49 protein-coding genes, 1 tRNA gene, 2 rRNA genes and 1 pseudogene (1 of these 53 running past the window's edge) are annotated in these 57671 nt (G+C 43.7%); 29 read left to right on the top strand and 24 right to left on the bottom strand.

What is annotated here, in order from left to right:
• From L3V33_RS00265 to xsc, 7 genes are all read right to left on the bottom strand, one after another.
• On the bottom strand, positions 1 to 1098 hold the 5' portion of the coding sequence (locus L3V33_RS00265) for a TRAP transporter large permease (RefSeq protein WP_004731904.1). It extends 243 nt beyond the left edge of the window; 1098 of the gene's 1341 nt are visible here — the first part of the coding sequence; the start codon lies at positions 1096 to 1098; its stop codon lies beyond the left edge, outside the window.
• A gap of 21 nt (positions 1099 to 1119) precedes the next feature.
• The gene (locus L3V33_RS00260; protein WP_004731905.1) at positions 1120 to 1662 is read right to left on the bottom strand and encodes a TRAP transporter small permease; all 543 of its coding nucleotides are present in this window, start codon (positions 1660 to 1662) and stop codon (positions 1120 to 1122) included.
• Between the two features lie 164 nt (positions 1663 to 1826).
• Complete coding sequence (locus L3V33_RS00255; protein ID WP_065681635.1) at positions 1827 to 2828, bottom strand: TRAP transporter substrate-binding protein; 1002 nt, start codon at positions 2826 to 2828, stop codon at positions 1827 to 1829.
• A gap of 117 nt (positions 2829 to 2945) precedes the next feature.
• Positions 2946 to 4412 (bottom strand): FAD-binding oxidoreductase, encoded by a 1467-nt coding sequence (locus tag L3V33_RS00250; protein WP_237288688.1) that lies wholly within the window; start codon positions 4410 to 4412, stop codon positions 2946 to 2948.
• Between the two features lie 48 nt (positions 4413 to 4460).
• The gene (locus L3V33_RS00245; protein ID WP_102313822.1) at positions 4461 to 4898 is read right to left on the bottom strand and encodes a nuclear transport factor 2 family protein; all 438 of its coding nucleotides are present in this window, start codon (positions 4896 to 4898) and stop codon (positions 4461 to 4463) included.
• A 264-nt stretch (positions 4899 to 5162) separates the two neighbouring features.
• Positions 5163 to 5978: an FRG domain-containing protein gene (locus L3V33_RS00240; protein ID WP_237288687.1), complete on the bottom strand. Its 816-nt coding sequence runs from the start codon at positions 5976 to 5978 to the stop codon at positions 5163 to 5165.
• Positions 5979 to 6407: 429 nt separating this feature from the next.
• The gene (xsc, locus tag L3V33_RS00235; RefSeq protein WP_004731917.1) at positions 6408 to 8219 is read right to left on the bottom strand and encodes a sulfoacetaldehyde acetyltransferase; all 1812 of its coding nucleotides are present in this window, start codon (positions 8217 to 8219) and stop codon (positions 6408 to 6410) included.
• Positions 8220 to 8481: 262 nt separating this feature from the next.
• Here xsc and L3V33_RS00230 point away from each other — a divergent pair, with 262 nt between their 5' ends.
• Together L3V33_RS00230 and L3V33_RS00225 are read left to right on the top strand one after the other, a co-directional pair.
• A complete protein-coding gene (locus L3V33_RS00230; RefSeq protein WP_237288686.1) occupies positions 8482 to 9465 on the top strand; it encodes an AAA family ATPase in 984 nt (327 codons plus the stop codon).
• Positions 9466 to 9468: 3 nt separating this feature from the next.
• Positions 9469 to 11187 carry a cobalamin biosynthesis protein CobT gene (locus L3V33_RS00225; protein WP_237288685.1) on the top strand — a complete coding sequence of 573 codons (1719 nt, stop codon included), beginning with the start codon at positions 9469 to 9471 and terminating at the stop codon, positions 11185 to 11187.
• Positions 11188 to 11287: 100 nt separating this feature from the next.
• On the opposite strand, the gene L3V33_RS00220 is transcribed toward L3V33_RS00225, so the two are convergent.
• Positions 11288 to 12055, bottom strand: coding sequence for a TSUP family transporter (locus tag L3V33_RS00220; protein ID WP_237288684.1), 768 nt, complete (start codon positions 12053 to 12055; stop codon positions 11288 to 11290).
• Between the two features lie 73 nt (positions 12056 to 12128).
• Complete coding sequence (gene pta / locus L3V33_RS00215; RefSeq protein WP_237288683.1) at positions 12129 to 13214, bottom strand: phosphate acetyltransferase; 1086 nt, start codon at positions 13212 to 13214, stop codon at positions 12129 to 12131.
• Between the two features lie 154 nt (positions 13215 to 13368).
• Between pta and L3V33_RS00210 the strand changes: the two genes are divergently transcribed.
• Entirely contained in the window at positions 13369 to 14157 is a 789-nt protein-coding gene (locus tag L3V33_RS00210) for an IclR family transcriptional regulator (RefSeq protein WP_135383648.1), read from the top strand.
• 180 nt (positions 14158 to 14337) lie between these two features.
• Positions 14338 to 15765, top strand: coding sequence for an NAD-dependent succinate-semialdehyde dehydrogenase (locus L3V33_RS00205; RefSeq protein ID WP_237288682.1), 1428 nt, complete (start codon positions 14338 to 14340; stop codon positions 15763 to 15765).
• Positions 15766 to 15922: 157 nt separating this feature from the next.
• On the opposite strand, the gene L3V33_RS00200 is transcribed toward L3V33_RS00205, so the two are convergent.
• The 3 genes from L3V33_RS00200 to L3V33_RS00190 all read right to left on the bottom strand — a co-directional run bounded on the left by L3V33_RS00200 (position 15923) and on the right by L3V33_RS00190 (position 17726).
• The gene (locus tag L3V33_RS00200; protein ID WP_237288681.1) at positions 15923 to 16687 is read right to left on the bottom strand and encodes a hydratase; all 765 of its coding nucleotides are present in this window, start codon (positions 16685 to 16687) and stop codon (positions 15923 to 15925) included.
• A 207-nt stretch (positions 16688 to 16894) separates the two neighbouring features.
• Entirely contained in the window at positions 16895 to 17200 is a 306-nt protein-coding gene (locus L3V33_RS00195; protein WP_237288680.1) for a DUF3861 domain-containing protein, read from the bottom strand.
• A gap of 34 nt (positions 17201 to 17234) precedes the next feature.
• Complete coding sequence (locus tag L3V33_RS00190; protein ID WP_237288679.1) at positions 17235 to 17726, bottom strand: DUF2798 domain-containing protein; 492 nt, start codon at positions 17724 to 17726, stop codon at positions 17235 to 17237.
• 98 nt (positions 17727 to 17824) lie between these two features.
• Between L3V33_RS00190 and L3V33_RS00185 the strand changes: the two genes are divergently transcribed.
• Entirely contained in the window at positions 17825 to 18250 is a 426-nt protein-coding gene (locus L3V33_RS00185; protein WP_016769096.1) for a MarR family transcriptional regulator, read from the top strand.
• 196 nt (positions 18251 to 18446) lie between these two features.
• Here the strand turns inward: L3V33_RS00185 and L3V33_RS00180 are convergent, their stop codons facing one another.
• Positions 18447 to 19508, bottom strand: coding sequence for an MBL fold metallo-hydrolase (locus L3V33_RS00180; RefSeq protein ID WP_237288678.1), 1062 nt, complete (start codon positions 19506 to 19508; stop codon positions 18447 to 18449).
• Between the two features lie 165 nt (positions 19509 to 19673).
• Positions 19674 to 21458: an SgrR family transcriptional regulator gene (locus L3V33_RS00175; protein ID WP_135458351.1), complete on the bottom strand. Its 1785-nt coding sequence runs from the start codon at positions 21456 to 21458 to the stop codon at positions 19674 to 19676.
• A gap of 602 nt (positions 21459 to 22060) precedes the next feature.
• Here L3V33_RS00175 and rimK point away from each other — a divergent pair.
• On the top strand, positions 22061 to 22966 hold the full coding sequence (gene rimK / locus L3V33_RS00170; protein WP_017076564.1) for a 30S ribosomal protein S6--L-glutamate ligase: 906 nt from the start codon (positions 22061 to 22063) through the stop codon (positions 22964 to 22966).
• Between the two features lie 32 nt (positions 22967 to 22998).
• Entirely contained in the window at positions 22999 to 23427 is a 429-nt protein-coding gene (locus L3V33_RS00165) for a RimK/LysX family protein (RefSeq protein ID WP_017076563.1), read from the top strand.
• A gap of 70 nt (positions 23428 to 23497) precedes the next feature.
• Here the strand turns inward: L3V33_RS00165 and L3V33_RS00160 are convergent, their stop codons facing one another.
• The gene (locus tag L3V33_RS00160) at positions 23498 to 24286 is read right to left on the bottom strand and encodes an MBL fold metallo-hydrolase (RefSeq protein ID WP_237288677.1); all 789 of its coding nucleotides are present in this window, start codon (positions 24284 to 24286) and stop codon (positions 23498 to 23500) included.
• A 387-nt stretch (positions 24287 to 24673) separates the two neighbouring features.
• Here L3V33_RS00160 and L3V33_RS00155 point away from each other — a divergent pair, with 387 nt between their 5' ends.
• The 7 genes from L3V33_RS00155 (at position 24674) to L3V33_RS00125 (ending at position 31823) form a co-directional block, all read left to right on the top strand.
• Positions 24674 to 25276: a 2OG-Fe(II) oxygenase gene (locus tag L3V33_RS00155; RefSeq protein WP_017076560.1), complete on the top strand. Its 603-nt coding sequence runs from the start codon at positions 24674 to 24676 to the stop codon at positions 25274 to 25276.
• A 287-nt stretch (positions 25277 to 25563) separates the two neighbouring features.
• The gene (locus L3V33_RS00150) at positions 25564 to 26856 is read left to right on the top strand and encodes an extracellular solute-binding protein (RefSeq protein WP_237288676.1); all 1293 of its coding nucleotides are present in this window, start codon (positions 25564 to 25566) and stop codon (positions 26854 to 26856) included.
• A 242-nt stretch (positions 26857 to 27098) separates the two neighbouring features.
• A complete protein-coding gene (locus L3V33_RS00145; RefSeq protein ID WP_114635615.1) occupies positions 27099 to 27980 on the top strand; it encodes an ABC transporter permease subunit in 882 nt (293 codons plus the stop codon).
• A 38-nt stretch (positions 27981 to 28018) separates the two neighbouring features.
• Positions 28019 to 28861, top strand: coding sequence for a sn-glycerol-3-phosphate ABC transporter permease UgpE (ugpE, locus tag L3V33_RS00140; RefSeq protein WP_012601047.1), 843 nt, complete (start codon positions 28019 to 28021; stop codon positions 28859 to 28861).
• Positions 28851 to 30149, top strand: coding sequence for a sn-glycerol-3-phosphate import ATP-binding protein UgpC (locus tag L3V33_RS00135; RefSeq protein WP_237288675.1), 1299 nt, complete (start codon positions 28851 to 28853; stop codon positions 30147 to 30149). Before ugpE ends, L3V33_RS00135 begins: the two co-directional genes overlap by 11 nt.
• Positions 30150 to 30205: 56 nt before the next feature.
• Positions 30206 to 30925, top strand: coding sequence for a glycerophosphodiester phosphodiesterase family protein (locus L3V33_RS00130; protein ID WP_237288674.1), 720 nt, complete (start codon positions 30206 to 30208; stop codon positions 30923 to 30925).
• 160 nt (positions 30926 to 31085) lie between these two features.
• Entirely contained in the window at positions 31086 to 31823 is a 738-nt protein-coding gene (locus tag L3V33_RS00125; RefSeq protein WP_237288673.1) for a sulfite exporter TauE/SafE family protein, read from the top strand.
• A gap of 79 nt (positions 31824 to 31902) precedes the next feature.
• Here the strand turns inward: L3V33_RS00125 and L3V33_RS00120 are convergent, their stop codons facing one another.
• Together L3V33_RS00120 and L3V33_RS00115 are read right to left on the bottom strand one after the other, a co-directional pair.
• Entirely contained in the window at positions 31903 to 32682 is a 780-nt protein-coding gene (locus L3V33_RS00120; RefSeq protein ID WP_146456528.1) for a L,D-transpeptidase family protein, read from the bottom strand.
• 2 nt (positions 32683 to 32684) lie between these two features.
• The gene (locus L3V33_RS00115; RefSeq protein WP_237288672.1) at positions 32685 to 33167 is read right to left on the bottom strand and encodes a GNAT family N-acetyltransferase; all 483 of its coding nucleotides are present in this window, start codon (positions 33165 to 33167) and stop codon (positions 32685 to 32687) included.
• Positions 33168 to 33376: 209 nt separating this feature from the next.
• Between L3V33_RS00115 and L3V33_RS00110 the strand changes: the two genes are divergently transcribed.
• The 3 genes from L3V33_RS00110 (at position 33377) to grxB (ending at position 35646) form a co-directional block, all read left to right on the top strand.
• Entirely contained in the window at positions 33377 to 34357 is a 981-nt protein-coding gene (locus L3V33_RS00110; protein ID WP_065205804.1) for a Gfo/Idh/MocA family oxidoreductase, read from the top strand.
• 164 nt (positions 34358 to 34521) lie between these two features.
• Positions 34522 to 34680, top strand: a complete 159-nt coding sequence (locus L3V33_RS00105) for a hypothetical protein (RefSeq protein WP_004733064.1) — start codon at positions 34522 to 34524, stop codon at positions 34678 to 34680.
• A gap of 333 nt (positions 34681 to 35013) precedes the next feature.
• Positions 35014 to 35646 (top strand): glutaredoxin 2, encoded by a 633-nt coding sequence (grxB, locus tag L3V33_RS00100; protein ID WP_237288671.1) that lies wholly within the window; start codon positions 35014 to 35016, stop codon positions 35644 to 35646.
• 150 nt (positions 35647 to 35796) lie between these two features.
• Here grxB and L3V33_RS00095 read toward each other — a convergent pair whose 3' ends face one another.
• On the bottom strand, positions 35797 to 36630 hold the full coding sequence (locus L3V33_RS00095) for a pyruvate, water dikinase regulatory protein (RefSeq protein WP_017069200.1): 834 nt from the start codon (positions 36628 to 36630) through the stop codon (positions 35797 to 35799).
• A gap of 178 nt (positions 36631 to 36808) precedes the next feature.
• Here L3V33_RS00095 and ppsA point away from each other — a divergent pair, with 178 nt between their 5' ends.
• Positions 36809 to 39181 (top strand): phosphoenolpyruvate synthase, encoded by a 2373-nt coding sequence (gene ppsA, locus L3V33_RS00090; protein WP_017086817.1) that lies wholly within the window; start codon positions 36809 to 36811, stop codon positions 39179 to 39181.
• An 83-nt stretch (positions 39182 to 39264) separates the two neighbouring features.
• Here the strand turns inward: ppsA and L3V33_RS00085 are convergent, their stop codons facing one another.
• Both L3V33_RS00085 and L3V33_RS00080 read right to left on the bottom strand, forming a co-directional pair.
• Positions 39265 to 40056 carry a hypothetical protein gene (locus L3V33_RS00085; RefSeq protein ID WP_054548428.1) on the bottom strand — a complete coding sequence of 264 codons (792 nt, stop codon included), beginning with the start codon at positions 40054 to 40056 and terminating at the stop codon, positions 39265 to 39267.
• A gap of 66 nt (positions 40057 to 40122) precedes the next feature.
• Complete coding sequence (locus L3V33_RS00080; RefSeq protein WP_237288670.1) at positions 40123 to 41493, bottom strand: serine hydrolase domain-containing protein; 1371 nt, start codon at positions 41491 to 41493, stop codon at positions 40123 to 40125.
• Positions 41494 to 41585: 92 nt separating this feature from the next.
• Between L3V33_RS00080 and L3V33_RS00075 the strand changes: the two genes are divergently transcribed.
• Positions 41586 to 42560, top strand: a complete 975-nt coding sequence (locus L3V33_RS00075) for an AraC family transcriptional regulator (protein ID WP_237288669.1) — start codon at positions 41586 to 41588, stop codon at positions 42558 to 42560.
• 261 nt (positions 42561 to 42821) lie between these two features.
• The gene (locus L3V33_RS00070) at positions 42822 to 44156 is read left to right on the top strand and encodes an MATE family efflux transporter (protein ID WP_237288668.1); all 1335 of its coding nucleotides are present in this window, start codon (positions 42822 to 42824) and stop codon (positions 44154 to 44156) included.
• Positions 44157 to 44747: 591 nt separating this feature from the next.
• Here the strand turns inward: L3V33_RS00070 and L3V33_RS00065 are convergent.
• A pseudogene (locus L3V33_RS00065) lies at positions 44748 to 44905 on the bottom strand (ISAs1 family transposase); the annotation flags it as partial.
• Between the two features lie 695 nt (positions 44906 to 45600).
• Between L3V33_RS00065 and L3V33_RS00060 the strand changes: the two are divergent.
• The 9 genes from L3V33_RS00060 to L3V33_RS00020 all read left to right on the top strand — a co-directional run bounded on the left by L3V33_RS00060 (position 45601) and on the right by L3V33_RS00020 (position 56831).
• Positions 45601 to 46734, top strand: a complete 1134-nt coding sequence (locus L3V33_RS00060; protein WP_171311523.1) for an extracellular solute-binding protein — start codon at positions 45601 to 45603, stop codon at positions 46732 to 46734.
• A 143-nt stretch (positions 46735 to 46877) separates the two neighbouring features.
• On the top strand, positions 46878 to 48176 hold the full coding sequence (locus tag L3V33_RS00055) for an ABC transporter permease subunit (RefSeq protein WP_114635626.1): 1299 nt from the start codon (positions 46878 to 46880) through the stop codon (positions 48174 to 48176).
• Complete coding sequence (locus tag L3V33_RS00050) at positions 48176 to 49090, top strand: sugar ABC transporter permease (RefSeq protein WP_114635627.1); 915 nt, start codon at positions 48176 to 48178, stop codon at positions 49088 to 49090. The genes L3V33_RS00055 and L3V33_RS00050 overlap by 1 nt, the downstream gene beginning before the upstream one ends.
• Positions 49090 to 50226 carry an ABC transporter ATP-binding protein gene (locus L3V33_RS00045; protein ID WP_114635628.1) on the top strand — a complete coding sequence of 379 codons (1137 nt, stop codon included), beginning with the start codon at positions 49090 to 49092 and terminating at the stop codon, positions 50224 to 50226. Before L3V33_RS00050 ends, L3V33_RS00045 begins: the two co-directional genes overlap by 1 nt.
• A 91-nt stretch (positions 50227 to 50317) precedes the next feature.
• Complete coding sequence (locus tag L3V33_RS00040) at positions 50318 to 50941, top strand: hypothetical protein (RefSeq protein ID WP_162808247.1); 624 nt, start codon at positions 50318 to 50320, stop codon at positions 50939 to 50941.
• 85 nt (positions 50942 to 51026) lie between these two features.
• Entirely contained in the window at positions 51027 to 53000 is a 1974-nt protein-coding gene (locus L3V33_RS00035; protein WP_237288667.1) for an amylo-alpha-1,6-glucosidase, read from the top strand.
• An 89-nt stretch (positions 53001 to 53089) separates the two neighbouring features.
• A complete protein-coding gene (locus L3V33_RS00030; protein ID WP_114635630.1) occupies positions 53090 to 54928 on the top strand; it encodes a glycoside hydrolase family 13 protein in 1839 nt (612 codons plus the stop codon).
• 63 nt (positions 54929 to 54991) lie between these two features.
• Complete coding sequence (locus L3V33_RS00025; RefSeq protein WP_114635631.1) at positions 54992 to 55927, top strand: LysR family transcriptional regulator; 936 nt, start codon at positions 54992 to 54994, stop codon at positions 55925 to 55927.
• Between the two features lie 673 nt (positions 55928 to 56600).
• Positions 56601 to 56831, top strand: a complete 231-nt coding sequence (locus L3V33_RS00020; protein ID WP_171311515.1) for a transposase — start codon at positions 56601 to 56603, stop codon at positions 56829 to 56831.
• 352 nt (positions 56832 to 57183) lie between these two features.
• Here L3V33_RS00020 and L3V33_RS00015 read toward each other — a convergent pair.
• From L3V33_RS00015 to L3V33_RS00005, 3 genes are all read right to left on the bottom strand, one after another.
• A tRNA-Ser gene (locus L3V33_RS00015) sits at positions 57184 to 57274 on the bottom strand.
• Between the two features lie 71 nt (positions 57275 to 57345).
• A 5S ribosomal RNA gene (gene rrf / locus L3V33_RS00010) occupies positions 57346 to 57461 on the bottom strand.
• Between the two features lie 113 nt (positions 57462 to 57574).
• Positions 57575 to 57671: ribosomal RNA gene (locus L3V33_RS00005) — 23S ribosomal RNA — on the bottom strand; the annotation flags it as partial.

Genomic DNA, 57671 nt, shown 5'->3' with positions numbered 1-57671 from the left:
AATTGGCAGCAAGACCGGTACGATAATCATGATCGCGGCTAACGTTTCCATGAACATGCCAACGAAAAGCAGCAACACAATAGTCAGTGCCCACACCATGTACATGTTGTCAGTGAACCCTAACAGTGACTCCGCCACCACAACTGGAATTTTTTGTTCTATTAACAAGCGACCAAATACCGTTGCCGCGAATAGAATCAGCAACACACGTCCGGTGATCCATGTCGTTGTCGACAATGATTTAATCGTGCTTTTGAACGATAACTCTCGGTGAATAAACACCCCGACAAACAGTGAATAGAAGATAGCCACAACCGCCGACTCTGTTGGTGTGAACATGCCGCTGTAGATGCCTCCGAGAATCAAAAACGGAGCCAGTATCGACCAGATACCACGACGCAAAGAGTGTCTTACTTCGCCAAATGACCAGTTTTCAGTCAGCCCTTTGTAGCCTTCACGTTTAGCAATAAAGTAGTTAGTGACGACGAGTGTCGACGCCATAATGAAGCCAGGCACAACCCCAGCAACAAACAGTTTAGGGATAGATAAAGAGGCAAACTGTCCGTGTTGAGCAATGGCCTCTGGCGGTGCCATTAATCCCATTGCGGAGATGCCGAAAATAACCAATGGAATTGAGGGTGGGATAATAATACCCAGTCCACCCGATGCGGCAGTCACCGCGGAGGCGTAGCTCTTATCGTAATCTCGCTTAACCATTGCTGGTACCATCAACATACCAACCGCAGCGGTCGTGGCAGGGCCTGAACCTGATATAGCTCCAAAGAAAAGACACGCCATTACCGTTGCAGCGCCAAGGCCACCCGTCACGGGGCCGGCTAAGCTCTCTGCAATATCTACCAGACGTTTGGAGATACCCGCCGCCTCCATTAATGCGCCAGCAAGAACAAAGGCCGGCAGCGCCATTAACGGGAAGTTACCCACCGAAGTAAACGCGATCTGTACTAAAGCGATAGGATTTTTGTCGAGCAACATATAGGCCGCCATTGAAGCGCCGGCCAGTGATACGGTGATTGGTGCACCCAGAATTAACAGGGTTAAGAAGCCACCAAATAAAATTAGAGTTAAATAGGATTCCATTATTACATCTCTCTATTACGACTACTGTGATGATTTTTGTGCCGTCATTTTGCGCAGTTCTTTGACTTCAGGATCTTCGTTTTTAGCGCCTTTGAACAAACGCTCATAGTTGTTCCAGATAATTCGAATCATCATCAACGAAAACGCGATAGGCAAAATCATATAGAAGTATTTCATTGGGATGCCTGTTGTCTGAGACTTCCAAAACAGGTTCATTTTGTTGAACACGAAATCGTAGCTGAGGTAGACAAAGTAACCGTTGAACAGCAACCATAAGAAGTCAGCGATGGTTTCACAGACGGTCTGAACAATCGGAGGGAAGAACTTGAAGTGAAAACTGACTCGGTTATGCGCCGACATTTTGGCCGCCACAACGGCGCCTAGATAGGCAAACCAAACGAACATGTAAGTCGCGACTTCATCACCCCAAGGTATGGAGTAATCGAAAAGCTGACGAGTAAGGATTTGTGTGAACAGTAATAAGACAAAGCTTGCTAGCAACAGACAACAGGTATATTCCTCGATGTTGTTAAGATGCTTTTTTATAGTTTTAGCGACTGACATATAACCTCCAATGTTGATTTCCACATGACAACCAGTCGCTCGCGGTACTGAGCAGATCAGGTACTAAACAGATCAACGAGTAAAGCCATGTAAATGCCCTATCTCACTGCTCTATCGCTAGGTGATTAAGTAGCGGAGAACAGCAGATAGGGCGTATCTAATCGTTACTTTCTACCTAGTAACTCAAGAACGTCGTCTAGCTTGTCTTTACCACCAATGCTTGAATAGAACTTAGGCCAAACTGATTTCGTTACCTTGCTAATCCACTCTTTCTCATTGTCTGCTGGGTCTGTGAATACCATGCCTTTTGCTTGTAGCTCTTCACGGATCTTGTTTTCAGTATTCTCTAGATAAGCAAAGCTGTGTTCTGTTGCTTCCTGACCCGCTTCAAGAATGATCTTTTGCATCTCAGGTGTCTGTTGTTGGAAGACCGTTTCACTGACGATTAACGGCTCAAGTGAGAAGATGTAACGCAGGTTTGTTACGTACTTTTGTACTTCATTGAACTTCATCGCATGAACAGTGATGTATGGGTTATCTTGACCATCAACCACACCTTGTTGCAATCCAGTAAAGGTTTCTGACCATGCCATTGGTGTTGGGTTTACGCCCCATGCTTGGTAAGAAGCAATCATGATTTCGTTACGAGGGACACGAATCACTAACCCTTTTAGATCGGCTGGCGAAGCTACGGATTTTTTCGAGTTAGTCAAAACCCTAAAACCAGAATAAGCCCAACCTACGATGCGAACGCCTGCGTCACGGATAGTATTGTCGACAAGGTCTTGACCGACTTGGCCTTGAGTTAATAGCACCGCTTCTTCTGCACTTTGAATAACATAAGGCATGGTCAGTAGACCAACCGTTGGAGAGAAAGGCGTTACGTTGTTGATCGCCAATACAGAGAAGTCGAGAAGGCCGATTGCCGCGTCGTTGACGGTATCTTGCTCATTGCCCAATTGACCATTCGGGAACAAGTCGATTTTGACTTTACCGTCTGTTTTTTGCTCCATCAATTCAGAAAATGATGTCGCTAGTTCCCACTGCGTACCACCAGCAGCATCGCCGATAGCCATTTTAAAATTTGCTGCTGCCGCGGTATGAGATAGCATCGCTGTTGCTACAATTGTGACGCCAGCAATAATTTTATTTTTAATAAATTTCATAGTCTTAACCTTTCATATCATACAGACTTCCTGCCTGTACTTTGCTCACAAGGTGACCTGGTACAACTTTCCTGGTCGTAGTTCTATTTCCCTATTTTGGAAACAATGTTCGAGTAGTTAAAGCACTTCATCCTTTAACGAATACCACTGATAAAGGAACTGCTGCCCTACTCTTCGAAATGGTGCAAACATCTCAGATTCCACCACTTCCCTTACGTTGGGGAACGGAAGTTTTGATTCAAATATTGGCAAGTCAAGCTTATGACCTTCACCTGCAATCCACTGAGCAAGGCGCTTGCCTGCTTGAGCGGAGTACATCACACCATTGCCGCCATACCCTAGTGCGTAGAATATGGATTGCTTTGGATTCGGCTGATAGATTCTTGGCATCATGTCGTGGCTAACATCAACCCAACCCCACCATGAATAATCGATTTTGATCTGATCGAGAGAAGGGAATTTTCGGGTTAAATCCGATCTCAACATATCTTCGTATTTCTTTTCAGGTGCGTTCTTGCCACTGATGGCACTGCGTGTACCAATCTGCACTCGGTTATCCGGTAACAAACGGTAGTAATGACGCAGGATTCTGGTATCAGTAATCACCTGATTGGTTTTGAAGTTACACGCAGCAATTTCGTCTTGAGTTAACGGACGTGTCACCATCGAATTAGAAAGTACGGGTAATAGGCGATTCTTAAGCTCTGAATGCAAACCTTGGCTGGTATACCCACCGGTACAAACACCAACAGAGCGAGCTTTCACAACACCACCTGGCGTTTTCAGATAATGCACACCGTTACGTGTTTCCCAACCCATCACAGGGCTTGCTGGGTGAACTTTTACGCCGAGTGCTCTCGCCTTTCTTAGATAACCAAAAGCCAGTTTCCCTGCATGGATGCCAATACCTTCTGGCTCATGCATTGCGCCTGCCGCTTCTTGGTCACCAACGTAATCACGCTTTACGGTTTCCTCATCTAAAATCTGCGCATCGTAATCGAACGTGTCACGCAGCAACTTGGCTTCTTTTTCAAGTGTTGCCATCACTTTGGGACGATGGGCGACGTATAAGTGGCCGCCCGGCTGTGGGTCACAATCAATGTCTTTGATCAGAGACTTAAACGTGTTCATACCATCGACGCATTCGCGGTGCATTTTTAGCGCGGTTTCGAGTCCCCAACGTTCAATCCACTGAGAACGCTTCAAACGTCCTGACGCACACTGAGCCTGGCCACCATTTCGGGTACTGCAGCCCCAACTCATACGGTTAGCTTCAATCACAGTCGCTTTAATGCCGTACATTTCAGCAAGGTGTATCGCGGTGCTTAGGCCTGTGTAGCCTGAACCGATTATCGCCACATCCACATCCATATCCGATGTAATTGGGCCATCATCTTCAGGTGGCGCGCCTGCGGTATCTACCCAATAAGTCGGGGCGTATTCCTTGCCGTGACCTGGGCTCTTGTCTTTAAGTGGATCGTATTTTGGGTCGTATCTTTCTTTTGCTTGGGTACTTTCTTGTGCTTGGGTGCTTTTCACCTTTGGCGGCACATCGGCTGCCGGTTGTTCCATTACTAAACTCATAATTCGACTCTCCTAGTCATAACACGTGGACTGATTTTGGTTTCGTGTCTAGCTCTTGGGAGTATTGCTGGGAGTCAAAAGAGGTCGTGTTTTACGGAAGGCATTTTTTACGCTGATTTTTCCATCTTTCAGGGTAAACACATCAACCATACGAGCTTCGATGACGGTGCCATCAGGGTTAGTCGCAGAGAACGTTGATTCACTTACCGCGCGGTCACCACACACAAAGTGGACAGGGTCGCTCCAAGCTGCATCTGGAAAGTTCTGCCAAACCAATTCAAAGCTATTGCGAACGGCTTCGTACCCTTCAATAGTGTTTCCAAGTTCGCCTTCTCCTGCCACGGTGTGGAAGACACAGTCTTCGGTCATAAACGACATTAGCGCTTCAATATCATGGTTATTCCATGCATCACTAAAAGACTGTAAAAAGGCGGTGTCGACTTGGTTTTCCAGCACGAATGTTGCTGCATTGGTTTGCATATTCATATTCCAGAATCCTTTATGTTTTCGTTATTGGTTTAAATTTCAGTAGCTTTGCGCCACTTTTTTATTAGAGCGTTTAAACTAGATCTGTGAAATTTAACAACTTGATAACAAGCTTCGCCACTCTAACTTCGAGTTACTTTATAAACAATCTTTAAGCTCACAGATTTCATCTTTTTATAAATTAATTAGCGTTCTAATTTTATTTACACAGTCACTCACTATATTTATACGAGGTCTAAATAAAATAATTAGAAATATTAGACTTTAGTCGAAGTCAAAATCTTGATGGTACTTTCGGCCATACTGCTCAAGCTGGCGATCATGAGTATTAACTTGTAATTCGATATTACCCTCACCTTTATTAATTGCTTGATTACCATCTACATGAGCTTCATTTTTCAAATCAGCCAGTTCCTCTTCAATATATTCTGTCGGTTCATTTAAAACATTCATGGAGGTTAATTCCTTTATCAGGTTTACTTTCGCTGATGGAAGAATATGAACGGACACTAGACCGTTTGAATATTCTTTCTCATCGTACAAAGGCTGAATGGCATCATTGCCACCTTCCTTAAATGGGTGAATGGAATACCACTTATCCTTTCGTTGCTCTTGCTGATCACAATCAGCCACATTGAATATCTGAGTTCTATTCAGGTCACATGGTGAGTTAAAAACACTAACCTTATGATAATCAATAGCTTTAATAATATTGATACAGTCTTTGCTTTGGCTATGACACACAGACCACAACGCATTGACCAGGTTATCTGTCCACTCAAGTAAACGGGTTGGAAACCCCTGTTTCTTGGCTAAACACATCAATAACCAATCGTTTATCTCGTGTGCATTCAACGAATGCCCGCCATAAACTCTCACGGTCGAAAGAAGCTCTTGTTCGACACGGCGAATATTCTTTCGATTTGAGCGACCTAAGCTTGGCATCAGGTTATTATTCTCATAGTCACACACGTTATAAATCAAACCACGATGCCCATTACACTCTGTAATGAGTGAATCGATTATTTTATACAGCTCGTCGAGTGAGCTTATATAATGTTTATTTTTCACAACATGCATACTACGATTCACTTAATTTAAATTCGGTAAGATCCAAATATCAACAACCCTATCAATCGATGATAAAAATCAACCAATAATAACGATTGACCAATAGTCAACGAGTGTCGTTATTTTATTTTTTCTAAAATGATAATAAGTATATATCTTCATAAACAAGTATCAGTATTAGAACCATTCACTAAGTAGCTATGAGTTAATGGTCGATTAATAATAACGAGTAACAAAGTTTATATAGCAATAACCACTTATTTTCCTAATGAACATTTAATTAGTGTTCTAATGTTTAACTGGAAATTATTGAACTAAGCGTTTACGTTCTTCACCTAAGTCCTTTGCCAATACCCGTTGGTATTGCCCGACCACATTCTCGATAGCACTTTCTCTAACACTCTCGAGATTTCTGCGGCCGGACAAACTTCCTATGACTTATACGTAATCTTTGTATTTATCTAGGAAACGAACCGGTGTTGATAGTGCATCTCGGCGGAACGGGTCGCCCAATTCCTGAGTACACATGATTTCAATGATGGTTGTTTTACCTTCGTTCATCTGCATGTCGATGGCTTTTTGCAAGGTTGGACCTACATCTTCTAGCTTATCAACCGTGATACCTTCAGCACCCATTGCTCGTGCAATCTCTGCAAAGCTTTGGTTTTCAAGTTCACCGGCAACAAAGCGTCGGTTGTAGAAGTCGACTTGGTTCTTCTTCTCTGCACCCCATTGACGGTTGTGGAATACCACGGCTGTCACTGGAATGTTATGGCGAACACATGTCATGGTTTCCATCAGGCTCATGCCCCACGCACCGTCGCCTGCATATGAAATAGCGGGGCGATGAGGTGCCGCTGCTTTCGCACCAATGATGGTCGGGAAGGCGTAACCACAGTTACCGAAACTCATTGCAGCAAAGAAGCTACGTGGTTTTTCAAAGCGTAAGTAGCTGTTTGCCACTGAGTTGATGTTACCGATGTCCGTCGAGACCATTACGTCTTCTGGCATCGCTTTTTCTAGCTCACGCAATACTTGGCGTGGGTGTAGATATTCACCACCAGAAAACGGAGTCTCGTGTGAGTTTTCCTCAATCATATCTAAGCTGAACGAGTCACGTTCGTGTGTCCACTCATCAAGCTCTTTTTCCCACAGTGCTTTCTCTGTTGCCACTGTATCTTGACGAGCGCCTTTGTTGTCATCACACAACAGTGCACGGCCTTCCAATCTTTCAGATAGAGCAACCGCAGCGGCTTTCGCGTCGCCACAGATACCAACAGAGATCTTCTTAACTAGGCCAAGCATCTTGTTATCTGCATCAATCTGAATGATTTTCGCGTTCTTAGGCCAGTAGTCCATGCCATGTTGAGGCAAGGTACCAAATGGACCAAGACGTGTACCCAAAGCGATAACCACATCCGCTTGAGCCATCAACTTCATTGCAGCTTTAGAACCTTGGTAGCCTAAAGGACCACACCATAATGGGTGACTAGCAGGGAAAGAGTCATTGTGCAGGTAGCTGTTTACTACTGGTGCACCTAGTCTTTCTGCCAACGCTGCACACTCTTGAACTGCATCGGCCATTACCACGCCGCCACCAGAAATGATGACTGGGAATTTAGCTTCAGCTATCAAGTCTGCTGCTTCATTCAGAGATTTCTCACCACCAGGACCACGGTCTAAGCGCGCGGGTTTAGGGATCTCGGTTTGTGTTTCACCGTAGAAATAGTCACGTGGAATATTCAGTTGAGTTGGACCCATTTCACTCATCGCACGGTCGAAGCATCGGCCTGTGTATTCCGCCATACGGTCTGGGTGCGTTACGTGTCCTTGATACTTAGTAAACTCTTGGAACATTGGAAGCTGGTTACATTCTTGGAAACCACCTAAGCCCATTGTTTTAGTGCCTGTCTCTGGCGTCACAATTACGACCGGGCTATGTGCCCAGAACGCAGCTGCAATTGCTGTTACACAGTTACTAATACCAGGGCCATTTTGCCCGATGACTACACCGTGGCGACCCGATACACGAGAATAACCATCTGCCATGTGGGCAGCGCCTTGCTCGTGTACTACTGGAACCAATCGAATGCCAGCAGGAGCAAAGATATCCATTGCGTCCATAAATGCCGACCCCATGATGCCGAACATATCGGTAACATCATTAGCAACCATAGTTTCAACGAACGCTTCTGATGGTGTCATTGTTACTGTGCCGGAAACAACCGTACGTTTTTCTTGCTCGCTCATTCTTCCATTCTCCTTGAGTTAACCAAAATTTCATTTTTCGGAATGAATTGTCTCTTTTTCGAATTCATTTTCACCTTAGTAGTAGAATTTTTGCGCGTCAACTTTTTATATTAAATTGGAACAATTCATTCTAATTAATAAAACTGGATCACATTATTGGTAGTTTTTCGTACAAAAAGTGCCGTTAACTTAACTGGAGCTGTTAATAATCGATGACATATCGCGATAGCAGCGACAAGTGATGAGCTATATAGAGGGAAATATGATGAAAGAGGCGGAATTGGTACCAACGCAGCCGGTAAGCGTGAGAGAACGCTTTGGCATCGACAGTAACCTAACCGTGATGGCATTTGAACATCCGGGTGAATATGTGCCGAGAGTCGATCCTAATTACTGTTTTGACCCCGAAGTGACGCTGGCTATATTGGCAGGGTTCACCTCCAATCGTCGCACATTGATACAAGGCACGCACGGAACGGGCAAGTCTTCTCACATTGAGCAAATTGCCGCGAGATTGAATTGGCCGTGTTTGAGGATCAACCTAGACGGACACCTGAGTCGATTGGATTTCATAGGTAAAGACAGCATCGTCATTAAAGACGGAATGCAGGTAACAGAGTTTAAAGAAGGCATTCTTCCTCAGAGCATTCAACAACCCATCGCACTGGTATTGGATGAGTACGACGCTGGTCGCCCTGACGTGATGTTTGTGATTCAGCAGTTGTTAGAGCAAGACGGAAAGTACACCTCTTTAGAACAAAACCGCGTGATCACACCTCACCCTTCTTTCCGCCTGTTTGCTACCTGTAACACGCTTGGCTTGGGTAACTTTTCAGGTTTGTATTCGGGTACTCAAGTGCTTAACCACAGTCAGTTAGATAGATGGAACATCATCGCTACACTCAACTATTTAGATCCACAACATGAAACTAAGATCGTGTTATCCAAGCTTCCAGATCTAAATAATGAAAGTGGCCGACAATTGGTTGAGAAAATGATCGCGACCGCCGGATTAACGCGTAACGGGTTTCGAGCTGGTGACCTTTCGACGGTGATGTCTCCACGAACGGTACTCACTTGGGCCGAAAACATCCAAATATTCGACGATGTAGCGACCGCATTTAGATTGTCATTCTTAAATCGCTGCGAAGACGAAGAGAAAGAGCTAGTCAGTGAATACTATTTCCGCTGCTTTGGTGAAGATTTAGAAACACCTACTCAAAACTATTCGCACTCGGAGTCGTAAACCATGGCCAATGTTTCTTCTCAGCAGAAAAAAATCCTTGATCTTGGCGTGTCTGTCGCCAGAGCGATCAGTGGTGAGTTGAATCTGAATTATCGGGGGGAGCGTCTCTATAAAGGCAATCTCCCCTGTTATTACCAGTCTGCACACACTAACGATCTCACCTTTGTGTCTCGCCATGAGCTGAAAAACAGCAAACTATCGATGCAAGGTAAGATCGATTCATCAGCATTGCGACTATTGCTTTCAGACGCTGACCTCCATTATTCATTGCGCCCTCAAAACGAAATAGAACGTCTGCTTTACGACTTCTGCGAACAGGTCCGAATTGAATCTCAAGTCCCGCCTTATCTAAAAGGCGTGACCACTAGCATCCAATTCAACTTTGCGTATTGGAGCGACCAATATCATCAAAATGGCTTTACCGAATCACGAATAGGCATGTTGCTGTTTACACTGATGCAGGTCATCCACACCCGCTTAACTGGCGTCCCAGTTTCGGAGCCTATCGCTGAAACCATTGAATCGACTCGCGCCGGCATCGTGCCTACTTTTGGTCACTGCCTGAAGCGCTTAAAGCAACATCGAGCCGACCAGCAACAGTTTGCAGACTGCGCTAATAAGCTTGCCGCCCTTGCACAAGAGTTAGTCACCCAAGAACAAGAAAGTGATAACTCGCCCACTCCAACGGTCGAAGAAGACATTAAGATCCTTGCGCAGCTAGCCTTGATTGTTGATGGTGACATTCAAGATGAAGACGTCGATAGCGACATAACGGGCAGTAGTAAGGTATTCGAACTGTCAGGCGCCAATTATCAGGTCTTTAATTCAGAATTTGATCAAGTCATCACGGCAGACAAACTCGTCAGGCGCGCCCTATTACTCGAACTGAGACAAAAGCTGACTGATGACATCATGGCGAGACAAGTAAACACTCGCCGTTTAGCCGCTATGCTCACTCGCTTTGTTGCCGCGCCACAAAGGAACCGACGTCAGGATCATTTAGAAGAAGGCATTGTTAACGCCACTACCATCACCAAGCTCATCACTTCGCCATTGGATCGCACTGTCTTTTATCAACCTGACATCGGCGCATCTCATCAATGTGCGATCACGTTTTTAATGGATTGCTCAGGTTCAATGCAAAAGCACAGTCACAAGTTAATTTTGTTGATGGATACGATTCTCAAATCCGTTGGGCTGGCCAACATTCCATTTGAGATTATTGGCTTCACCACCAATAACTGGAACGGTGGCAAAGTTTATCGACAGTGGCTCAAGCAAGGTCAACCAAAACACCCAGGCCGCTTAAACGAAGTTCGACATATCGTGTTTAAGGATTTTGATACACATTGGAGACGCTCTCGCCTTGGCATTGCGAGTCTTCGTAAAGCAGATCTCTTTAAAGAAGGGATTGATGGCGAAGCGGTGCAGTTCGCTAGCCAGCGTTTAAAGCAGCACACCGCACAACGAAAGGTTTTGATCGTGTTCTCAGACGGCTGTCCGATGGATACCGCCACCAGCACCGCCAACGATCAGTTCTATTTGGATAACCATCTCAAACAAGTCATTGAACGCGAGTCGACCAAAAACGGTATTGAGATTCATGGCGTAGGGATGGGCGTCGATTTAAGCCCGTACTACCGCAGTAACATCACTTTAGATGTGCAAGAGAGCTGCCTATTTGGGCTATGTAAGAACGTATTTGAAATGCTAAAGCGTTAATGCTTTTTGTTTGTAGGTGTACTTAGCTTAGTGAGCAGTGACGTTGCGAGGAGCAGTGAAGTATTGGCTAGCAGGCCGCTAGCCTTTTATCTGAATGTTCTTAAGAGGCAGCGAGCAACGACCATGCAGAGACCGCCATCAAGTACCCACCAATCAACATCAACACAATAAACACTAACTTTCTGAGTTGATCATTAGACAGCGGCGGTGGAAAGCGCCGAGCAAACATCGTGACAAGCGCCACCAAGGGGACAGCAATAGCGGATAGCCACAGTATGCTCGGTTCCATGTCGCCTGCAACGTAGACATTGACAGTACGCGACATCGACGTACAAGCGAACACCATCAGCAGTGTGCTTCGCACCAGATCGAGTGTAAAAGGTTGTCGATAGAGATGATAAACAATCGGAGGGCCCGCCATCCCAAATAACCCGCCCGCTAAACCAGAGCTAAATCCTGATATAAGGAATGATACCGTTGCCGAACGATCCTTTCTGGTTTTAGGTTTGAACATAAAACTCAAACCTGCGAATAGCACCATCGCACCCAATAGCCCTCGCAAGATATTGGTCGCAGAGTCACTCAACTCGTCCAGCAAAAACACACCCATCGATACACCGGGAATAATACCGATGACTAACACCACCAGGATTTTGAGCTCCCCAAGCAGTGGCTTACCCATCAAAGCGACAAAGCAATTAAACAAAGTCACAATACTGACCACAGCAGCAATAACGGGTAAGGAAACCAGATTAAGACTGACCGTTAAACCAATTACAATGATCCCAAGACCAAACCCCGTGACGGTTTGGAAATAGGTACCCACCGCGATGGTGGCAAGAATAGCAAGTAAAACAGGTAACTCCATCAGCAATCCTAATTAGGTTGTTTAGGGTTTTATTTTGGGTGCAAGATTCAGTATTAGCTTCGGGCGCTAAATGTTAATACCTAAAATCAAACGTCGACCCTTCTCTTTCTTCAACATCAGCTTCAATATCAATATCAATATCAGCTTTAGAATCAGACACTTTCCCTTGCTGCGCTTGTACCGCGGTCACCGCGATCACATTAAAGATATCTTGCGCGCTACACCCTCTTGATAAGTCATTGGCAGGTTGATTCAGGCCTTGTAATAACGGTCCAATCGCAACTGCCCCACCTAACCTTTCCGCAAGCTTATAACCAATATTGCCTGCTTCTAAATTGGGGAATATCAACACGTTCGATTGACCTTTCACCTCTGAATCTGGCAACTTTTTCGCGGCAATCTCAGTCACAATCGCGGCATCGAGTTGAACATCCTGATCGACAGCTATTCCGGGGCAACGTTGTTTAACTAACTGAGCCGCGTTACGAACCTTATCGACCGATTCGTGCTTGGCACTGCCGTTGGTCGAAAACGACAGCATTGCGACTTTAGGTTCTTCCATCAGTAGCGTTTGAGCGCTGTTTGATGCGGCTACGGCAATCGATGCTAGCTCGGTTTCATTGGGGTTAATCACCAAACCACAGTCACTGAAAATCAACCCACCCTTTAGATTATGGAAAGGCTCACACAGCATCATCAAAAAGAAACTGGACACCAATTCGCTGCCTGGTGCTGGCCCGATGATTTGTAGCGCGGCCCGCACAACATCTGACGTTGTGTAAACTGCGCCATTTACTGTCCCATCCACCAGCCCTTCTCTTACCATCAAATTGGCAAAGATCAGTGGGTCTTGAACCAACTCTAACGCGTCGTCGTGAGTCATACCTTTCGCTTTTCTTAAGGTATAAAGCCGTTCTGCTAATACCTCTTTAAGTGAAGATGCCTGTGGTGAAATAATATGAATACCGGCGAGATCAATGTGATGCAATTCTGCAGCAGCGATGATCGCCGGTTCATCACCGACTAATGTGATGTAAGCAAGCTGCTTATCTATCGCCATTTGTGCAGCGGCCAACACCCGAGGATCTTCAGCTTCGCTCAAAACCACTCGCTTACGATCTAAGTGAGCTCTATCAATAATCCGTTCAATCGCCTTCATTTTAAAATTCCATTTATTGAGATTAATTGTTCCATAATTTATATTTATATTATTGAAATAATAAAAAAGGTCAAATTTTATTCAGATAATTGAAGAATAATGATTTGATATGTACACTCTTAGGCATAGACATATCGCAAGGATGGATCATTATATGCAAACAGAAACACCACAAGTTCAAGGGGATACACCGACTCTCCGACTTTTTGCACTATTAGAGGTGATAGCGCAAAAAGACGAGTTTATTTCTCTTCAGGGATTAGTCGAAGAAACTGGACTGCCAAAACCGACCCTGCACCGAATGCTTCAGCAGTTAGAAGCGGCAGGCATCATTCAAAGAGACGGCGATGAGAAGCACTACAGCTCAGGTATTCGACTCAGAAAGCTTGCCGAAAACCTATTGTTGAATAGCACCATGCACAGTGCCCGACGCACTATTCTTGAAAACCTGAGAGCAGAAGTTGGTGAAAGCTGTAACCTAACGGCGCTATCAAGTGGCGAGATCATCTATCTTGATCGCGCAGAAACTGAAGCACCCCTTCGTTTTCATCTACACCCAGGTTCTCGCGTCCCAGTGCATTGCTCAGCAAGCGGAAAACTGTTTTTGGCGCACATGTCTAAGTCACAGCGCAGACGATTAATTGAAAATGTGCCACTGACTCAATACACCGTGAACACCATTACAGACTATTCGATGTTAGAGAAAGACATCGAAGAAGCGAAAATCCAAGGCTTTGCGATTGATGACGAAGAATTTTTGCCGGGCTTAGTCTGTATCGCCGTGCTGATCCCGTCATCTACGGGTCAATCAAACCTCGGCCTAGCAATACAAGCGCCTGTAATTCGAGTCAAACCTGATGAAGCGATAAAGTACCTACCCGCTCTTCAGAAAGCCGCAAAAGCGCTAGCGAAAATAGAGTCTGATAATTGGAGTCAACAATAGGTCATTTTCTTAGACCGCTTCGAGTGGCTATCGCTTCGAAAGTAACAACTTAAGCACTAACGAACTAACGAACTAACGACCACAATCTTCGACCAATCAACGGTTGGTCGAAGTCATTTGAACACTCGCCAACCCGCATATAAGCAACACGTCTAAAGTAATCACAACAAAGGAATCACGATGCTAAACATTAAGAACCAGCACTTACTCTCTTTTATGGTGACAGAAGCGAACAACGCAGTTGCAGTCACAAATCCAGCGACAGGTGAACTCGTCGGACACGCACCTATTTCATCACAAGCAGAGTTAGCAAACACGATTGAACGTGCTCATGTTGCACAGAAAGAGTGGGCCAAGGTTCCAGCTAAATCTCGTGCTGAATCACTGCACCGTTGGCACCAACTGATCCTTGAAAACAAAGAAGATCTTGCTCGAATCATGACGATTGAGCAGGGTAAACCGTTAGCAGAAGCGACAGGCGAAGTCGTGTATGGCGCGAGCTTTATTGAGTGGTTCGCAGAAGAAGCCAAGCGTACTTATGGTGATTCTATTCCTAGCACAGTCGCAGGCAAACGCTTGGTGACCATCAAGCAGCCTATTGGAGTCGCGTGTGCAATTACGCCATGGAACTTCCCTATTGCAATGATCACTCGTAAAGCAGCTCCTGCCCTAGCTGCTGGTTGTAGCTTTGTCGTAAAACCTTCAGATGAAACACCGCTTTCTGCATTTGCTGTGGTTGAACTGGCTTACCAAGCGGGTATTCCGAAAGATCTATTACAAGTGGTGCTTGGCGACAGCCCTGAACAGATCGGTGAACTTTTCACATCACACCCACGGATCAAAAAGATCTCTTTTACTGGTTCGACTCGAGTCGGCAGTATCTTGATGGCTCAAGCTGCGAAAGGCATTAAGCGCACTTCAATGGAACTGGGCGGCAACGCACCGTTTATCGTGTTTGACGATGCGGATATCGACGCTGCCGTTCAAGGCGCAATGGCTTCAAAATTCCGTAATGCAGGGCAAACCTGTGTTTGTGCAAACCGATTCTACGTACACAGTAAAGTACACGATGAGTTTGTGGCTAAGTTCGACCAAGCAGTACAGCTGCTTAAAATTGGAAACGGTTTGGACGAAGGCGTAACGGTTGGCCCTGTTATCAATGAAGGTGCTAAGAAAAACATCCAAGGATTGATAAACCGAGCTATTGAACAAGGTGCTAAACCTGTGACGCCACTTCAACAACTTGATGGACTCTTCCTTCAGCCCGTTGTTCTTAAAGATATAAAACACAGCATGGACATCGTTCAACAAGAGATTTTTGGCCCAGTCGCACCCGTGATGCAATTCGAGACAGACGAAGAGCTTATTGAGATGGCAAATGACACCATTTATGGATTAGCGTCGTACTTCTATAGCCAGAATATCCACCGTGTATGGAAAATCGCAGAAGCGCTTGAGTACGGAATGGTGGGCATCAATGATGGATTGATCTCTACTGAAGTCGCCCCTTTCGGTGGTGTTAAGCAATCAGGTATTGGCCGTGAAGGTGCCAAAGAAGGCATCGATGAGTACATGGACATTAAATATCTGTGTTTTGGTAGTAACTAGGTTTTAGAAGTAGTTAAATTTCGCATTCACTCGTTTTAATGGTAACGAGCACTAAAATAAGAGTCGTATTTGACTCTTATTGCTCCAGAAAATAGAAAAGGCTACTTACTAACCAAGTAAGCAGCCTTTAGATAACAGATCATGTGGGTAACAAGCTTTACAACTTTTGCTTGAACGTTACTTGGTATTCACCAATGCCTTGGTAGTGGAAGGTCGTTGGTTTATAGAAGCCCACCTCCACGATACCGCAGTAAGAACCCGTGATGATTGCTTCACCCGCTTGGAAATCAACACCACGACGCGTCATGTAGTTAATCAGCCAGTAGATTGGACTTGGTGGCAGTGTATTCGGGTGCTTACCGTCAAATACTTGAACTTGCTCGCCTTGAGTTACTTCGATATTGATCTCAGCCGAAATGAACGCTTTTTCGCGATCAATCTCAGGGCCGATGAACAAGCCTTGGTTTACTAGGCCGTCAGCAAGTCTTTCATAGAACTCGGCACCGCAGTCATCAGCAAAGCGAGATTGCATTAATTCAAGAGCCATATGGCAAGAACCAATCGCTTCATTGATTTGCTCTTCACTGTAACCTTCTGGGTTTGCAGGCAGGCTCTTTGCAAGCGTAAAAGCAATTTCAGGTTCTACACGAACAACGTTGTTGTCTGCAAACAGTTCACAAACCTCACCTTGTTGAATACTGCCCGAAAAGATAGGCGCAACAATAAACTTCTCTTCAGCAAGAGGCAGTAAACACTTCCACCCACCTACTTTATCGCTCTGAAGGTCAATCATTGATGCTTGAATTTTCAACGCATCTTCCAAGTTATTCGGACGATACTGTTCGTCCAATCTCGGTGCTTTAGTTCCCGCGACGCGGCGACTCAGCAGTTCTTCAGCTGCTTGCTTAAATACATTTGTCATATAATACCACCTTTAGTTTTATGACCAGTATAATATCGGATTTCTTGAAGCTTGAATAGACAATTAAACAACGAACCAACACCGAAAATTCAACCATCAATTTTCGCATATTCTAAACGTAACTACATAAAACTATGTTGATTTCAATAAGGAAAAAGCCAGTAAATTGATTACTGGCTTTCTAAGCGTACTACTGATGACTAGGCTTTACTGCCCTTTTAACGTCTTCTTTAGATTCTGCATGAAGTTTCTGAAATGAGGCATGAAATCAACAAACAGAGGGTGCTTTCTATCTTGCATCATCATTGGGCCGAGTAATCGAATGCTCACCCCTAGTCGCGTTGCTGATTGCTCGTCTAAGCCGCTGTCTTGTTTGATCTTCTCAACAATCGCGAACATGTTTTCTCTGTCTTCAATTTCAAACTGCATGGTTTGCAGTTCACGATCTTCTTTGATGTTCACTTCTTCGATAGTGATACGGTAGTAATTGTGTTTGCCTGTGAATGCTGTCATGTGGATCTCCTACAATGCTTAAAAAGTATTTTGGCTAGCTCTTCATGAATCGTTCGAGCTTAGGTTTAACCGTCATCGACATCACGACCATGATCGTAAGGCCAATAGGAAGCGCAGCAATAAATCCATTAAACCATCCACTGGTAAACGCCGATGGATCCGAAAATCCAATATTATTTGCCGCTGTTACAAATGCCATGATGGACTCCATGATGAAAGCCATAATCAATCCCACGATTAAGTTGCGAGCTTTCTCGCCGTAATTGGGCAACGCCTTAGCAATGACTTTAGTCACCAAAGTCATCATCACCATGCCGATTGGCATCATAATCACGACAGCAAGCGCTAACGATGATAGCCAATTGCTGATGAATGCCTCACCAAACCCGACATTCATGTAAGTCATAACCGCTGTTAAACTGCCGCCAATCGTCAGCATTAAACTCATCAGTACCAAAGCTTTGTGTAATACAGGCGTGGCTTTTTGCTCAGGAAGAGTTGGCGTTAATGTTGCTTGAATCGTCATATCTATATTCCTGTCTTGAATTTACGAACAATTAAGTTGATAATGTCAACTATAAATAAAGTGGTTGACATTGTCAACTATATTCCTAAGGATCGTTTATGTCTGATAACACATCGCTAGAATCCATCTTTCGTTTGGTACACTCTTTGAAACGTCAAATGAGTGAACAGATTGAGAGTTTGGACTCTGACATCGCGCCAATGAATATTCGTGTAATGAAGATCATTACCAAGAAGTCTCCATGTACTTCTATTGATATTGCACACTTCCTAAACCGCGATAAGGCGCAAGTCACTAGGCTCGTTAACGCGTTGATCAGCCAGGAACTTGTGAAGAAATCGCCTAATCCCGAAGACAAGCGCAGCCAGTTATTGGTTCTGACCGATAAGGGTCAAGAGATCATGAATAAGGTCGCGAATATTGATCGTGAAATGCTGAAGAGAATGACCAAAGGCATGGCCGACGATGAGTTAGAACAGTTTCGAAAAATCGCGAGCAAGATGGCTCACAATCTAGAAAACTGATCTAGAGAATGAGTGATTAGAAATAGATCGGCTCTTTGAAACAAAGCCGATCTTTAGAAAGATGAAAAAAACGCCACCGAATCGTACGATCGGTGGCGTTTTTTGTATGAGCTGATTTGATATAGATTAGCGGTATGGCTACTTCTAACTTAGATGGCAGTCTTAATTAGATGCCAATTCTAATTAGGTAACAGCTCTAATTCGATGCTAGTTTCCACCACGCTTGAACAGGTACTGGCTCTGCGATCACTAGGCGTTCACCCATCACAGGGCTCACCATTTGCACGTCTCGCTCTTTGCTTATCGTCAGTGCTTGCTCCATTGGGTCTTGCCAATCGTGCATAGAAAGGTCAAACGTGCTGTTGTGGATTGGCATCATCACCTTACCCTGAAGGTCAATGTGCGCTTGAACGCTTTGCTCTGGGAACATATGAATATCCGCCCAAAGTGAGTTATACGCGCCCGTTTCAACCATGGTTAAATCAAACGGTCCGAAACGCTCACCAATCTCTTTAAAGCCGTTGAAGTAACCAGAGTCACCGCTAAAGAAGACTTTCTTATCTGAAGCGTTAATGACCCAGCCCCCCCACAGTGTTTGGTCACGATCAAGTAAGCCACGCCCAGAAAAATGTTGTGTCGGCGTCAAAGTGAACTCGATATCAGCAACGGTTGCCGACTCCCACCAGTTCAACTCAATGATCTTTGCTTTATCCACGCCCCACTTTTCTAGTAGAGCACCGACTCTGAGTGGCACCAAAAATGTCCCTACTTTGTCTGCTAATACCTTTACGGCACCTTTGTCTAAATGGTCGTAGTGATCGTGGCTGATCACTACCACATCAATATCAGGCAGTTCTTGTAATGAGATTGGTGTTGGATGGAAGCGCTTTGGCCCCATCCATTGCACTGGCGATGCGCGATCACTGAACACAGGATCAGTCATCACTAGCTTGCCATCCAGCTTCATCATCACGCTAGAGTGACCCAAGCGGTAAGCAACATCGTCTTGTTCTTCGATCAGTTGCTCGGCTGTCATCGGTTTCAGAGGCAATGCAGAACGCGGTACCGGCTCATTCCTTTCCACAGTCACGTAAGCTTTCAAGATTGAAAAAATATCAGACATACCCGATTTGTATTCCAACTCACTGTTAACAAACTTCTTCGGAAGCTTATCTAGATTGTCGTCTGATTGTGAACCTGTGCTTACGATAGCGACCACGGCAAGTACTCCTAAAATCGGTAATAGATATTTTTTCATTGGTATCTCTTTAATCATTGGGTCTATCCCAACGCAAAAACTACACTGATTAGTTTACATAGCAAAACGAAAAAGTAAACCGGTTAGTGTAACTTATATTTTGGCTATATGTGGGCCTGCCGAGATCGGCTAGAAAAGAATAGTGAATCTATTTAGTTAGAAATATTAATCCGCAGACCATACATTCTTGAAATCTGGCCAACCCCAGTTCGTGATGGCTACATTCTTCAGAATACCTTGGAAACGCACGGTTTGTAGGTGATGGAACATAGGCACTAACCAATAATCCGAGATCAGCGTCGATGCAACGGGCTCCAACTCTGCCAAGTAATTCGGCAGTTCAACCGATGCCTTATGATGATCTAAGCGCTGCTTCAGCCAATCGCTGTTCATCTCTCCTAGTGCAGAGTGCAAAACAGGATCATTCATCAACCACGAGAACAGTGAAGAAGGTGCATTGTCATCGAGATTGAGGTTACACAACACCAAGTCTTCTTTAAGGTCACCACTCTGAGATAGCTGAGCCAGTTCTCGAAAACTGTAGGTATTTACCTCAACTTCGACACCATATCGTTTCAATATGTCAGATACACAAATAGCACATCTATATAGGGCGTAGTAATTGTAAACGGCTATGGTCATCTTTTTAGGTAATTGAACTTCTTTCGACGGCGTTCGATACAACTTTTGCCAGCTTGGCAATATATTCTGAGCCAAAGACACGCTGAACAACCCTTGATTTTGTTCCAATTGAGACAAAATAGCTTGCGGACTGGCGAGCCCGGAGAGGTATTTACGCTGCTCATCGCTCAACGAGTTTGCCGTTGAGTTCTGATTGAACAGGATAAACAAACAGCCATCTTCGATCCGGCTACGAAGGCCATCAGTCTCTGCAGACACCAGCTCCGCATCGCTTTTTCCGAGTTGATGAAAACAAGACGAGTCTTCATAAGGTGACACTTGCATTTGGCTGTCATCAAAACGAGCACTGCCCGACATTGATTCTTCAAATTGCCAAATGGTGACCTCATCCGTTAAAGAACGACAGCCATAATAATGTTCAAATGCCGCGAGTTTGATACGTTCATTATTGGTCTCAACCACTTTGAAGGGCCCTGTTCCAATAACAGCATGAGATACCGAATTTAATGGCGATGGCTCACGGGTCACTTGGGCAGCAGGTTGAATTGAATACTTAACGCCAGCAAGCAAGCCAGCAAAACCAGTATCGGCCTTGGTCAGTTGGAAGCTGATCCTTAACGGCTGCTCACTGTAAACCGAAGCAACATGAGCTAGCTCTGTCTGATAGAAAGGTAGCGGTTGTAAAGCGGTAAACAACGATACTAGCTGTTTGGCGTCGACGGGTTGACCATCGTGAAAAGTGAGACCGGGGCGCAAATAGAAAGTCCAAACCAACTTCTCAGAATCATATTCCCAATGATGTGCAAGTTCAGGCTTCAACTTCCCCTTGCCATTACAAGTGACTAGGCAACTGAACACTTGCCTGATCAAAAACCGTTCACTACTGCGGTGAATATGATGCGGGAACAAGTCCTCAAACTTACGTTTGTAAGTTAATTGAACGTGCAGTAACCCTTCTCGAATCGTCGCACCGGAAGTTTCTTGGAGAAGAGCGCCAAATACAGCCCGGTCATCTTCCAAAATAGAAAGTGCTTTTTCGTATTTGCCCTGCTCTATCAATTTACTGGCAACATGTTGAGTCATTTCTTGATTACTAAAACGTAATGTCAGGTTAGAACGTTGATTCCGTCCCACTTTAGGCTCCCACACTACCCACTCAGCCTGATGCATCTTGCCTAACAAGGTTCGTGCATGGCGCAAACTAGTAAACAGCTTGTCTGCAACCTCAGTCAAGGTAACCGAGTGTGAGATGTTAGGCTCGAACGAATCCAGCCTTGTGTAGTAACGCATCATGTTTAGATCAGACAAATAATGAACCTTTTAGAAATAACCTTTCCTCATAAAGCCAATTATAAAACACATTTGTCTTAAAGTGACGATAAAAGACAAAAATAGGAACGCTTTAATAAAAACCCATCTGTTTATTACTTCCTATTAAACAACCATAATTAATAGGTCAGCAAGGAACTCAAAGTTCCTACCAAAGCCTAATACAAGAGAAGTAATCATCATGAGAAAATACTATCTTAATAAGCTAAAAAGCACCTGTAGCAAGCTCGAAAGAGAAGCACTACGAACACTTATAGAGCTATGTAACTGGCGTTATTAGTACACTTTTTGGCACCGAGTTAACGCGAGTTGAGTGCAACCTAATAGGCTCCTACCCCCAATATGAGTTAGGTCTCAACTCGCTTTTCCATTTCAAATCCCCTCTCAACCTTGTTGTACCAATAGCTCACACACTTGATAAATTTCCGTTATCGACTCGACAAATTTAATTCGTTTTCTTAGTTAAACGAAAAGCCTTAAGGTTCGCCCCGAAGCAAGCAAAGAGCCTCAGAAAAACTGAAAGCTCAGCTAACAACTCATTTATTTGCAGTTACCAATCAGGTATTAACTAAGGAAACGCCATGCGTATCGCAATTCTTTCTCGCAACGAAAATCTATACTCTACTTCTCGCTTAAAAGCAGCAGGTGAAGCTCGTGGTCACCATGTCGATGTTATCGACACGCTGCACTGTGATATAGATATCGCGAGTAACAATCCGAAGATTCGCTACATGGGTGAAGAGCTACCTCAATACGATGCTGTAATCCCACGTATTGGCGCTTCCATTACCTTTTACGGCACTGCGGTTGTTCGCCAATTCGAAATGATGGGCACTTTTTGTATCAATGAGTCAGTAGCAATCAGTCGTTCTCGCGACAAACTGCGCTCACTGCAATTGTTGTCTCGTAAAGGTATTGGCTTGCCAAAAACAGGTTTCGCTAGCCGCCCAGACAAAATTCAAGACTTGATCAAAAACGTAGGTGGCGCGCCACTGGTCATTAAGCTTCTTGAAGGTACTCAAGGTATCGGCGTTGTTCTAGCAGAAACAAACAAAGCAGCTGAAAGCGTTATCGAAGCATTCATGGGCTTAAAAGCGAACATCTTGGTTCAAGAGTTCATTGAAGAAGCAAACGGCGCCGACATTCGCTGTTTTGTTGTTGGCAATAAAGTGATTGCCGCAATGAAACGCCAAGCTGGTGAGGGTGAATTTCGCTCTAACTTGCACCGTGGAGGCACAGCTCAACTGGTTAAACTAACCAAAGAAGAGCGCGCTACAGCAATCAATGCTGCGAAAATCATGGGTTTAAACCTATGTGGCGTTGATATTCTACAATCTAAGAATGGCCCAGTTGTAATGGAAGTTAACTCTTCTCCTGGCTTAGAAGGTATTGAGAAAGCGACAGGCAAAGATGTAGCAAACATGATTTTCGAATGTATCGAAAAAAATGCAAAACCAAACGCTAACCGTACTCGTGGAAAAGGCTAATTAACAGCCATTTACTCATGATTGGAAATGACATGAACAATAAAATGATCATAGGGAATACTGAAGCACTTTGCTTACCAGAGTTAGGGATAACTGGACTACATACACGTGTTGATACGGGGGCTAAAACGTCTTCTCTACACGTAGACAACCTTTTATGTTTTAAAGAAGATGGCGAGCGTTTCGTAGAATTCGATTTGCACCCAGATGTTTATCACCTAGAAGAGACGATTCGTTGCACGGCTAAATTGAAAGCGAGCAAGAATATCAAGTCTTCCAACGGTGAAGTAGAAACTCGCTGTGTGATTGAAACATTATTGCGTATTGGCGGTAAGCAATGGCTTATCGACCTCACACTCAGTAACCGTCAAGATATGACTTATATGATGTTGCTTGGTCGTCAGGGTATGAGTGACAAAGTGATTGTTGATCCAGCGGGTGAGTTTCTACTTACTCACTAACTTAGCCGCTCCACGGCTTTAGTGGTTCAACAACGCAAACATAAAGGCCAGTCTTAAAGACTGGCCTTTATCATTTGTGCCGACTGTTTTTATCTTTAAAACCAGACCGCCAAACCGATTTAATCAAGCCCTTAAGTTTGATTTTGGTCACACGCCAATGAGTAACAGGTCTTGTTGGAGCACTCATCAGTAAGTGTTCAAAGGCTTTTTCATTGAAATCCACTTGCCCACCATGTGCCACCAGCAAGGTATCGACCTGTAGGTCATAAATACGAGATACTGATTTTCGATATTTATTAGGATGAAAAATGGGGAAAGGTGGAATCAACTTCTTTTTGACGTCCACCATCAGGTCAGCCACATACGCGACACTATGCGATGGGCAATAGACGGAAAGGTCTCTGTCGGTATGGCCTGGCGTTTCCAGAACTAACCAGTCATCAAACCCCGGAATGCTGTCACCATCCGACAGCTTGTAGTCCGGCTTCAACTTTCTTGAATACCACAGGTTTGCTTTAGGTTTTCCCAATCGATTTGCCATCCATCGAGCCAACGCTAGGTCCGCAAGGTGCATCAATACCCCATCAACACCGTGATACCAATCCTTATCTCGATTCGCTGCGACCAAATTACAATGAGTCAATTGTCTGAGCTTGTGCGCTGCCCCTGCGTGGTCAGGGCGCATGTGCGTCACAACCACTGTGTGTAGGTCGCTAAATTCACGGCCAAGATCATCTTCAATGAAAACTTTAAGATGGGGAATATCCGCTCGGCACGCACCATCAAGTAACAACAACCTGTCAGGGTACTCTACGAGATACATGTCTTGGATATAGCCTTTGATGGTATGAAGTTGCAAATCCACTCCTTGTGACAGAACAACTGGTCAGACCTATACAATAGCAAACTCACCATCAATTGTGATCATTTTGTTAAAAGCAACAATCTAAAACCGGATAGATAGCTCGTATCAAGATTTCCATTGGTATCCACTAAATTACTCAAACCCAATGTTACTCAAATCCAATTTAACTCTGAATAATGAAGACACATTCCGAAGATACTCATCAATTTAATCCGATATTTTTCATCATTATTGAATGCTCACATTATCGAAAACCTTGCTCAACAAGCCTTACGCTTTAAGCGCTCAGCATCATTTATCGTGACGACAAAACATGTGATTTGGTGACTTGAGTTATTCGGACTATATATGCGCCTCTATTTTATTGTCTGAGTGCTATACATGAACCAATTAATCGATGCTCTTTCTACCCAAGGTTATTTCGTTTGGGATGACTTCTTAACTCAAGAAGAAGTGGTGGCATTGAGGGATTGCATTCCAGAGAACTGGAAAAAGGCTAGGATCGGCCGTAATGATGACGTAGCACGAGAAGCAACGATTCGTAGTGACAAAATTCAGTGGGTACGCCGTGATATGGGCGAACCAGCATCTCTGTTCCTAGACAAAATGGAACAAATTCGTTTAGAGGCAAACCAAGCGTTCTTTTTAGGTCTGTTCGAGTACGAAGCGCACTTTGCTAAATACGAAAAAGGTGACTTTTATCAGAAGCACTTAGACTGCTTTAAAGGCAATGAAAACCGCCGCCTAACCACCGTGTTCTATATGAATGACGAATGGTCTGAGGAAGACGCAGGGGAGCTCGTGGTTTACGATCTGAAAGACAACCACATCGCGACCATTCCACCAAAGGGTGGTCGACTGTTGGTATTCTTGTCTGAACAGTTCCCACACGAGGTACTGCCAACCAACACAGAGCGATTCAGTATCGCTGGTTGGTTCCGAATTAACGGCGTGAAAGACAACCAATTGGATATCGCGCACTAAAACTGTATCCACATCGAACCTTCTTCTAAGCCTCTCCATCGAGAGGCTTTTTTATTGAACAACAGTTGTCCAATAAAACGTCTTAAAAACCGAACATGTTCAACATCAAAACCATCAATAACTTTTCTCTTAAATAAAATCGAAACGAATCTTTCATATCACTGAAACAGTTTAGCCACGTAAGTGAAATATGGCCTGTTCAAGATAGCTTCAAACGACACCCCTACCGTCTCGTTAATACTCTAATTCAATACCTCTACATCGATTTCATCCAAAAGGAAAAGAAGATGAATAAGCTAATTTTGGCAGGCGTTCTTTCGGCAACAGCAGCAATGCCCGCGCTCGCAACGACTCAAGTCACTTGGTGGCACGCAATGGGCGGCCAGCTTGGAGAAACAGTCAATAAGATTGCGACTGACTTTAATGCGTCACAAGATGATTACAAGATCACGCCAATCTATAAAGGCTCATACACAGAGACCTTAACAGCGGGTATCGCAGCATATCGAGCAGGCGAAGCACCCAATATTCTGCAAGTATTCGATGCCGGTGCTGCAACCATCATGAACGCTAAAGGTGTCGCGAAACCGGTACAAGATATCCTGGTTGAGTCGGGCTACAACTTTAATTCGAACGACTACCTGGCGGGCGTTCGTAACTTCTATGCCGACAGCCAAGGCAAGATGGTTGGTATGCCTTTCAACAGTTCGACACCGGTTCTTTACTACAACAAAGATCTTCTTGCTGAAGTGGGAGCCGAAGCACCTAAAACTTATGAAGAACTCGAAGTGGTTGCTAAGAAACTGAAGGCCGAAGGACACATCGCGTTTTCTCAATCTTTAACGCCATGGATCATGTTCGAGAACTTCAAGTCTCGCCATAACCTACCAGTCTCTGACCAGAACAACGGCTACGACGGCCTGTCCACTAAAATCATGTTCAACACCAAAGATATGATGATGCACGTCAGCAAGATGAAAGAGTGGTCAGATCTAGGTTACTACAAGTATTACGGCAGCGACTGGGATGCAAACCAAACGCCTTTCGAGCGTCAAGAAGTGGCAATGTGGATGGGTTCTTCAGGTTCATTCGGTGGCTTACGTAACCGCGTACCTTTCGAGCTAGGCACAACTTACCTTCCTTACTGGAAATCGGTTAACCCTGATGCTGGCTTAACCTTCATTGGTGGTGCCGCTCTGTTTGCATTAAATGGCCATGACCAACAACAAGACAAAGGTGTGGCCGCGTTCTTTGATTACCTGACTAAGCCTGAAACTCAGGTTTACTGGCACAAAACCACTGGCTATGTGCCTGTAACGACTGCTGCATATGAACTAGCGAAAGAGTCTGGTTACTACAAAGAACAGCCAGACGCAGAAGTGGGCGTAAAGCAGCTAAGCCTGAAATCGGGCGATTGGACTAAGGGCTACCGCTTAGGTTATTACCCGCAGATCCGTGAAGTGATGCACCGTGAGTTCGATAACATCTTCGCAGGCCGATCTAGTGTCGAGAACAGCCTAAACAAGGTCGAAGATGAGAGCAGCAAACTACTGAAACGCTTCGCTCGAACGATGAACTAATTCTGCTTTTTATCTAGAGCAGATAACTGAACCGAAGGCTTAACACACCAAAAGCCGTTCATTGCTCCTCACTACTTGTCACTGCGTCGTTAAAAAACGTAATGGCAAGGCGTGAGGAGACTCTTCCCTAGCGCCATTTATTGCTCCAACAACGATAACTCAACGGGATGCATGCCTTGATATCGCGCTAGTGGTAACGGTCGCAAATAGTGGCCACTGTAACTATTTTTAGGGATTACCCTGTGGAACGACGTCAGCAATTCTTTCACTCTCCGCTGCCTTACCTATTTTTGGCGCCTCAGATCCTCATCATTGCCGTTTTCTTTATCTACCCAGCAGCAAAGGCGGTTTACCTTTCATTTATGCTGGAAGACCCTTGGGGCACCTCATCTATATTCGTCTGGTTTGAGAATTACCAAATGCTATTCGAATCGAGCGAGTACCTGAACTCGATTGGATTTACTTTGATGTTCGCGATTGTGGTCTCTTTCTTATCACTTGCCTTGGCTCTGCTGCTTGCCGTGAAAGCCGACAACATCATTCACGGACAAGGTGTATACAAAGTCACCCTCACTTGGGTTTATGCGGTTGCGCCCGCGATAGCAGGCGTTATCGGTGCTTTCTTGTTTAACCCACACATTGGCGTGTTTACCGAAATATTTGCGGTTATAGGTTGGGACTTTAGCTTTCAGACCGATCCTGTTGATGCCACGTTTGCTCTGATTTTGGTGTCCGTGTGGAAACAAGTTTCGGTGAATTTCATCTACTTTCTGGCTGGGCTTCAATCGATCTCTTACGCCGTAAAAGAAGCAGCGATGTTGGATTGTATCAGTGACTCGAAACGTTTCTGGACCATCACTTTCCCACTACTGGCCCCTACTGGCTTCTTTCTGTTGGTCATCAACCTCACCTACTCCTTCTTTGAAACCTTTGGCGTGATAGACACCATGACCAATGGCGGTCCGGGCGGAGGCACAACGTCGTTAGTCTACAAGGTGTATCGAGATGGCTTTGTTGGCGCAGATTTAGGCGGCAGCTCTGCACAGTCTGTTGTGTTGTTACTACTGGTCCTCACTCTTACATTTATCCAGTTTCGCGTTGTAGAAAAGCGTGTTCATTACTAGCCCACGACAGCTAGGTTTTAACGCGACAGGAGTTATTTATGAAAAGTAATAAGGTCTCTGACCACCTAATTTTAATTGCTGGGATGCTGTTTATGTTAGTCCCTATCTGGCTAATCTTTGCCAGTTCAACCCACAATCCAAACACCATTGTCAGCGAAGGTCTGCAATGGCTACCGGGCGATAACTTTACGGCTATTTATAGCGAAGCTTGGAACAAAAGTATGGGCTTCAGTGGCGAAGTCACCGCCAGTAAAATGATCGCCAACTCAATGATCATGGGGCTAGGTTTTGCGATCGGTAAGATCATCATTTCGATGATGGCGGCGTATGCTTTGGTCTACTTTCGACTGCCTTACGCCACGGCGTGGTTTTGGTTGATCTTCGTAACGCTGCTACTGCCATTAGAAGTTCGTATTATCCCTTCCTATGAAGTTGTCGCAGGGCTTGGGCTTCTTAATAGCTACACAGGGTTGATTCTACCTTTGATCGCATCAGCCACCGCGACCTTCTTTTTTAGACAGTTCTTCAAAACCATCCCCGATGAATTGTTAGAAGCCGCCCAGTTAGATAACGCAGGTCCATTTCGATTCTTTGTCGATATCTTGCTGCCTCTATCTAAAACCATGATCGCCGCGATCTTCATCATCATGTTTGTTGTGGGTTGGAACCAATACTTATGGCCGATCATGATGACTACCGATGAAGGCTACAACACCATCGTGATGGGCATAAAACAAGTACTCAACAACATCAATGAAACCAGTTTACCGCGCTATGACTATGCTTTCGCCATGGTGATTTTAGCCATGTTGCCACCCGTTTTAGTGGTAGTTGTATTTCAGCGTTGGTTTGTAAAAGGGCTAGTAGAAAGTGAAAAATAATAACGACACAACTCAAATGAACAATAACCGCATTCAATCTCTCAATGAGTACAAGACATCTCACCCAGCTTCTCCGCAAAAAACAGAGGACACCCCGATGCCAAACCTAAAGCAGACGCTAGCGCACAACCAAGCCACTCACAATCGTACGCGTAAAGCTCCCACCATGTTGGGTATCAAAAACCTGGTCAAGACGTATGAAAACGGCCATCAAGCCGTCAAAGGAGTCTCTCTTGATATCGATGAGGGGGAGTTCCTTGTTTTGGTGGGGCCTTCTGGTTGTGGCAAGTCTTCTATTTTGCGTTCAATTGCGGGTTTAGAAAGCATCTCTAGCGGTGAGATACACTTAGGTGGTCGTCGGGTTGATACAGAAAAACCAGCCCTGCGTGATATCGCGATGGTCTTCCAGAATTACGCGCTCTACCCTCACATGACGGTGTACAAGAACCTAGCTTATGGCTTAAAGAACCGAGGTGTCAGTCAGCACCTTATTGAAGATAAAATTGAGAAAGTCGCCAAAACACTGAAGATCGAAGAATATCTAGACCGCAAGCCAGCCAAACTTTCTGGTGGTCAACGTCAACGTGTTGCTATGGGGCGAGCAATCGTTCGCGATCCGCAACTGTTCCTGTTTGACGAACCTTTGTCTAACCTAGATGCCTCACTGCGTGCTCACATGAGATTAGAAATCAAAAAGCTGCAACGCGAGCTTGGCGTGACCAGTGTTTACGTCACTCATGATCAAGTTGAAGCCATGACACTGGCTGACAGAATCGTGGTACTCAACAACGGTCAAATAGAGCAAGTAGGAACACCAAGAGAGGTCTACCACCAGCCAGCCAGTACCTTTGTGGCAAGCTTCATTGGCAGCCCAGCAATGAATTTCTTACCAGCAACACTCGACGACGGCTACCTTGAGATTGGCGACCAGCAAATGTACTTGCCCGAATACGCCCACGTAAAAAATACAGCCATCACACTTGGTATTCGCCCAGAACACTCTGAGGTTTGTGCCGATTTAGTCATGAACACGTTGCCGCTTGAATTACGCATCAGCGTGGTTGAGCCTTTAGGGCCAAATCAATTGGTTCATGGCCTTGTGAACGAACAACCCTTTATTGCAGTGACACCCGAAACGACGCTGTGCCAAGCTGTCCCTCTCGGGCTAAGCATCGATAAATCCAACCTGCATATTTTTGACAATCTTGGCAAACGCATTCACCCAAATAACTTCACATCACAGGAGTCACACGAAGATGCGACAAGCTTAACGACGGCTCTAGCTTAATCGAGTACACTGATATTTAATGCGTTTTTACGGTGCGTCTTTAAGAAGGATTAATTATGTCGTCTATCATCGTAGGTCATCGGGGTGTCGCAGGTACTCACCCAGAAAATACCAAAGCAAGCATTGAACAAGCGGCTAAACTCGGCTTGAAATGGATTGAAGTTGATATTCAGCCCACTCAGGATGACCAACTGGTCGTTTGTCACGATCACACGCTTGAGCGCTGCAGCGATGGCAAGGGTCGAGTTGATGAACACACCCTTGCTGAACTGCGTCAGCTCGATTTTGGCCGTTGGAAGTCTGAGCAGTTCGCTGGAGAAAAAATACTGACGTTGGAAGAGTTACTTGCACTTGTTGAGCAGCATGATCTTAGCGTCAACCTCGAAATTAAAGTCGACAGCCGACATCAAGCCCCTTATGTGGTTGATTTGCTGCACGACGAGTTGATTCGCTCAAATCTAGACACCGATAAGGTCTTACTTTCGAGCTTCAGCCATAAGGTGGTTGCTGAAATGGCTCGTCATTTACCGAGATATCGAGTGGGAGTAATCACAGAGCAACTGACTCAAGATGATCTTATGCTTATCGATAAGGTCAAAGCGTTCAGCTGCCACATGAACTATGAACATGTAAACCAGAGCGATCTCGATACGCTCAACCAAGCAAACATTCAAGCATGGTGCTACACCGTCAATGATCCGTCTCACTTCGGACTTTTATCAAAAGTAGACGCTGTATTTACTGATTTTCCGAATCAATTCAACTTTATAAATTGACCTCGTAAATACCGCAAAAGCACGCCTCAAGAGACATTAAAATTAACCCCAATAAACCTAAAAATTAGGTAGCAAACACAAGTGAGTAGGAGTACATTCCGCTACTCACTTGGTTTCATTAGCTCGCTCTATACAGACAGCTTCATTGGTTACTTAATTTATGGATCTCATTTTTAGTCCAACCTTCCCAATTTTGGGTGCAATCTTCATTTTCGCCGCTATTGTTCGTGGCTTTTCAGGTTTCGGTTTCACCTTAGTGGCATTGCCATTAAGCGCGTTGTTCGTGCCTGTTATCGAACTGGTCCCTGTTTTCATGTTGATCGACCTTCTCGGTAATATTCAATTGCTGCCAAAGGTTCGAAAGCAGGTTAACTGGCGCTGGGTTTCAAAGGTGTTTATCCCTTGTTTAGCCTTCACTCCGGTCGGCTTACTCTTGCTCAAATCGGTTAGCCAAGACACGATCATCTTGATCATCAGCGCTTTTATCTTTGCGTCTGCACTTATGATCTACAAAGGCTTTCAGTATCAAAGCGAACCTAGGTTTGCGCCCTATATTCTCGGCAGCCTTGCTGGAGTAATGAACGGCGCGGCTTCAATGTCTGGGCCTCCGGTTGGAACGCATGCACTTGCAAGCCCAGTCGAGCCTCACATTGCCAGAGCTGGCCTTATCGCGTTCTTTGTACTAGCTGATTCTAGCGCCTTTGTTACGGCCTCTATCGCAGGGTTAGTCGATCGTGATGTGGTCTGGCTTACTCTAGCACTCTTACCAAGCAGCATGTTTGGCGGCTATGTCGGTTCAAAATTGTTTGAGAGGTTTGGTGGGGCGAAGTTCAAGCCAGTCACGATTGCACTGCTCATTGTGATTGCTATCTTCAGTGCAGGTCGAGTCATACTGTAACTGGCTCTAGCGCTGATTTCGGCAATTGTTTTCGAGAGTTTTTTTTCGAGAATTGTTCAGGAAAATTGGGTACCGATAACTACCATTCAATATGGATAGGGGTACCCATTTTTACGAGTTGGATGAACTCATCCATATCTTGATTGGTTAATGCAATACAACCATCCGTCCAATCGAAGCTTTGTATAAAACTAGGTGAACGACGCTCACCATTCTTGATTCCGTGGATCTTGATATTGCCCCCAGGATCAACATCATTTTGTTGTGCCCACTGCACATCTGATGATCGCGGGTAGTTGATATGCACCGAGCGGTAGAAGTCTGATTCTTCCATAACATAGTCGAGCTGGTATTGCCCTTCTGGCGTTCGGTTGTCCCCTTCAAAGCGCTTATGCCCTTTCGGTTGTTTACCTAGCGCAATACGAAATTCCAGAACCACTTCCTCCCCTTTGAGCAGATACATTCTACGTTTAGATTTGTCGACTTTAACTAAGGTGACCACTTGCAATAACGGGTCTATGCCAGAAGACGCGTCAGGTAGAGTGTAAAACTCTTGAGAGGAACTTTGAGGTTGACCTAATGAAGAGCTTTGAGATGGATATAGTGAAGAGCGTTGAGAAAGCTGGGCGACCTTTTGTTGAGAGTCCCCTTCAAGAGCATCGTCCATAACAATGACATGCTTTGCATTCGCGGTGACCGATGATGTAGGTGTGCGATTAGAATGGGAAGGTGCTGACTCAAATACAATGGTTTCGATAGCGGTCGCATCAGACACAATTTTTTCAACGACGAGCTTCTCCGCATAAACGAGCGAAGTAAAAAAGAGTAAGCACAACGATAAAGGCCAAATCAAACGCACCCTTAAATCTCCTCAAAACGCATGGACATGGTTCGAGATTGAGTTTCCATCCCTAACGACTCATAAAAACCCTGAGCTTGCTGGTTGAACTCCATCACTTCTAACCTAAGCTCGATAGCACCGCTCGCTTGAGCCCACTGATTGAATGACTTCATTAAAGCTCGACCGACACCTTGGCTTTGAACTTGATCGTTAACCACAATCGTATTCACTCTTGCCACCTTATGCGGCTGAATAAAGCTCACCCCTTTGTTTTGTGTCACCTTCCCGGCTAAGAAGCCAACCACTTGTTGCTCATCAACGGCAACGAAGAAAGCCCCTGCAGGATCGATCATCAACCCTAACCAGTACTCTTCACTGTCAGTAAAACCCAATGAAGGTGGCGCAAATACCATCGGAGCACCAAGATGATGTTGACGATTTATCTGCTCTGAAAGCTCTAAGATCGAGCTTATATCAGTGACCTTGGCAATCCGAATTTGCATATCATTACCTTATTTGAATTCACTAATACCTTAGCAAAAATGACTTCGTTGTGCACCGTTGTACTGGTCAACCCAGACGTTCTGTGAAGGCTGTTTATTAATATTAGGCACTATGTTTAGGGAAATTGTTCCGTAAATCTCAGGCACATTGTCAGCCGTTGAGTGCTACTATCTCTGCAGAATCAATACACTAACTATTGGACACCTATATGATTAAGTTTGCTGTAATTGGAACCAATTGGATTACACAAAAGTTTGTTCAAGCTGCTCACGAATCTCAATCAATGCAACTTGCTGCGGTTTACTCTCGAAATCTAGACAGCGCGGCACAGTTCGCCCAAGAGTTTGACGTTGAAACGACGTATGACTCACTCGACGCATTGGCCAATGACAAAACAGTTGAAGCCGTGTACATCGCTTCACCGAACTCACTCCATTGCGAACAGTCCATCTTGATGATGGAGCACGGCAAACATGTCATCTGTGAAAAGCCTGTCGCATCGAATATTAATGAAGCAACCCGAATGTTCGAGGTTGCTCAGAAGAACGGTGTGGTGATGTTTGAGGCGTACAAATCTCAGTTTCTACCGAACTTTAAGCAAGTTCAACTAGGGTTAGAGAAGATTGGCAAGGTACATAAGGCACACATCAACTACTGCCAGTATTCATCGCGCTACCAAAAATACCTAAACGGCGAGAACCCAAACACCTTCAACCCAGCTTTTTCTAACGGCTCATTGGTCGATATTGGCTTCTACTGTGTTGCCGCGACAGTCGCGTTATTTGGCAAACCTGAAAATGCACAGGCTTCTGCAAAGCTACTGGATTCAGGTGTCGATGCTCATGGCTGTGCGATCTTCCAGTATCCTGAGTTTGACGTAACGCTCGCTCACTCCAAAGTCAGCGACTCTTATGCGCCAAGCGAGATCCAAGGTGAACTAGGAGCGATCATCATCGATCACATCGCTGAATGTACTGACGTTAAGATCCGCTACCGTGATGGTAGTATTGAGAACCTCACTCAAGCGCAAAGCGAAAATTCAATGTGTTACGAGGCGCAAGCCTTTGCAGACTGCATTGGTGGCGATCAAGCAACTCAAACGCAAGCCCAACAGCGCGCTTTAACTGTTGCTAAGTTAATTACAGAGATGCGCCAGCAAGTTGGTGTCGTTTATCCGGCAGACAAATAACATCGCAGAATGAGTTAACAAACTGATTTTTAAGAAATACTGGTTTATGCATAACTAAATTTAATCTTTACGACAAATAACCGGATTAGTTGATTGGGGTGTCATCTGTTTAAATCCGCGTTCGATATCTATCGTATTTATTTAATTTATTGAAGGTGTGTAAAGTGTTTTCAGTTGACGATCGCGTTGTAGCAACAAAAGGTGTTGAGCTTGGTGAAATGGTAGTGACTGGCCTAAGTGCTGGTGGTGGCTACGTTCACGTTACAACGGTAGAAGGCGCAATGACGCTTACTTACCCAGCACAAGACCTTAAAAAAGCATAGTTTAACCACTCTGCTCTTTTAGTAGTCACTCTGCTAAAGGTAACAACATTGAGGCTTTGGCTGACTTCACTCTTCTGCATTAGAGTGAGCCGCCAGAGCCTTTTTTGTGCCCGTTATTTCTCACTAGCCTTCCCATTAGTCTACTCATTACAGTAAAGCCGAATCCAACAGACAATAGAATTAATGAAAGAGCATTTATGCCAAGCACTTATTGTGTATTGTTGATGCTTGCTGTTTATCAGTACTTAGCGTTTATTGACGCTTAATGTTCGTAATACTTTCTGATACATTAGCATTAACTTATATTTATTCTATCCTGAACTAAGGGAAGCTATGAAGCTTTACATTTACGACCACTGCCCTTTCTGTGCAAGAGTTGCCTACATCGCTCAATCTTTAGGCTTGAACATCGAACTTGTTTCTGTGGATTATGATGATGCCCAAACCCTTATCGATCTGATCGGTAAGAAGATGGTGCCAGTCCTACAGAAAAACGACGGTTCTATTATGGCTGAAAGCCTAGACATCATTGTTTACTTCATGGATTTGAAATCAAGTGACGAGCAACGTGAACCATCTGAACAGGCTGCGCTTTTTCAAAGCCGCGCTTTCCCTCTTACTCAACAGATCGGACGCCCACGTTGGTGGAACCTCGACTTGGCTGAATATCGCTCTGCTGGAGCCAAAGAAGCTTGGCGTGCAAGTAAAGAGACCGAAGGTTTTAACTTTAAAGAGCTCTTAGAAAAGACCCCACAATACGTTCAACTGATTAACCCATTACTGAAAGATGCCGAGCTTCTATTGGATCTAGAGAATGGTGAATCATCGCTACCTTTAGTTGATCAAGCACTCTATTTCTCAATGCTTCGTGGCTTCTGTGTCGAACCAAGTATCACATGGCCACCAACACTTGAGCGTTGGTTAGAAAAACAGAGTCAAACGTTAGGCATTAAGCTTCTTCGCTAATTTTCTACTTTGCTACTTTGCTACTTTGCTACTTTGCTAAAACATTAGTCGTTAGTCGTTAGTCGTTAGCAACTAGCCTAAACGAAAAATAGAAGCTCCCCGAACCATTGTTCGTACGAGCTTCGATTTTTATGACTCAATTGTCTTTTTCTACAACAAGCGCCTTCTCAACCCTGTTCGCTCCAAGATTCGTGTTGAAATTTCTTCAACCGATAACGAAGACGTGTTGATGTAAGGTATCGCTTCTCGGCGAAACATCGACTCTACCGTTTGCAACTCATACAAGCATTGCGAATCACTCGCGTATTCACTTCCGGCTAAACGGTTCTCTCGAATTTCAGTCAACCTTTCCGCATCAATGGTTAAACCAAACAGCTTGTGTCGGTAGATCTCAAATTCGGGTAACAGCTTCAAGCGCGCCAAGTCATCATGAATAAACGGATAGTTCGCTACGCGCAAGCCAAACTGCATCGCCATATACAAGCTTGTCGGTGTCTTACCGCTTCGAGACACACCCAATAGGATGATATCCGCCTCTTCGAGCCCTTTCAGCGTAATGCCATCATCATGAGCCAACGTGTATTCAATCGCAGCAATACGGTCGAAGTACTTCACTGAATCTTTATTAACACTACGTGAGCGCTGCAGCTTAGGCACAGGGGCCATTTGGGTATCGTCTTGCACTTTCTGCACAATACTCTCTAGCACGTCATAACAATGCGCTGGTGCCTCCAAGAGCTTCTGCTTGATGTCTGGAATCACAATCGAAAAAAAGACCAACGGGTGGTTGCCCGTATCACGATACGAAATTTCGATCTCTTTTAATAAATCAGAAAGTTTGTCCTCACTTTCGACAAACGGGAAGGTTTTTTCATTGGCTTCGAATGGGAATTGACCTAGAACAACATGCCCTAAAGTCTCACATGTTATGGCCGTTCCATCAGAAACATAGAATACATCACGACTTTGGATATCAATTTGCATTTTTTATTTAATGTTTAAAATTATTTTGAGTAGGATGGGAACCATAATATATATAACGAAACCCTGCTGACTATTACGTCCCCCACAGCTTTAGAAAATAATTTACATTTTTTTAAACTGATACGTAATCGTTTGCCTTTAAATCCCTACAATGCTTGCTATGTTTCTGGAGAAATAAATGCAAAATAACACCCTATGGTTCAATGGCCTTTCCATGGAAGATGTCGACAAAGTCGGCGGTAAGAATGCTTCACTTGGCGAGATGGTTTCTAACCTAGCCAACGCTGGCGTATCAGTACCTAATGGTTTTGCTACCACATCTTATGCGTTTAATAACTTTCTTGACTACAAAGGTCTTGATGAGCGCATTCACCAACTCCTTGATGAACTTGATGTTGAAGACGTTGACGCACTGCGTAAGACAGGTGCAACGATTCGACAATGGGTTCTAGACGCACCCTTCCCAGAATCACTAGAGCAAGACATCCGTGATAACTACCGCGAACTGATTGAAGGCAACGAAGAATTGTCTGTAGCGGTTCGTTCATCGGCAACAGCTGAAGACCTTCCAGATGCTTCTTTTGCAGGCCAACAAGAAACCTTCCTTAACGTGAAAGGTATCGATGCGGTTATCGAAGCGACTAAACACGTGTTCGCTTCACTGTTTAACGACCGTGCTATCTCTTACCGAGTACACCAAGGCTTTGATCACCGTGGCATTTCATTGTCTGCGGGTATCCAGCGTATGGTTCGCTCAGACAAAGCCTCTTCAGGTGTGATGTTCACGCTTGATACTGAGTCAGGCTTCGACCAAGTGGTATTCATCACCTCTTCTTGGGGTCTAGGTGAAATGGTTGTACAAGGCGCTGTGAACCCAGACGAATTCTACGTTCACAAGCCAATGCTAGAAGCGGGTCACTACCCAGTTGTTAAAAAGACATTTGGTTCTAAGTTGATCAAGATGATCTACTCAACCAACCAAGAGATCGGCAAGCAAGTTGATATCATCGACACCGATACTCAAGAGCGTAACGAGTTTTCATTGAACGATGAAGAGATCAAAGAGCTAGCAAAACAAGCGATGATCATCGAGAAGCACTACCAACGTCCGATGGACATTGAGTGGGCAAAAGATGGCATCGACGGCAAGCTTTACATCGTTCAAGCTCGTCCTGAAACCGTATGTTCTCAAAGCGACCAAAACGTTATCGAGCGTTACGAACTAAACAACAAGGCAGATGTACTAGTTGAAGGCCGTGCTATCGGTCAACGCATCGGTTCAGGCCCTGTTCGCTTAGTTGATTCTCTAGACCAAATGTCACTGGTTCAAGAAGGCGACGTGCTGGTAACAGACATGACAGACCCAGACTGGGAACCTGTGATGAAGAAAGCCTCTGCGATTGTGACTAACCGTGGTGGCCGTACTTGTCACGCAGCGATCATTGCTCGTGAGCTCGGTATTCCTGCCATTGTTGGCTGTGGTACAGCGACAAGTAGCCTAAATGATGGCGACATCGTGACAGTGTCATGTTCAGAAGGTGAAACGGGCTACGTTTACAATGGCGAACTCGACTTTGAAATCAAACGTTCTGAGGTTGATGAGCTACCAATGCTGCCAACCAAAGTCATGATGAACGTAGGCAACCCAGATCGTGCCTTCGACTTCGCTCAGATCCCGAACGAAGGTGTTGGCCTTGCTCGTCTTGAATTCATCATCAACAAGATGATTGGTATTCACCCTAAAGCTCTGCTGAACTTCGATGAGCAAACGGATGAGATCAAAGCAGAAATCAACCAACGCATTCGTGGTTATAAAGATCCTATCGATTTCTACGTAAGCAAGCTAACGGAAGGCATCGCGACCATCGCTTCTGCGTTCTGGCCTAAGCGTGTAATCGTACGTATGTCTGACTTTAAGTCGAACGAGTACAGTAACCTTGTTGGCGGTAAAACGTTTGAACCACATGAAGAGAATCCAATGCTGGGCTTCCGTGGTGCATCTCGTTACATCTCTCCAGTCTTTGAAGACTGTTTCGAGCTTGAAACTCAAGCACTAAAACGTGTTCGTAACGAGATGGGACTAAAGAACGTTGAAATCATGATCCCATTCGTTCGTACTCCAAGCGAAGCGGCATCGGTTATCGACATTCTGGCGAAGTTTAACCTGCGTCGTGGCGACCAAGGTCTGAAAGTCATCATGATGTGTGAGCTACCATCGAATGCGATATTGGCTGATGAGTTCTTGAAGTACTTCGATGGTTTCTCTATCGGTTCAAACGACATGACACAGCTGACACTTGGCCTAGACCGAGATTCAGGCGATGTTGCGCACTTATTTGACGAGCGTAATCCTGCAGTTAAAGCGATGCTGAAAATGGCTATCGATGCAGCAGCGAAAGCGGGTAAGTACGTCGGTATTTGTGGCCAAGGCCCATCTGACCATGACGACCTAGCCGAGTGGTTAATGGAACAAGGCATCAGCTCAGTTTCACTAAACCCAGATACGGTTATCGACACGTGGTTGAAGCTTGGTAACGTAGCAAATAAATAACGCTTCGTGCGAGACCTAAACGACAAAAGCCAGTCACGATGACTGGCTTTTTTAGGTTCTTTGCTAATTAGCTGGCTAGATCGCTAGAAGTAGTATCTCACACCAATCCAAGCCTCGGTTTGCCAATCATTCGACATTGACACACCTTTCACATCAACATCTGCTTTGGTAATGTCATAACGCGTATTCAACCACCAAGTTCTTGCACTGTTCATCGGTACATTTAACGATGTTTTGAAAGAGAAGTTCTGCATATCGATGTCATCGCCAGAAAGATCCTGCCACTCTGGTACTAAAGACACATAGGCGCCAGAGTCACCGAGATGCTTCGCGGTAATCAAACCAAGCGAGTATCCCGTTAAATCATCTTTAGATGAAGTAACACCGGGGATCTCCATGCTACCTGTCATCAACCCTGCTCTTGGAAATACAAGAAATCCACCGGTATAAACTGGATTAATCGCAACAACACCGCCAACCGACAATAAGTCATTTTTAATGCTGTTGCGCGTATTAATATAATCTAATGAAAGACCCACTTTAGGCGTAGCTTTAGTCCCCGTTTCAAAGACGTGGAAGTACTGGATTCTAGAGTTGCTATACTCTGTACCGAATTTGTCTGGATCGCGAAGCGCTGTGTTGCTTTCATCGACAAACGTCCCTTCAGCCAGTAGGGCAAACTGTTGACCGTTTTCTAAACCGCCAGAAACTTGTCCCTGAAATTGGATATCTGAGCTACCGTTCAACATCAATGCAGCTTGAGTATAAACTTTGGTGACATCAGCAGGGTCGATAACACGTTCGGACTCTGAACCTGCATGTGCAGGCAGCGCTAAACCTAAACTCAAAGGGATCAATAGAGCAAACTTTTTCATTATATATCTCGAAAGTCGTTTGCTTCCTCCTTGAAGCATGGAACATCCTGTTGGGTTATAAGTAGATTACTTGTCGGCAAGTAGTTTCGCTGCAGAGCGCATCAGTGCTGGACCTTTATTCTCACCAAAACCTGAGTGGTATGGGTTGGTTGAAAACATCACGCCTACAAAATCACGCTCTGGATCGATATAGATAAACTGCCCAAGGTTGCCACTTTTCGACATCGCACCGTCATTGAAGATATAGTCGAATTGATAAGCGTTGTAGTCAGCCTTTTCGTTAAAAGCGTGCACTGAACTGCTCTCTTTACTAGTACCTACGAAGCCTTTCGAGTTGCCACCAGTATGAATGCGGTCAATCACTGCTTGTGAAATCACAGGCTCATCAGCAACGGCTTTCCAGCTCGGTGTAAATAACGTTCCCCAACGTGCCATATCTTCTAAGGTCGTCGAAACCAAACCTACCGCGATGCCCATTCCATCAGGTGTTAGGTTGATCTGCATAGGCTGACGAGCATGTACCTTAGACCAAACACGGTCTTCAAATACCTCAGTCCAAGTCTTGTTTTCAATGTTTTCGACTAGTTTGGTCAAAACCATGGTATTGATTGAGGCATAGCGGAAATGATCACCTGCTTTCTCGCCCTCTAGCTTTTGTGCGCCCTTAGCCACGTCCATCCATGTTTCCATCTCACCGGTTTTTGCTCTTGGTGAATTGAATGACGCAGCAAAGAAACGTACTACGTCAGAGTCCGGATTCAATATCGATTCAAGCGTTTCTTCGTTGTCTAAAGCAGTCGACATGTTGAGCACTTGATGGACAGTGATGCTCTCCCAGTTAGTCTCTTTGAGTTCAGGAACGTAGTGAGCAATGTCCTGTTCAGGATCGACTTTACCTTCTTCAACCAGCATAGCGACCACTGCGCCTACCGTCGTTTTCGCTGTTGAGGCCCAAACGTGGGTGTCTGTTGGGTTCATGCCTGGATAAGCCTGATAAACGATCTCACCCTTGTGAATTAACATGAAGCCTTGAGTTCTGAACTGCTCATCCGCTAGGTATTGCTCCATTGTCAGCTCACCTTTGGTTTCGGTGTTTACGGTTAATTTAGCAAGGCGTGAATCGATATTTTTAACCAGTGGCTTATATTCAGCATTAGGAGCGGCAAGAGCGGTCGGCATAAATTCACTCATGTGCATGTTGTAATAGACACTATGATCACCACCCATTTGCCAATGGAAATTATTGAAATTTTCACGAGCTGAATCAACGAAACCAGGAGTAAAAGATTGGTGAGCATCTTTTACAGGTAGAGTAACCTGCGCGCCTTCAATCTTAAGCGCGGCTTCTACTGGGTTTTCTGCAAATACAGTCGATGACACAGCAAGCGATGAAATCGTGAGTGATGAAATAAATAGGGCAATGGGTGTAAGTTTCATGTTCTTCTCCTCTTTGGGTTAGAAGAAGTATATGGAGTTACGCTACACTCAATTAGGTCATTTGGTGACATTTATAGGTAATACTAACAACAATGAAAGCATCATCGAACATAACTAACATACTATTGAGCTCTACCAGTAATATTGCCCCGTACATTGCGTATTGTGATAAGAGATCGCTTGACTGGCGCAGTGTCGCTATCGAGTGCGGTTTACCAATTGAGCTAACACAATCTAACCAATGGCTTCCTACCCAAGATTTAATTCTCTTTATTCATCGACTTGAGCGTAAGCTTGGTTATTCGATTGGTATTGAAGTTGGGCGAAAAACCTCTCTGGAACAACTTTCACCACAGCTACACCATGAGATAGAGAAATGCAGTTCGTTAGAGCAAGCCATTCGTTGTTTGATCGCTGAAATGCCTAGTTTGAACAACCACGTCACGATATGGACCGAGAAAAAAGATGGCTTGTGGTGGCTATGTCATCGCAGTTGCTATCATCCATCAACCTCTGGATTTGAACAATCCGAATGGTTTAGATCCCTTACAGTGATTACCCTATGCCGTAAGTTTATAGACGACCAGTGGCAACCATCACACGCTAAGCTTGTCTCTACCAACAACGGTGCGCGTCAGTTACCTAAACACTTTTTTAATTCTGATATTCAGTTTGAGCAACAATATGGGGCGATTGCGATCCCACTGCCCGACGACTATCGCGCTATCTCAGAACAAAATAGTACCCAAGATTGGGAGCAAGCCGTAAAGACACTGATAAACACTTATTCGACTTTACCTTGGTTCAATATTGAATGGTTTGCGACCATGCTCGGCATGACAAAACGAACGCTACAGAGAAACCTGAAGAGCAAAGGCATTCTTTTTAAAGAAGCCAAAGAACAGGTTCGTGAAACCAAAGCAAAACAGCTACTCGAAGAGACCGATCTTTCAGTGCAAGAGATCAGTTGGCAAGTTGGTTACAGTGATTTGAGCAACTTTAACCGTGCTTTCAAAGGTTGGGTTGGTATCACAGCACCAAATTATCGGCATAAAGCGAAACCTTAGAAATAATCGATTTGAAAACCTTTAGACCCATCCGCCAATATAAAACTCAGGAACAAGAGACGACACCTTAAATTTCAATAAGCGAACGCATAAAGTTACATCGCACAATGCTCACATACCGATGAAACTGTGCAAAGGTAATATCGATAGATCTAAGAACAATTATTGGTATCGAGCTGACCTTACGCTATCCTTTACGCAATTCTTCATTGAGAGGTTTGTCACCAACACAAGCCTAACTTCAAGACCGATAAGAGTGTTATGAATTCTACTACCGCAACTCCCTCGCCTTCTCTTGGCCGACAACTCTATACAATGACATGGCCAATGCTATTTGGGGTGCTTTCCCTAATGAGCTTCCAGCTTGTAGACAGTGCTTTTATTGGCCAACTGGGCGTGCTGCCGCTCGCTGTCCAAGGCTTCACGCTTCCAATACAGATGATCATCATCGGTATTCAGGTCGGGTTAGGTATCGCGACAACCGCGGTAATCGCTAGAGCCATTGGCGCGAATGAAACGCGCTACGCTAAGCAACTAGGTGGGTTAGTGATTGCGATGGGCAGCGTGAGTGTTGCGCTTTTCTCTGTCATCATCTATCTGCTTCGTGGGCCAATTTTACAGTTGTTGGATGCGCCACCGACGGTATTACCGATCATTGATTCTTATTGGATCTATTGGCTAATCAGCTCTTGGACAGGTGCACTGCTCTACTTTTTCTACAGTGTGTGTCGTGCCAATGGTAATACCATGCTGCCCGGTTCAATGATGATCGCGACCAGTATCATCAACTTAATATTGGACCCGATTTTCATCTTTACGCTCGACATGGGTATCAATGGAGCCGCCATTGCGACCATCTTGGCGTTCGGTGCGGGTATCTTTATCGTTGCTCCAAAAGTTACGAAAAAGCATTGGATGACATTCGACTGGCACGATCTCGATATCGGCAAAAGTGTTCGTTCAATCGGTAACATCATGGGACCTGCCATGATCAGTCAATTGCTACCACCCGTTTCATCAATGTTCGCAACCAAGCTACTTGCTGGCTATGGGACTGCAGCCGTTGCAGCTTGGGCTTTGGGTTCTCGTTTTGAATTCTTCTCGATTGTCGCCGTGTTAGCACTTACTATGTCGATGCCTCCAATGATTGGCCGCATGTTAGGAGAGAACAACCTCGAAAACATACGTAAGCTCGTTAAGATTGCAGTGATGTTCGTATTGGGTTTCCAGTTGGTGATAGCGTTAGTGACTTGGTTGTTCTCTGGTGGGCTAGCAAACCTTATGACTAGTGAAAGCGAAGTATCGACGATTTTGAACTATCACCTACTGATCGTGCCTATTAGCTTAGGGCCACTGGGAATCTGTATGCTGATGGTTTCTGTCTCGAACGCTCTGGGTAAGTCTTACACCGCCTTGACGATTTCAGCGCTGCGCCTGTTTGCTTTCTTCTTACCTTGCTTATGGGTTGGTTCGCAGCTTGCTGGTATTGAAGGTCTGTTCTGGGGCGCAATGGTCGGCAATGTGCTTGCCGGCACCTGTGCATGGTTTATGTACCAACGCGCACTTGGGCAAGTCGAAGATAAGCTTGCTAATTAACCAGTTAGCGAACTAAACGGCTTACCAGCTAAACCGCTGGAAAATTATTAAACGAAAAAGCAGCCACTTAAGCTGCTTTTTTAGTTTTCAGACTTAAAAGATATTGGATTTAAGCTTGCTCAAAGTGACTCAAAAACTCACCGCAATCTTTTTGGAAAAGTGGCAATGCTTCTGCTAGGATTTCTAATCGCTCACGATATTATTACAATAGGCAGACCAAACAGTCATATCAGCTACATGAGTACACAAAACCATGAGTTTATGCTCGACCCCATGCGCTAACTGTAAAGTGGTATAACGTATGTTACTCATATCCAAAAGCCCCGTTGAGCAAAGATTTACTATTCTCAGTTTCACTGAAATACCATGAAGATCTCAAATATAGACAAAGACACTTACCGTAGAAAAACTAACTTGGTCATGGTAGGTTTTGCCGGCAGCCTTGTAATGTAAACCTTTGTATTCATCTCCGTTCTTATTTCTCTATTTGGTTTAAAGGGTTACAAATTCAGGTTCTACTAGCAATTCCCGCCTCAATGTTCTGGCGTTATCTTACCAGTCATAGCGGGCCGCGAGCATACTTCAATGGGTTTACAACCCGAACAAGATTCGCGCCAGATAATCGTTGCTCCATCCCGCTTTCTTCAACTTCACTTTCTGGCTTGCCGCTCCGTAATCTTATTGCTTTACATGTTGATAACGAAACGTCTAAGCACCGCTATATTTTCTAGCGCACCGTCTAACATAATACTGGCTGTTTTCTAGTGGTTGATACGCAAATACACGGAGCAGCGGGTTCATGGCGAGTAGAAAACCGCGCAAGTGCCATCACAAAAAAGATAAATTCGATTTTGACTTTGTCGTTGATCTAATGAGAAGAGACCTTTGCATTTGTCTAGATGAAGCAAAATCTGATGGTATTAAACTGCCACTAACAGAATAAGTCGATCACGAATACAGCAATATTCAAGAACAAGATTTGGGCCGAATGGATATGTCCTATGTTAATCAAAGTGATTAAACAAAAGTGTAACCCCACAAAAAATCATATTAGCGTAAAAGGTGAAGATAATAATGCCCCTTTTTATTGCAAGCACACCACTCAGTCTCTTCTCTTATTTATCTCGTCCTACAGACTGTTATTGTCTTCACGTTTTTAACTTATCAAAGACCATGAATACCTTAGATATCGTTGCGTTAGATAACATTTATCTATGTGATATGCATTTTTTCTATGGCCACCAAATATAAATAGCATTTCACCACCTACCACCAAAGACCTATGATGATTTGAATGACGTTAGTCTTATAAACCAACAAACATGTGTCACCGGAGTGACTCTAGAGAGATCGCTTAACAAAAAGAATAAGCTGTTGATATTATTTAATTTATGCCTTATTTATTTTGTCAACCTAGTACCCTACCCTATTCAGGAGCAATAAAATGATTAAGAAATTGTCACTTGCTGTTTCAGCAGCCCTATTACTAAGTAACACTGCAATGGCTGCAGAAAACATCGTTATTGGCGTTGAAAAAAGCTATGTCCCTTACTTCACCGAACTTGCAGAGCAGTTCAATAAAGGGAAAGACTTTAAGGTAGAAGTAGCAGCAACAAGCATGTTTGATTTACTGGCAGCGCTACCAACTCAAAAAGGTAATATTGCTGATATTTTCATGATCCCAAACGACCGAATCGGTGAGTTAGCGGATCAACATTTAATTGCTCCAACCAATTTTACCGTTAATGGTTATACAGATGCCGCTACCAATGCATCAATCTACAATGGTCAAACTTATATGTTACCAATGTCTACAGATACAACGTTATTTCTATATAACAAAGACATGATAAATGAAGCACCAAAAACACTTAAAGAAATTCCACCTTCTGAGTGGGCTGCAAAATTTACTGATTTTTACTTCACTGGCGGCTTATTTATGTCTAATGGCGGCTATATCTTCAAAGACAATAATCCACAAGATATCGGCTTAAATACACCTGATGCAATCAAAGCAGGTTTAGCTGCCCAAGAGTTATATAAAAGTGGTGTGAGCCATTGGACCCTAATGCAAGATGATACCGTTGCTTATGACATCATGATGAAATACTTCATGGAAGGAAAAGTAAAAGCCATTATCAATGGTCCATGGGCAATTGCTGATATCGAAAAAGCCGGCATTAATGTTGGTGCAGCACCTATCCCAAGTTGGGATGGCAGTCATCCATATAAAGCTCTAACAGGCACAAAAGGGATGACCGTTAACGGCTACAGTGACAACAAAGAAGGCGCTCGTGCCTTTATTGAATTCCTAGCGACTCCTGAGAATGCAAACAAGTGGTATTCAGACACACGTGAAGTCTCACCTAGCCTGTCTGTTAATTACAAAGAAGGCTCTCTACACAAAGCCATATTTGATGCGACAAACATCGGCCAACCTATGCCAAGCATCCCAGAGTTCATGAAAGTGTGGGGACCAATGAAAACGGGTCTTGCTCAAATCGCACAAGGTCAAGATGTCAAAGCGGTATTAGACGCCGCCGTTGATACGATTGAAGTTGATATTGAAGACATGTAATCCGCTAGCTTAGTTTGCAGATCACTTAGTTTTCAAATCAACTAGGTTTCAAATCAACTACACGATGTCGAGTACATCCGGCATCGTGTAATACAAAGGCATGACATATCTACACAACACTAATAAATAAGTAGGTTATTTACATGAGTCAACAGTTTGTATTCTGGTTCTCTATGCTGATTCCAGGTAGTGGACACCTTGCACTACGTCGAATGCGAGAGGCTTTATTTGGGTTCTCGATATTGGCTTTGGAGATATTGGTTTTTATACAATTCACTCTTCCTAACTTCCGTCTTTTAGCTGTCGAACAACCTAATGGAAAAATCACTATTGGCGCAGAACGCTTTGTGGATGATTCTTTTCTTATCATGGTGGGTTCAACCGTTGGCGCAATGATGATTTTAGTCTTTTTCGCATTGCATTACGCTTTTGCTCGCGATGCAAAAGACGTAAAACGACAAATAGATGAGTCTGGTTTTGCGATTACCTTTACTGAAAAAGTACATGGATTATCACACGAAATTGTACCTAATCTAATTACAGCACCTAAGTTCATATTACTGTTTGTTTTTGCTTTATTACCAGCGATTGTTTCTATCGTTGTTGCCTTTACTAACTTCAAACGCCCTGTTTTACCACCAGCATTTCTTATTGAATGGAAAGGCTTTACCAACTTTGAGCGTTTGTTTACGAACGAACGAACAGCTGCCGCATTCCAAGAAACCTTATCTTGGACTCTAACATGGACTTTCTGCGCCTCTGCACTCACCATCGTTCTAGGTACCGTTCTTGCGGTTGTTGCAAACAATAAACATATCAGAGGGAAGAAGTTCTTCCGTACTGTCTACATTCTACCTTGGGCAGTTCCTGCTTTCTTAACCATTCTTGTTTTCCAACTTTTCTTCTCAAAGATTGGCGGCATGAACACCATGGTTATCCCATTTTTCACCGGTAACGAATATGATGTAAGCACAGCAATTGGCTTCTTCCTAAACGCAGATTACGCCAAAATCACCATCATATTAATTCAAGCATGGTTAGGTTTCCCTTACGTATTTATCTTGGTGACAGGCGTATTACAAACTATCCCTGATGACTTGTATGAAGCCAGTGCGATTGATGGCGGTAACGCATGGACCAACTTCTTCGACATCACTCTCCCCTTGATATTAATAAGTGTTGCTCCGGTATTCATTACTCAATTTACCTTCAATTTTAATAACGTCACCATCGTTTACATGTTAGGTGAAGCAACAGTTCAAACGGTGGGCTCAATCTACAAACCACTCGATACGATTTCATCTCTTGGTTTCCGCTTAATGATGGATGCTAAATACAACGAAGCGGCGGTATATACCTTAATCACCAGTACTGTTGTTGGTGCCGTGGTCTTGTATTCATGGTTGAAAGCAGGTGCCTTTAAAAATGAGGAAGTGATGTAATGGACAAAGCAATCCCTTTAGCACGCCAAATCAAAGCGAAGCGTTTTAATCGTCATGTCATCACTAAGAACATGGGTGTGGCTTTTTGTTATGCGTTTTTGATCTCGATGGCAGTGATCATTCTATACCCGATATTAGTGACATTAATGAGTGCGTTTAACGTCAGTAACTCACTGTACTCTACGTCATTCTTCCCTGAAAATTTCAGTTTAACCAAAAACTTTGTTCGACTTTTTAATGATACGCCTTATTTAAGCTGGTACCGAAATACGTTCTTAGTATCGATAATCACCATGATCCTCTCTACATTCATCGTGACAATTTCGGGGTTTGTTTACTCTCGTTATCGTTACCAATCTCGTAAGAGTGCATTAATGTCATTGCTGATCATTCAAATCATCCCATCAGGCAGTGGCTTAATTGCTCTGTATGCGATTGCAAACTCTATCGGCATTTACAGCTCTGCCAACGCCACACTTTATACGTATATCTTTATGATCCTCATCTACACGACAGGTGGCATCACAATGAATACGATTCTAATGAAAGGCTATTACGATTCGATTCCTCGTGCATTAGATGAATCAGCAAAAATTGATGGTGCAACTCAAATGCAGATCTTCAAAGAAATACTGCTGCCTTTAGTTAAACCGATGATCATGGTTATCGCTATATTCTGTTTCTTAGGTCCAATTGGCGACATCATCATGCCTAAGTTCCTGATTGCAAGTATGGATTCAGAAGCGAAAACACTGGCGGTTGGCCTTATGGGTCTTATCAATAATATTAAAGAATCAAGCTACAACGTATTCGCAGCAGGCGCGGTCTTAGCAGCAATTCCGCCTGTTATCGTTTTCTATAAATTTCAAGATTATATCGTGGGCGGCTTAACGTCTGGTGGAGTAAAAGGCTAATGAGTAAAATTTCATTAAGAAACATCAATAAAAAATACCCCAATTCCGATACCTGCTCGGTACGTGATTTCAATCTCGATATTGAAGAAGGGGAATTCATTGTTCTTGTAGGCCCATCGGGTTGTGGTAAATCCACCACGCTACGCATGATTGCAGGCTTAGAAGACATTACTGATGGCGAATTTATCATCAATGGTGAAGTAGTAAACGATGTTAGCTCAAAAGATCGTGATATTGCGATGGTATTCCAAAGCTATGCACTTTACCCACACATGTCAGTACGTGACAACATTGGTTACGGCTTAAAATTACGCAATTACCCATGTGATGACATCAAAAACTCGGTTGATAGTATTTCTGACGATTTATTTCTAAAAGAGTACCTAGAGCGTAAGCCAAAAGAGTTGTCAGGTGGACAGCGTCAACGTGTGGCTTTAGGCCGTGCCATGGTTCGTACGCCTAAATTGTACCTAATGGATGAGCCGTTAAGTAACTTAGATGCGAAATTACGTACCACAACACGTACTGAAATCTCTCGCATGCACAGAGCTAAGGGCGCAATCACAATTTATGTAACCCATGACCAAGTTGAAGCAATGACCATGGCTGATCGCATCGTATTAATGTCGATGGGTGAAGTTCAGCAAATTGGTTCACCAAAAGAGTTATTTACTAACCCTAAAAACTGTTTTGTAGCGACTTTCATGGGTATGCCATCAATGAACCTTATTGAAGGAATGTACGAAGGGGGCCAGTTCATGTGTCACTCTTTCACTATTACCTTGAATGAAAGTGACCAGCAGATCCTAAACGATGCAGGCTACAACGGAAAACCCGTCACATTGGGCGCACGCTCTAGTGCCATTCGTTCTGGCAAAAAATACCGCGATGCGTTCCCTGATTGTTGTTTTGAAGTTACCGCACTTAACAGCGAATACTTAGGCGATGCGATTAACGTGTTCTTTAATGCCGCACCAATGAACATGTTTGTAGGCACATTGGGTACCGGCGAACCAGACGTTGATATCGACGAAAAAATCACCTTGGTTATCGACAATACCAAGCTGCATTTCTTTGATACTGAGACGGAAGAGTCCATCAAGTACTCAATCAAATCTGCTGAATTTAAGAAATAGAACACAACCACCATTATTGCCTTCATCTCATTGAGGGTAATAAACCATGCCTTATAGAGCATATTTACACCGTAAAGAAAGGAGTGACATTTTGAATTTTCGCGGCCAACTTCAACGCATTCACGACTATATGCTTCATATTGCAGTCGCTGTCGTTATTTTCATTACCGGCTTTATCATTGCTTACAGCAGCCTGCCTAAGCCATCATTTGACTACTCAACCTTTATTGAGCAGCAGCAAATTTTTAAACAATGTGTGAATAATGATGAGCTATTTGCTTCTGCACAACAGTTTGAAAATGACTATTTAACGCTGCCATTAGAAATCATAAATACGCAATACAAAGCACTGCGTGATCAGATCCCAAGTGATTGCGGATCGTTTCATGTAGAAAGCAGTTACGAACAACTGCAAGAAATGGCATTACCTGTATTAGCAGAAGCCCAGCGCTTTTATGGCACTCAAAACGTCAAAGCCGTGAATGCAGTGTATACCACGCCTTCTCAATACAACGCACTGCTTACACAGCCTCAGCCTTATCTGTTTTTCATTTCTGATAATGAGCAAGAACGCATTGCGGCATTCAAAGTAACACCGACTAAAGATGACGTCCAAATTACGTCGCTGTGGGGATACGAAGAGAGCCAAGATCTCGCGTATACCCAAGGTGAAGTGCAAAAACTATTACTCATTTATAACGAAATTAAAAGCTAACTATAAACTCCCTCGTTTATTTAATACCTACAGCGTGAATAAAATAAACACGAGATAACATTTGATATTTAATTGTAAGGTTCACATGAAAATCTCTCTTTCTAAAGCAAATTTTCGCGATATGGATCGCCTTGAAGAATCGAACTACCTGCTAACGAATGGATTAGGTGGTTATTCTTCTCTTACCCTTGCAGGCTCTTGCAGTCGAAGTGATCACGCGTTGTTTATGGCAAGTCTTGTTGCACCAAACAATCGCTTTAATTTTGTTCGTCACTTAGATGACCGTATTACCTTACCAAGCGGAGACTCCCATCCACTTTCTTCACAAGCGAATGTAAATCCTTATGACACTGTAGATTCAACCCTACTGTTTGATAATTTTACTCAAACTCATCTTCCAGAGTTTACGTATCGTATCCGTGGTATTGAGATCACCAAAACGATTGTAATGGCTCAAGGTGTAAATCGCCTTGCTGTAAAATATCAAATATTCAATCCGTTAAAACAAGCATTCACATTAAATGTAACGCCAAAATACCACTTCTGTGCAAAAGGACAGAACCTATCAAGACAGCAAGAATTTGCACACCAAGATGGGAAAATCACCAGTAACGGTCAAGCACTTACTTATCGTCACAATGGTGCTGATTCAGCATTGGATGCCCCTCGCTATGAGTCGGGTCTGTACTTTTCTTATGATGCTCGCGATGGCCGTCCTGCAACAGATGCTCAAATAGCGCTTCATACCATTGCTTTTGTTGGGACTGAAACGCACGAACAATTCTCGATAGTGTTTGAAGCTGAAGAAGATCGCGCAGTTTCTCTAGAAACACAGACTGCCGATAAAATGATTAACGCAGAAATTAAGCGCCAACAGGAGTACATCAAGCGCGCTAATCTAAAGAGCCTATTTGGAAAGCAATTGGTTCGTGCCAGTGAGCAGTTTGTCGTTGACCGTGACTCAACAGAATCCAAATCAATCATTGCAGGCTACCCATTCTTTGCCGATTGGGGTCGCGACACCATGATTGCATTATGGGGCTGCAATTTATCAACCAATCAATTTGAAGACGCAAGACAGATCTTCCGTACATTTATCCGTTACGAACGTCGTGGTGTACTGCCTAACCTTTTCCCTGAAGCTGGGGTTGAGCCAATGTATAACACCATTGATGCATCGCTACTCTTCATTGTTAGCTTATATGAATATTACCAAGCAAGCGGTGATCTAGAGTTTATCCGTGATGAAGCGTATCAATGCATGACTAACATTTATCAGCATTACCGTAACGGTACTGACTTTGAGATTAAGATGCTTGATAACGGCTTGATCAGCGGCGGCAGCGGTTTTGATCAGCTTACTTGGATGGACATTCGTTACGGAGATATCGTACCGACACCAAGACATGGTTGCGCTGTAGAAATCAATGCACTTTGGTTTAATGCGTTGTCTATTCTTGATTTCTTTAATCAAAAACTGAACAAACCAATGCCAGAATTACCTGCACTGGTAGAGCAAGTAAAAACCACCTTTAACGATGAGTTTTACAACAAAACTGGTTATTTAAATGATTGGATTAAAGAAGGTGAAGTAAACCAACAAATTCGCCCAAATCAAGCTTATGCCGTTGGCCTTCCTTTCCCAATATTAAGTCAAGAAAGAGCACGTTCGGTCATTCTTACCATTTATAAAGAGCTATATTCACCCTTGGGTTTACGCTCGCTTGCAATGAGTGATCCTGAATTTAAAGCCGTGTGTACAGGCTCGCATTTTGACCGAGACATGGCCTATCACCAAGGCACAGTTTGGGGCTTTATGATTGGTCAATTCTTAATGGGGATCTTACGCCAATTCCCACAAGATAAAGATTTATTTCGTATTGTGGAGCAGTTTATTGAGCATAACCAAGATGGCCTATACGAAGGCTGTATTGGTCAATTGGCTGAAATCTATGATGGTTACGCACCAAGTCAATCTCGTGGTTGTTTCGCCCAAGCGTGGAGCGTGAGTGAGGTATTACGCGTCGTGAAATATTACGAACAAATACACCAAAAATAGAATTGCATATTTAAACAATTATACTAACCTGGGTGGCTATTACGTCAGATAGTTATTCTGGTTGGTACTTTCATTAAACGGTATTAATCATGATTACAAAAGCAGCGATCTATCATAGATCTCACTCAAGTTATTCTTATACTTATGATAAAGAAACACTTCATTTGCGTATTCGCACAGCAAAAGGCGAAGTCAATAACGCTACGTTAAGAATTGGTGATCCATACGATTGGACGTCAGGTGGCGGTGGCGGCAACCTAAATGCAGAAGATGCAATGGGTTGGAGTGGCGGCGAAAACTTTGTGATGGAAAAAGAGTGTGAAACAGAACTGTTTGATTACTGGTTCTGCGAAGCACAACCACGATTTTTCCGTGCTCGTTATGCTTTTATTCTTGAAGGTGAAGAGAGCGAAAAACTGCTCGTTACTGAAAAACAAATTTTTACCATCACCGATGATGCAGATCCTGTATTAAGCCAATTACTCAACTTTTACTGCTTCCCATACATGAACCCCATCGATGTATTTAGCCCACCACATTGGGTAAAAGAGACAGTTTGGTATCAAATATTCCCTGAGCGCTTTGCCAATGGTGATCCCTCAATCTCACCTAAAAATGTACTATCTTGGGGTTCTGAAGACCCGAAAACTAAAAGCTTCTTTGGTGGTGATTTACAAGGTGTCATTGACCATCTTGACTACCTACAAGATCTCGGTATTACAGGCTTATATTTCACACCAATTACTCAAGGTAAAACGAATCACAAATACGACACCGTTGATTATCTAAAAGTTGACCCTGCTTTTGGTGATGACGACACAGTAAGAACCCTAATAGCAGAAGCCCACAAGCGTGGCATGAAAGTCATGTTAGATGCCGTATTCAATCATATTGGTGCCGATTCTCTTCAATGGCAAGATGTCATCAAAAACGGTAAAGACTCTAAATACATTGATTGGTTCTATGTTGAGAAGTTCCCACTTTTAGACGAGTCTAAAAAGGATCAGCACAGTAAAGAGTATCTCAACTATCGCACCTTTGCCTTTGCGCAGAACATGCCAAAGTTAAATACCGAAAATCCAGAAGTGATGGCGTATTTACTTGAAGTTGGTCGCTATTGGGTACGTAATTTCAATATCGATGCGTGGCGTTTAGATGTCGCAAACGAAGTTGATCAACGCTTTTGGCGACGCTTCCGTGATGAATTAAAAGCGATTAAACCTGAGATCTACATCTTAGGTGAAGCGTGGCATGATTCAATGAATTGGCTTGCTGGTGATCAATTTGATGCCGTAATGAATTACCCATTATCCGATGCCATGATAGGATTTTTTGCTCATGGTAACCTCAATGCGAATCAGTTTAAATATGCGGTAAATGATGTCAACACAAGCTACCCGATTGCGGTTAATGAAGTGGCATTTTCCTTGTTAGATAGCCATGATACGGCTCGTATTCTTCATCGTTGTGATGGCAATAAAGAGAAAGTGAAACTGGCCTACTTATTCCAATTTACTCACAGTGGTACACCGTGTATTTATTATGGTAGTGAAATTGGCTTAGATGGCGGAGCCGATCCATTAAATCGTAAATGCATGATTTGGGATGAGGGCAAACATGATATGGACATGAGACGACATATTATGCAGATCATCAAATTACGCAAACAGCACCCAGCTCTGCGTGCTCATCACATTAATTGGTTAATGAGCGACAATGAAAAGCAATGTCTTATCTACCAAAAAACCTTAAAAGACGAGTGCATTACTATTGTTATAAATAACAGTGTAAACACGATTAATATTACTCTTCCTGATTCATTGTCAAATCATTATGTCACTGATATTTATAACGATACTGCTTGCAAATTAAAAGAGACCTTAACATTGGAACCCTTTAGCTTCTCCATGTATCAAAATAAGAAGTAATCGCTAGATATCATGTAATAAGCCACATAAAATAGCTCTTTATTATTCAAGTAAAGAGCTATTATGTTTAAATTAATGATCCAATTCATTCAAGTAGCTAAGACTCAAAACGTCACCCAAGCCGCTAATAATCTCTGCTTAAGTCAACCGACATTAAGTCATAACATGCAGAAGTTAGAGGAGAAACTAGGCAGCAAGTTGTTTAATCGTAACTCAAAAGGGATCACCCTAACCTCTAGTGGCGAGTTACTTTACGAACAAGCAAAAATGATGCAAAACCTCTATGAAAACACCCTTAATAAATTAGAGAAGAATAAGCTCCGACATCAAACCGAACTTAAAATTGGTTGTGGAGATGCATGGTGGCATTTGTTTATTCGAGACTGCGTACAAGGTTTTAGAGATTCTTATCCTCACAGCAATATCTCTGTTGACGTAGGGAATCACCTACAATTAATGAACTTATTGCTCAGCGACGAAATCAGTATCTTTGTTGGCCATGAAATACTCGGCCTAGCACAATATGAAGACATACTGTTCCATCCCCTTTTTCAATGCAGTGAAGAAGTCTATGTAAGAAAAGGTCATCCTTTGCTTGAAATAACCTGTAGCAACGAAGATATTGCTCGCTTTCCATCGGTTGATTTAGGCGCGGCAAAAAAACGATTTTCACATTTAGTTCAACAACAGAGTGAAGAATTAACAACCTTTCAAAAACGTCACTATTTACAAGAAAAGGTTATCTACAATACGAACTCACTGTTAACAGCAATTGATTTACTGCAAAACAGTGATGCTATTTTGCCTTACCCAATGAACATGAGATCTTATTTCAATACCCTTGATATTGTCCCACTTAAAATGAAAGAGTGCTTTAGTAACGCGACGATTGGCGCGTATCTGCACAAAGATAAATTGCAAAATAAACAAAGTATTGATCTATTGGAACAATTCAAGGCATTAATTAAAAATAACCCTCAAATCAATGGTGGAGTTTAAATTTGCTCTTCATCCTTAAGACATTGTTGATCAAATCAGCCTAGAGACAAAGCCACACAGTATATAGCTAGCTTCTAACTAGCATATCTAGATCTATAACTTTGTTTATAGGGTAGACACTCGCTATGATTTAACTCACTTGAGCGTTCGTTATAACAAAACTGGACTTTCCACTCTGCTATTTTACCATTATTAAGGTATTTCACAGCTTAGTTTCTTAGATGACTATCTCCCCAAAATACTGCATTTACGAGGCACAACCTTTTTCAGAGTATCTGTCGATATCGTATACACCAACAACTCAATACCTTCATAAAGAAAGATGCTGATTCTCCTTCTGGCGAGCGACGCCTTGTCGAGAGCCGATGTATATAACTACATCGTTAAGCATTTTGATAAACACTATCATCCTAACCCTACCTTTTAACTACTTGAGCACATGGAATTGTCGTGAATAAGTTCTCGTTCAATACATCCAAACAATCACAGTAAATCCACGACGATTTAAAAATTCCAAATAGAAACGCTCCTTAAGATCCCTGCGCATATCCACTTAAAAAAGTACTTGTTTGGTTTCAAGAGGAAGCTAGATTGGGTCAACGTAATACCACAACCAAGATTTGGGCTGAATGAGGAACTCGACCTAAAGCTGTTCAAAAGTAACATGGGAGCAATGACGAAGCACGTTGATTTGCTCTCAACGGCAACACCTACTGGTAAACATTCCGTAGTTATCATGGATCAAGCGAACTGGCATCAAACACACTTAGCCAATCACTTTAAGAACATCACGATAATCCATATCCCGCCATATTCACCCGAATTAAACCCGATAGGGCAAGTTTGGCAATGGCTTCGTCAGTACAAGCAGCGAATAGGTGTTTTGAAAACTATAACGATATAGTTAGCTCAGTATGTAGTACTTGGAAAAGCTTTTGTGAAGATAAACGCTGAGTTCAATCTCTCAGCTTTAGATATTGGGCTCGATTGATAGGTTAATTATTGGAATTACAACAACCCTACTAACGAACCAAAATTTCATTGATTATAATGACATTATTTCCAAGGTTTGTTGCGCTTGGAATAGATTTATTGATTACCAAGATCGCGTAACAAAACGTGCTAAAGAGATTGGATAGACCTGAGCAGTTAATTTTCCGGATTGGTATAAGACATAGTTAGGACAATGAATACTTGTTTTGTACACTTTTTAGACGAAAAAAAGCCCGCTGATTTCTCAGCGGGCTTTTCAATGGTGGTGGAGGGATAGGGATTTGAACCCTAGAACCGCTATTAACGGTTGCCGGTTTTCAAGACCGGTGCTTTCGACCACTCAGCCATCCCTCCAACAAATTGTCATCAACAGATTAGTACACTGTAGATGTTGTTACATGCATACACAGGTAACGATATTTAAAGCCTGGCGATGTCCTACTCTCACATGGGGAAACCCCACACTACCATCGGCGCTATTGTGTTTCACTTCTGAGTTCGGCATGGAATCAGGTGGGTCCACAATGCTATGGTCGCCAAGCAAATTTTAAAATTCGGAAAGCTGTTTCTCTATTTAATAGAGCTATAAAAGTATCTCTTCAAACTCATTCAAGGTCTGGTATATCTGAGTCCACAAAACCCCTTGGGTGTTGTATGGTTAAGCCTCACGGGCAATTAGTACAGGTTAGCTCAATGCCTCGCAGCACTTACACACCCTGCCTATCAACGTCGTAGTCTACGACAACCCTTT

This window comes from Vibrio sp. A2-1, from assembly GCF_021728355.1.
GTDB classification, from domain to species: Bacteria; Pseudomonadota; Gammaproteobacteria; order Enterobacterales; family Vibrionaceae; genus Vibrio; species Vibrio splendidus_K.
Note: the sequence above shows the minus strand (reverse complement) of the source record. Positions and strands in the feature narration are given on the sequence as shown.

What these genes read in the sequence shown, in the direction of transcription:
- L3V33_RS00260 (WP_004731905.1), bottom strand. Translation starts at nt 1,662, where the DNA reads ATGTCAGTCGCTAAAACTATAAAAAAGCATCTTAACAACATCGAGGAA.
- L3V33_RS00255 (WP_065681635.1), bottom strand. Translation starts at nt 2,828, where the DNA reads ATGAAATTTATTAAAAATAAAATTATTGCTGGCGTCACAATTGTAGCA.
- L3V33_RS00250 (WP_237288688.1), bottom strand. Translation starts at nt 4,412, where the DNA reads ATGAGTTTAGTAATGGAACAACCGGCAGCCGATGTGCCGCCAAAGGTG.
- L3V33_RS00245 (WP_102313822.1), bottom strand. Translation starts at nt 4,898, where the DNA reads ATGAATATGCAAACCAATGCAGCAACATTCGTGCTGGAAAACCAAGTC.
- L3V33_RS00240 (WP_237288687.1), bottom strand. Translation starts at nt 5,978, where the DNA reads ATGCATGTTGTGAAAAATAAACATTATATAAGCTCACTCGACGAGCTG.
- xsc (WP_004731917.1), bottom strand. Translation starts at nt 8,219, where the DNA reads ATGAGCGAGCAAGAAAAACGTACGGTTGTTTCCGGCACAGTAACAATG.
- L3V33_RS00230 (WP_237288686.1), top strand. Translation starts at nt 8,482, where the DNA reads ATGATGAAAGAGGCGGAATTGGTACCAACGCAGCCGGTAAGCGTGAGA.
- L3V33_RS00225 (WP_237288685.1), top strand. Translation starts at nt 9,469, where the DNA reads ATGGCCAATGTTTCTTCTCAGCAGAAAAAAATCCTTGATCTTGGCGTG.
- L3V33_RS00220 (WP_237288684.1), bottom strand. Translation starts at nt 12,055, where the DNA reads ATGGAGTTACCTGTTTTACTTGCTATTCTTGCCACCATCGCGGTGGGT.
- pta (WP_237288683.1), bottom strand. Translation starts at nt 13,214, where the DNA reads ATGAAGGCGATTGAACGGATTATTGATAGAGCTCACTTAGATCGTAAG.
- L3V33_RS00210 (WP_135383648.1), top strand. Translation starts at nt 13,369, where the DNA reads ATGCAAACAGAAACACCACAAGTTCAAGGGGATACACCGACTCTCCGA.
- L3V33_RS00205 (WP_237288682.1), top strand. Translation starts at nt 14,338, where the DNA reads ATGCTAAACATTAAGAACCAGCACTTACTCTCTTTTATGGTGACAGAA.
- L3V33_RS00200 (WP_237288681.1), bottom strand. Translation starts at nt 16,687, where the DNA reads ATGACAAATGTATTTAAGCAAGCAGCTGAAGAACTGCTGAGTCGCCGC.
- L3V33_RS00195 (WP_237288680.1), bottom strand. Translation starts at nt 17,200, where the DNA reads ATGACAGCATTCACAGGCAAACACAATTACTACCGTATCACTATCGAA.
- L3V33_RS00190 (WP_237288679.1), bottom strand. Translation starts at nt 17,726, where the DNA reads ATGACGATTCAAGCAACATTAACGCCAACTCTTCCTGAGCAAAAAGCC.
- L3V33_RS00185 (WP_016769096.1), top strand. Translation starts at nt 17,825, where the DNA reads ATGTCTGATAACACATCGCTAGAATCCATCTTTCGTTTGGTACACTCT.
- L3V33_RS00180 (WP_237288678.1), bottom strand. Translation starts at nt 19,508, where the DNA reads ATGAAAAAATATCTATTACCGATTTTAGGAGTACTTGCCGTGGTCGCT.
- rimK (WP_017076564.1), top strand. Translation starts at nt 22,061, where the DNA reads ATGCGTATCGCAATTCTTTCTCGCAACGAAAATCTATACTCTACTTCT.
- L3V33_RS00165 (WP_017076563.1), top strand. Translation starts at nt 22,999, where the DNA reads ATGAACAATAAAATGATCATAGGGAATACTGAAGCACTTTGCTTACCA.
- L3V33_RS00155 (WP_017076560.1), top strand. Translation starts at nt 24,674, where the DNA reads ATGAACCAATTAATCGATGCTCTTTCTACCCAAGGTTATTTCGTTTGG.
- L3V33_RS00150 (WP_237288676.1), top strand. Translation starts at nt 25,564, where the DNA reads ATGAATAAGCTAATTTTGGCAGGCGTTCTTTCGGCAACAGCAGCAATG.
- ugpE (WP_012601047.1), top strand. Translation starts at nt 28,019, where the DNA reads ATGAAAAGTAATAAGGTCTCTGACCACCTAATTTTAATTGCTGGGATG.
- L3V33_RS00130 (WP_237288674.1), top strand. Translation starts at nt 30,206, where the DNA reads ATGTCGTCTATCATCGTAGGTCATCGGGGTGTCGCAGGTACTCACCCA.
- L3V33_RS00125 (WP_237288673.1), top strand. Translation starts at nt 31,086, where the DNA reads ATGGATCTCATTTTTAGTCCAACCTTCCCAATTTTGGGTGCAATCTTC.
- L3V33_RS00115 (WP_237288672.1), bottom strand. Translation starts at nt 33,167, where the DNA reads ATGCAAATTCGGATTGCCAAGGTCACTGATATAAGCTCGATCTTAGAG.
- L3V33_RS00110 (WP_065205804.1), top strand. Translation starts at nt 33,377, where the DNA reads ATGATTAAGTTTGCTGTAATTGGAACCAATTGGATTACACAAAAGTTT.
- grxB (WP_237288671.1), top strand. Translation starts at nt 35,014, where the DNA reads ATGAAGCTTTACATTTACGACCACTGCCCTTTCTGTGCAAGAGTTGCC.
- L3V33_RS00095 (WP_017069200.1), bottom strand. Translation starts at nt 36,630, where the DNA reads ATGCAAATTGATATCCAAAGTCGTGATGTATTCTATGTTTCTGATGGA.
- ppsA (WP_017086817.1), top strand. Translation starts at nt 36,809, where the DNA reads ATGCAAAATAACACCCTATGGTTCAATGGCCTTTCCATGGAAGATGTC.
- L3V33_RS00085 (WP_054548428.1), bottom strand. Translation starts at nt 40,056, where the DNA reads ATGAAAAAGTTTGCTCTATTGATCCCTTTGAGTTTAGGTTTAGCGCTG.
- L3V33_RS00080 (WP_237288670.1), bottom strand. Translation starts at nt 41,493, where the DNA reads ATGAAACTTACACCCATTGCCCTATTTATTTCATCACTCACGATTTCA.
- L3V33_RS00075 (WP_237288669.1), top strand. Translation starts at nt 41,586, where the DNA reads ATGAAAGCATCATCGAACATAACTAACATACTATTGAGCTCTACCAGT.
- L3V33_RS00070 (WP_237288668.1), top strand. Translation starts at nt 42,822, where the DNA reads ATGAATTCTACTACCGCAACTCCCTCGCCTTCTCTTGGCCGACAACTC.
- L3V33_RS00060 (WP_171311523.1), top strand. Translation starts at nt 45,601, where the DNA reads ATGATTAAGAAATTGTCACTTGCTGTTTCAGCAGCCCTATTACTAAGT.
- L3V33_RS00055 (WP_114635626.1), top strand. Translation starts at nt 46,878, where the DNA reads ATGAGTCAACAGTTTGTATTCTGGTTCTCTATGCTGATTCCAGGTAGT.
- L3V33_RS00050 (WP_114635627.1), top strand. Translation starts at nt 48,176, where the DNA reads ATGGACAAAGCAATCCCTTTAGCACGCCAAATCAAAGCGAAGCGTTTT.
- L3V33_RS00045 (WP_114635628.1), top strand. Translation starts at nt 49,090, where the DNA reads ATGAGTAAAATTTCATTAAGAAACATCAATAAAAAATACCCCAATTCC.
- L3V33_RS00035 (WP_237288667.1), top strand. Translation starts at nt 51,027, where the DNA reads ATGAAAATCTCTCTTTCTAAAGCAAATTTTCGCGATATGGATCGCCTT.
- L3V33_RS00030 (WP_114635630.1), top strand. Translation starts at nt 53,090, where the DNA reads ATGATTACAAAAGCAGCGATCTATCATAGATCTCACTCAAGTTATTCT.
- L3V33_RS00025 (WP_114635631.1), top strand. Translation starts at nt 54,992, where the DNA reads ATGTTTAAATTAATGATCCAATTCATTCAAGTAGCTAAGACTCAAAAC.
- L3V33_RS00020 (WP_171311515.1), top strand. Translation starts at nt 56,601, where the DNA reads ATGACGAAGCACGTTGATTTGCTCTCAACGGCAACACCTACTGGTAAA.